The sequence below is a fragment of the Pseudomonas sp. LjRoot277 genome, from assembly GCF_964253845.1.
GTDB lineage: Bacteria > Pseudomonadota > Gammaproteobacteria > Pseudomonadales > Pseudomonadaceae > Aquipseudomonas.
The window spans coordinates 5,265,966-5,322,483 of sequence record NZ_CAXURI020000001.1 but is presented as its reverse complement, the minus strand read 5'-3'; the positions used below and the strand labels follow the sequence as shown (position 1 = coordinate 5,322,483).

At 58.2% G+C, this 56,518-nt stretch carries 50 protein-coding genes, 3 tRNA genes, 1 pseudogene and 1 riboswitch (2 of these 55 only partly in view); of the genes and pseudogenes, 33 read left to right on the top strand and 21 right to left on the bottom strand.

Going from position 1 to position 56,518, the window contains the following annotated elements; genetic code table 11:
* Positions 1-63, top strand: partial view of a multidrug/biocide efflux PACE transporter gene (locus ACSQ87_RS24940; RefSeq protein ID WP_436274595.1) — the 3' end only. 381 nt of this gene lie to the left of the window's left edge; only the last 63 of its 444 coding nucleotides appear in the window; the start codon falls outside the window, past its left edge; its stop codon occupies positions 61-63.
* Between the two features lie 90 nt (positions 64-153).
* Positions 154-246: pseudogene (locus ACSQ87_RS24935) on the top strand (LysR family transcriptional regulator); the annotation flags it as partial.
* 2 nt (positions 247-248) lie between these two features.
* Here ACSQ87_RS24935 and ACSQ87_RS24930 read toward each other — a convergent pair.
* On the bottom strand, positions 249-1,862 hold the full coding sequence (locus ACSQ87_RS24930; protein WP_436274594.1) for an inorganic phosphate transporter: 1,614 nt from the start codon (positions 1,860-1,862) through the stop codon (positions 249-251).
* A 253-nt stretch (positions 1,863-2,115) separates the two neighbouring features.
* A complete protein-coding gene (locus ACSQ87_RS24925) occupies positions 2,116-3,138 on the bottom strand; it encodes a transporter (RefSeq protein ID WP_008145929.1) in 1,023 nt (340 codons plus the stop codon).
* Between the two features lie 466 nt (positions 3,139-3,604).
* Here ACSQ87_RS24925 and ACSQ87_RS24920 point away from each other — a divergent pair, with 466 nt between their 5' ends.
* Positions 3,605-5,227: a methyl-accepting chemotaxis protein gene (locus ACSQ87_RS24920; protein WP_223431849.1), complete on the top strand. Its 1,623-nt coding sequence runs from the start codon at positions 3,605-3,607 to the stop codon at positions 5,225-5,227.
* 112 nt (positions 5,228-5,339) lie between these two features.
* Positions 5,340-5,777, top strand: a complete 438-nt coding sequence (locus ACSQ87_RS24915; RefSeq protein ID WP_150657199.1) for a hypothetical protein — start codon at positions 5,340-5,342, stop codon at positions 5,775-5,777.
* Here the strand turns inward: ACSQ87_RS24915 and ACSQ87_RS24910 are convergent.
* The 3 genes from ACSQ87_RS24910 to ACSQ87_RS24900 all read right to left on the bottom strand — a co-directional run bounded on the left by ACSQ87_RS24910 (position 5,774) and on the right by ACSQ87_RS24900 (position 8,536).
* On the bottom strand, positions 5,774-6,859 hold the full coding sequence (locus ACSQ87_RS24910; protein ID WP_436274593.1) for a sensor histidine kinase: 1,086 nt from the start codon (positions 6,857-6,859) through the stop codon (positions 5,774-5,776). The two genes, ACSQ87_RS24915 and ACSQ87_RS24910, sit on opposite strands and share 4 nt — an antisense overlap.
* A gap of 134 nt (positions 6,860-6,993) precedes the next feature.
* A complete protein-coding gene (locus ACSQ87_RS24905) occupies positions 6,994-7,299 on the bottom strand; it encodes a PepSY domain-containing protein (protein ID WP_436274592.1) in 306 nt (101 codons plus the stop codon).
* A 109-nt stretch (positions 7,300-7,408) separates the two neighbouring features.
* Entirely contained in the window at positions 7,409-8,536 is a 1,128-nt protein-coding gene (locus ACSQ87_RS24900) for a glycerophosphodiester phosphodiesterase (protein WP_436274591.1), read from the bottom strand.
* Between the two features lie 234 nt (positions 8,537-8,770).
* Between ACSQ87_RS24900 and ACSQ87_RS24895 the strand changes: the two genes are divergently transcribed.
* Positions 8,771-9,097: a DUF2025 family protein gene (locus tag ACSQ87_RS24895; protein WP_150657195.1), complete on the top strand. Its 327-nt coding sequence runs from the start codon at positions 8,771-8,773 to the stop codon at positions 9,095-9,097.
* A 125-nt stretch (positions 9,098-9,222) separates the two neighbouring features.
* On the opposite strand, the gene ACSQ87_RS24890 is transcribed toward ACSQ87_RS24895, so the two are convergent.
* Entirely contained in the window at positions 9,223-9,546 is a 324-nt protein-coding gene (locus ACSQ87_RS24890) for an antibiotic biosynthesis monooxygenase family protein (protein WP_436274590.1), read from the bottom strand.
* Positions 9,543-10,250 carry a CTP synthase C-terminal region-related (seleno)protein gene (locus tag ACSQ87_RS24885; RefSeq protein WP_436274589.1) on the bottom strand — a complete coding sequence of 236 codons (708 nt, stop codon included), beginning with the start codon at positions 10,248-10,250 and terminating at the stop codon, positions 9,543-9,545. Before ACSQ87_RS24885 ends, ACSQ87_RS24890 begins: the two co-directional genes overlap by 4 nt.
* A gap of 15 nt (positions 10,251-10,265) precedes the next feature.
* Between ACSQ87_RS24885 and ACSQ87_RS24880 the strand changes: the two genes are divergently transcribed.
* A complete protein-coding gene (locus tag ACSQ87_RS24880) occupies positions 10,266-11,207 on the top strand; it encodes a LysR family transcriptional regulator (RefSeq protein ID WP_436274588.1) in 942 nt (313 codons plus the stop codon).
* 7 nt (positions 11,208-11,214) lie between these two features.
* Here ACSQ87_RS24880 and ACSQ87_RS24875 read toward each other — a convergent pair whose 3' ends face one another.
* Together ACSQ87_RS24875 and ACSQ87_RS24870 are read right to left on the bottom strand one after the other, a co-directional pair.
* On the bottom strand, positions 11,215-11,754 hold the full coding sequence (locus tag ACSQ87_RS24875; RefSeq protein ID WP_223431858.1) for a DUF1003 domain-containing protein: 540 nt from the start codon (positions 11,752-11,754) through the stop codon (positions 11,215-11,217).
* A 139-nt stretch (positions 11,755-11,893) separates the two neighbouring features.
* Positions 11,894-12,502 (bottom strand): TetR/AcrR family transcriptional regulator, encoded by a 609-nt coding sequence (locus ACSQ87_RS24870; protein WP_223431859.1) that lies wholly within the window; start codon positions 12,500-12,502, stop codon positions 11,894-11,896.
* A gap of 213 nt (positions 12,503-12,715) precedes the next feature.
* Here ACSQ87_RS24870 and ACSQ87_RS24865 point away from each other — a divergent pair, with 213 nt between their 5' ends.
* Positions 12,716-13,774, top strand: coding sequence for an MBL fold metallo-hydrolase (locus tag ACSQ87_RS24865; protein ID WP_436274587.1), 1,059 nt, complete (start codon positions 12,716-12,718; stop codon positions 13,772-13,774).
* Between the two features lie 51 nt (positions 13,775-13,825).
* On the opposite strand, the gene ACSQ87_RS24860 is transcribed toward ACSQ87_RS24865, so the two are convergent.
* Positions 13,826-14,086 (bottom strand): XRE family transcriptional regulator, encoded by a 261-nt coding sequence (locus tag ACSQ87_RS24860; protein WP_223431861.1) that lies wholly within the window; start codon positions 14,084-14,086, stop codon positions 13,826-13,828.
* An 11-nt stretch (positions 14,087-14,097) separates the two neighbouring features.
* Positions 14,098-14,415 (bottom strand): helix-turn-helix transcriptional regulator, encoded by a 318-nt coding sequence (locus ACSQ87_RS24855; protein ID WP_046045462.1) that lies wholly within the window; start codon positions 14,413-14,415, stop codon positions 14,098-14,100.
* A 340-nt stretch (positions 14,416-14,755) separates the two neighbouring features.
* Between ACSQ87_RS24855 and bglX the strand changes: the two genes are divergently transcribed.
* Positions 14,756-16,966: a beta-glucosidase BglX gene (gene bglX, locus ACSQ87_RS24850; RefSeq protein ID WP_436275114.1), complete on the top strand. Its 2,211-nt coding sequence runs from the start codon at positions 14,756-14,758 to the stop codon at positions 16,964-16,966.
* A gap of 41 nt (positions 16,967-17,007) precedes the next feature.
* Here bglX and ACSQ87_RS24845 read toward each other — a convergent pair whose 3' ends face one another.
* Entirely contained in the window at positions 17,008-17,775 is a 768-nt protein-coding gene (locus ACSQ87_RS24845; protein ID WP_223431863.1) for an AraC family transcriptional regulator, read from the bottom strand.
* Between the two features lie 109 nt (positions 17,776-17,884).
* On the opposite strand from ACSQ87_RS24845, the gene ACSQ87_RS24840 reads away from it, so the two are divergent.
* Together ACSQ87_RS24840 and ACSQ87_RS24835 are read left to right on the top strand one after the other, a co-directional pair.
* Positions 17,885-18,700 carry a sulfite exporter TauE/SafE family protein gene (locus ACSQ87_RS24840; protein WP_436274586.1) on the top strand — a complete coding sequence of 272 codons (816 nt, stop codon included), beginning with the start codon at positions 17,885-17,887 and terminating at the stop codon, positions 18,698-18,700.
* Positions 18,701-18,774: 74 nt separating this feature from the next.
* Complete coding sequence (locus tag ACSQ87_RS24835; RefSeq protein ID WP_436274585.1) at positions 18,775-19,470, top strand: DUF6933 domain-containing protein; 696 nt, start codon at positions 18,775-18,777, stop codon at positions 19,468-19,470.
* 30 nt (positions 19,471-19,500) lie between these two features.
* Here ACSQ87_RS24835 and ACSQ87_RS24830 read toward each other — a convergent pair whose 3' ends face one another.
* A complete protein-coding gene (locus ACSQ87_RS24830) occupies positions 19,501-20,487 on the bottom strand; it encodes a hypothetical protein (protein ID WP_436274584.1) in 987 nt (328 codons plus the stop codon).
* Between the two features lie 358 nt (positions 20,488-20,845).
* Between ACSQ87_RS24830 and ACSQ87_RS24825 the strand changes: the two genes are divergently transcribed.
* A complete protein-coding gene (locus ACSQ87_RS24825; protein ID WP_436274583.1) occupies positions 20,846-21,943 on the top strand; it encodes an HNH endonuclease in 1,098 nt (365 codons plus the stop codon).
* Between the two features lie 177 nt (positions 21,944-22,120).
* Here the strand turns inward: ACSQ87_RS24825 and ACSQ87_RS24820 are convergent, their stop codons facing one another.
* From ACSQ87_RS24820 to ACSQ87_RS24805, 4 genes are all read right to left on the bottom strand, one after another.
* A complete protein-coding gene (locus ACSQ87_RS24820) occupies positions 22,121-22,654 on the bottom strand; it encodes a BRO-N domain-containing protein (protein WP_436274582.1) in 534 nt (177 codons plus the stop codon).
* Between the two features lie 417 nt (positions 22,655-23,071).
* Positions 23,072-24,322: a ribonucleotide-diphosphate reductase subunit beta gene (locus tag ACSQ87_RS24815; protein ID WP_008034875.1), complete on the bottom strand. Its 1,251-nt coding sequence runs from the start codon at positions 24,320-24,322 to the stop codon at positions 23,072-23,074.
* Between the two features lie 517 nt (positions 24,323-24,839).
* Positions 24,840-25,115: a hypothetical protein gene (locus tag ACSQ87_RS24810; protein ID WP_046045455.1), complete on the bottom strand. Its 276-nt coding sequence runs from the start codon at positions 25,113-25,115 to the stop codon at positions 24,840-24,842.
* 190 nt (positions 25,116-25,305) lie between these two features.
* Positions 25,306-25,569 carry a DUF2790 domain-containing protein gene (locus ACSQ87_RS24805; protein ID WP_150657172.1) on the bottom strand — a complete coding sequence of 88 codons (264 nt, stop codon included), beginning with the start codon at positions 25,567-25,569 and terminating at the stop codon, positions 25,306-25,308.
* 414 nt (positions 25,570-25,983) lie between these two features.
* Between ACSQ87_RS24805 and acs the strand changes: the two genes are divergently transcribed.
* The 7 genes from acs (at position 25,984) to argR (ending at position 33,889) form a co-directional block, all read left to right on the top strand.
* The gene (gene acs / locus ACSQ87_RS24800) at positions 25,984-27,939 is read left to right on the top strand and encodes an acetate--CoA ligase (protein WP_436274581.1); all 1,956 of its coding nucleotides are present in this window, start codon (positions 25,984-25,986) and stop codon (positions 27,937-27,939) included.
* A 700-nt stretch (positions 27,940-28,639) separates the two neighbouring features.
* Positions 28,640-29,413, top strand: coding sequence for an ABC transporter substrate-binding protein (locus tag ACSQ87_RS24795; protein WP_008154331.1), 774 nt, complete (start codon positions 28,640-28,642; stop codon positions 29,411-29,413).
* Between the two features lie 91 nt (positions 29,414-29,504).
* Positions 29,505-30,194 carry an ABC transporter permease gene (locus ACSQ87_RS24790; protein ID WP_007904805.1) on the top strand — a complete coding sequence of 230 codons (690 nt, stop codon included), beginning with the start codon at positions 29,505-29,507 and terminating at the stop codon, positions 30,192-30,194.
* Positions 30,191-30,889, top strand: a complete 699-nt coding sequence (locus tag ACSQ87_RS24785) for an ABC transporter permease (RefSeq protein WP_223431875.1) — start codon at positions 30,191-30,193, stop codon at positions 30,887-30,889. The genes ACSQ87_RS24790 and ACSQ87_RS24785 overlap by 4 nt, the downstream gene beginning before the upstream one ends.
* A gap of 1 nt (position 30,890) precedes the next feature.
* Complete coding sequence (locus ACSQ87_RS24780) at positions 30,891-32,003, top strand: M14 family metallopeptidase (RefSeq protein ID WP_436274580.1); 1,113 nt, start codon at positions 30,891-30,893, stop codon at positions 32,001-32,003.
* A 27-nt stretch (positions 32,004-32,030) separates the two neighbouring features.
* Positions 32,031-32,795, top strand: coding sequence for an ABC transporter ATP-binding protein (locus tag ACSQ87_RS24775; protein ID WP_008154324.1), 765 nt, complete (start codon positions 32,031-32,033; stop codon positions 32,793-32,795).
* Positions 32,796-32,908: 113 nt separating this feature from the next.
* Complete coding sequence (gene argR / locus ACSQ87_RS24770) at positions 32,909-33,889, top strand: transcriptional regulator ArgR (protein WP_150657168.1); 981 nt, start codon at positions 32,909-32,911, stop codon at positions 33,887-33,889.
* Positions 33,890-33,920: 31 nt separating this feature from the next.
* Here the strand turns inward: argR and ACSQ87_RS24765 are convergent, their stop codons facing one another.
* Positions 33,921-38,786 carry a dermonecrotic toxin domain-containing protein gene (locus ACSQ87_RS24765; RefSeq protein ID WP_436274579.1) on the bottom strand — a complete coding sequence of 1,622 codons (4,866 nt, stop codon included), beginning with the start codon at positions 38,784-38,786 and terminating at the stop codon, positions 33,921-33,923.
* 287 nt (positions 38,787-39,073) lie between these two features.
* Between ACSQ87_RS24765 and ACSQ87_RS24760 the strand changes: the two genes are divergently transcribed.
* From ACSQ87_RS24760 to astE, 7 genes are all read left to right on the top strand, one after another.
* Positions 39,074-40,294, top strand: coding sequence for an aspartate aminotransferase family protein (locus tag ACSQ87_RS24760; protein ID WP_223432475.1), 1,221 nt, complete (start codon positions 39,074-39,076; stop codon positions 40,292-40,294).
* A 133-nt stretch (positions 40,295-40,427) separates the two neighbouring features.
* Entirely contained in the window at positions 40,428-41,447 is a 1,020-nt protein-coding gene (gene aruF, locus ACSQ87_RS24755; RefSeq protein WP_008154316.1) for an arginine/ornithine succinyltransferase subunit alpha, read from the top strand.
* A 95-nt stretch (positions 41,448-41,542) separates the two neighbouring features.
* Positions 41,543-42,568, top strand: a complete 1,026-nt coding sequence (astA, locus tag ACSQ87_RS24750) for an arginine N-succinyltransferase (RefSeq protein ID WP_008154313.1) — start codon at positions 41,543-41,545, stop codon at positions 42,566-42,568.
* Positions 42,565-44,034 (top strand): succinylglutamate-semialdehyde dehydrogenase, encoded by a 1,470-nt coding sequence (astD, locus tag ACSQ87_RS24745; protein WP_223432478.1) that lies wholly within the window; start codon positions 42,565-42,567, stop codon positions 44,032-44,034. Before astA ends, astD begins: the two co-directional genes overlap by 4 nt.
* 153 nt (positions 44,035-44,187) lie before the next feature.
* A complete protein-coding gene (gene astB / locus ACSQ87_RS24740; RefSeq protein WP_033056736.1) occupies positions 44,188-45,534 on the top strand; it encodes an N-succinylarginine dihydrolase in 1,347 nt (448 codons plus the stop codon).
* 20 nt (positions 45,535-45,554) lie between these two features.
* Positions 45,555-45,842, top strand: coding sequence for a hypothetical protein (locus ACSQ87_RS24735; RefSeq protein ID WP_033056735.1), 288 nt, complete (start codon positions 45,555-45,557; stop codon positions 45,840-45,842).
* A gap of 12 nt (positions 45,843-45,854) precedes the next feature.
* Positions 45,855-46,865 (top strand): succinylglutamate desuccinylase, encoded by a 1,011-nt coding sequence (astE, locus tag ACSQ87_RS24730; protein ID WP_436274578.1) that lies wholly within the window; start codon positions 45,855-45,857, stop codon positions 46,863-46,865.
* Positions 46,866-46,982: 117 nt separating this feature from the next.
* Here astE and ACSQ87_RS24725 read toward each other — a convergent pair whose 3' ends face one another.
* Positions 46,983-47,492 (bottom strand): 6,7-dimethyl-8-ribityllumazine synthase, encoded by a 510-nt coding sequence (locus ACSQ87_RS24725; RefSeq protein WP_007943897.1) that lies wholly within the window; start codon positions 47,490-47,492, stop codon positions 46,983-46,985.
* 102 nt (positions 47,493-47,594) lie between these two features.
* Positions 47,595-47,765: riboswitch (FMN riboswitch) on the bottom strand.
* A 195-nt stretch (positions 47,766-47,960) separates the two neighbouring features.
* Between ACSQ87_RS24725 and ltaE the strand changes: the two genes are divergently transcribed.
* The 7 genes from ltaE to ACSQ87_RS24690 all read left to right on the top strand — a co-directional run bounded on the left by ltaE (position 47,961) and on the right by ACSQ87_RS24690 (position 53,929).
* Positions 47,961-48,965 carry a low-specificity L-threonine aldolase gene (gene ltaE, locus ACSQ87_RS24720; RefSeq protein ID WP_436274577.1) on the top strand — a complete coding sequence of 335 codons (1,005 nt, stop codon included), beginning with the start codon at positions 47,961-47,963 and terminating at the stop codon, positions 48,963-48,965.
* Positions 48,966-49,111: 146 nt separating this feature from the next.
* Positions 49,112-51,736, top strand: coding sequence for an alanine--tRNA ligase (gene alaS / locus ACSQ87_RS24715; RefSeq protein ID WP_436274576.1), 2,625 nt, complete (start codon positions 49,112-49,114; stop codon positions 51,734-51,736).
* A 91-nt stretch (positions 51,737-51,827) separates the two neighbouring features.
* Positions 51,828-53,069, top strand: a complete 1,242-nt coding sequence (locus ACSQ87_RS24710; RefSeq protein WP_129437628.1) for an aspartate kinase — start codon at positions 51,828-51,830, stop codon at positions 53,067-53,069.
* A gap of 186 nt (positions 53,070-53,255) precedes the next feature.
* Positions 53,256-53,444, top strand: coding sequence for a carbon storage regulator CsrA (csrA, locus tag ACSQ87_RS24705; RefSeq protein ID WP_002554426.1), 189 nt, complete (start codon positions 53,256-53,258; stop codon positions 53,442-53,444).
* A 62-nt stretch (positions 53,445-53,506) separates the two neighbouring features.
* Positions 53,507-53,597, top strand: a tRNA-Ser gene (locus tag ACSQ87_RS24700).
* 107 nt (positions 53,598-53,704) lie between these two features.
* Positions 53,705-53,781 (top strand) — tRNA-Arg (locus ACSQ87_RS24695).
* 71 nt (positions 53,782-53,852) lie between these two features.
* Positions 53,853-53,929 (top strand) — tRNA-Arg (locus ACSQ87_RS24690).
* 19 nt (positions 53,930-53,948) lie between these two features.
* On the opposite strand, the gene ACSQ87_RS24685 is transcribed toward ACSQ87_RS24690, so the two are convergent.
* Positions 53,949-54,467: a cell envelope protein SmpA gene (locus tag ACSQ87_RS24685; protein ID WP_436274575.1), complete on the bottom strand. Its 519-nt coding sequence runs from the start codon at positions 54,465-54,467 to the stop codon at positions 53,949-53,951.
* A 320-nt stretch (positions 54,468-54,787) separates the two neighbouring features.
* On the opposite strand from ACSQ87_RS24685, the gene mgtE reads away from it, so the two are divergent.
* The gene (gene mgtE, locus ACSQ87_RS24680) at positions 54,788-56,230 is read left to right on the top strand and encodes a magnesium transporter (RefSeq protein ID WP_150657158.1); all 1,443 of its coding nucleotides are present in this window, start codon (positions 54,788-54,790) and stop codon (positions 56,228-56,230) included.
* A gap of 100 nt (positions 56,231-56,330) precedes the next feature.
* Here the strand turns inward: mgtE and ACSQ87_RS24675 are convergent, their stop codons facing one another.
* A protein-coding gene (locus ACSQ87_RS24675) for an Arc family DNA-binding protein (protein WP_003178899.1) crosses the window boundary here: on the bottom strand, positions 56,331-56,518 show its 3' portion. It continues 139 nt past the right edge of the window; only the last 188 of its 327 coding nucleotides appear in the window; its start codon lies beyond the right edge, outside the window; the stop codon is at positions 56,331-56,333.

Here is a 56,518-nt window from a genome sequence, read left to right as displayed (position 1 = left end):
TGGACGTATGACGTGGTACGGGAGCGGGTGGTGATGCGCCAGGCTGTTTCGGGATCCCTGTAGGAGCTGTCGAGTGAAACGAGGCTGCGATCTTTTGATCTTGATGGCGTTTACAAAAACATCCCGCCCGACGCTTCCACGCGCTGCCCGTTGATCTCGCTGCTCTACGCCCGGCAACGGCATCTGCCGTTGCGGGTCAGGGCGTTCATGGATTGGTTGGGGCAGGAGATCCGGTCAACCACCTGACCTTAGAACAACTGGGTGAAGAGCCAATACAAACTGCCCGACAACACAATCGCTGCCGGCAAGGTCAGCACCCAGGCCATCAGCAGGTTGCGGATGGTCTTCATCTGTAAGCCGCCGCCGTTGGCCACCATGGTCCCGGCCACGCCCGATGACAGCACGTGTGTGGTCGACACCGGCAGGCCGAACATGTCCGCCGCGCCGATGGTCAGCATCGCGACGGTTTCCGCCGAGGCGCCTTGCGCATACGTCAGGTGGGTCTTGCCGATCTTCTCGCCGACCGTCACCACGATGCGTTTCCAGCCGACCATGGTGCCCAGCCCCAGGGCGATGGCCACCGCGATTTTCACCCACAGCGGAATGAACCGCGTGGCGTTGTCGATCTGCTGCTTGAACAGTTGCAGCTTGCCGGTGGTGTCGGCGTCGAAGTTGCCGACCTTGTTTTTGTCCATCAGGCGAATGGTTTCGCTGGTCAGGTACATGTCGTTACGCACGTTGCCCATGGCCTCGGCCGGGACTTTCGAGAGCGAGCCGTAGCCCTTCACTTCGTTCCCGATATTGCCGGTCAACGCAGCGAGGGCAGGGATCAGTTGCGGCGTGACTTCCTTGCTGCGCACGTAGTCGGACAGCACCGGACGCGGGTCGGCCGGCGCTGGCAGCGGCGCACTTTTGACCAGCGCTTGTTGGGTGACTTCGGCCACGGCGGCAAACTGCAGCGCCTGGTCCGCCGGCATGGTGCGGTTCAGCGCGTAAGCCATTGGCAGCGTGCCGACCAGAATCAGCATGATCAGGCCCATGCCTTTCTGGCCGTCGTTGGAACCGTGGGCGAAGGACACGCCCGTGCAGGTCAGGATCAACATGCCGCGAATCCACCACGGTGGCGGAGTGTCGCCCTTCGGTGCCTTGTACAGTGCACGATTCTTCACGAAAGCACGCAAGGCCAGCAGCAACAGCGCGGCAAACGCGAAGCCGATCAGCGGCGACAGCAACAGCGCGTAACCGACTTTGGTTGCCTGCGCCCAGTCCACGCCGCTGGTGCCGTCGCGGCCGTGCATCAGGGCATTTGCGACGCCGACGCCGATGATCGAGCCGATCAGAGTGTGCGACGAAGACGCCGGCAAGCCCAGCCACCAGGTGCCGAGGTTCCACAGGATCGCGGCGATCAACAGGGCGAAGATCATCGCGAAACCGGCGGAGGAACCGACTTGCAGAATCAGCTCCACCGGCAACAGGGCGATGATGCCGAACGCCACGGCGCCGCTGGACAGCAGCACCCCGAGGAAGTTGAAGAACCCGGACCAGGCCACCGCGAAATTCGGCGGCAAGGAGTTGGTGTAAATCACCGTGGCCACGGCGTTGGCGGTGTCGTGGAAACCGTTGACGAATTCAAAGCCGAGGGCAATCAGCAGCGCCACGCCCAACAGTAGAAACGGGGTCCAGGTGGTCACCACGGTGCCGAGTTCGTTCATGTCGTGCATCAGGCTGTAGGCGGTGAACAACAGCCCGCTGCCCAGCACAGCGAAGAAAATCACGATGGTCAGCAGGCCGGGCTTTTTATCGAGTTGCGGTTTGGCGCTATTGGCGGGCGCCTGGGCGGCGGTGAAGGAAGGAGTAGCCATGACGGACAATCCTGAGGGGAGAAGGAGTGTCGCCCATGATCGTTGCTGAATGTTACAGAGAGACTGCCCTAGGTCAGGGTTTGGGTTTTTTGTGAATCCGTTGATCTGATCCGTCTCGGACTTGGATGGTGACTGTGCTGCCGTCTTCGCGAGCAAGCCCGCTCCCACACTGAACTTCAGTGAGCGCAGATTTTGTGCCCGGCAGTGATCTAGTGTGGGAGCGGGCTTGCTCGCGAAGGGATGTAAGCCGCTCTCAATAATCCTGACGCTTACGAAACGCCCAACGCCCGGCGATCACGGTAAACGTCGCGACCAATGCCACCAGAATCCAAAACCCTTCCGGGTCGCCGGAAAGCGGCACCCCACCGACGTTCATGCCAAAGAACCCGGCGATGATGTTGATCGGCAACGCAAGCACCGTCACCACGGTCAGGGTGAACAGCGTGCGGTTGCTCTGTTCGTTGAGGTTGGCGGCGATTTCTTCCTGCAACAGCTTGATCCGTTCGCCCAGCGCCGTGAGGTCGTTGATGATCAGCGCGAACTCCTCGGTGGACTTGCGCAGCTCCTTGACGTCTTCCTTCTGCAACCACTGCGGCGGGCGATTGAGCAGGCGCAGCAACGAGCCTGGTTCCAGCGCCAACAAGCGTTGCAGGCGCACCAGCACCCGTCGGTTGGCACCCAACTCAGCCCGGTTGGTCGACAGCCGCGAGGACAACAACTCATCTTCGATCTGATCGACACTGAGGCTGGTCTTGCGCACGATCTGGGTCAGCACTTCGCCCTGATCGCGCAGCAGATGCACCAGCAATTCCAGCGGTGAACGAAAGCATTCACCGGCCTTCACCGACGAGCGCAGTTTGTCCACCGAGTGCAGCGGTTGCAGGCGTGCGCTGACGATCAGCCGACTGCGGGCGCAGACCCACAGCGTTGAGACATCCGAGGAGACCATGCTGCTGAGGTTGAACACCACGTCGTTGACCACCGCCAGCAACGCCGAATCCACATGCTCGATGCGCGTCGAGCGCGAACCTTCATGCAGCGCTTCGAAAAATTCGTCGGGCAATTCCAGATGGCTTTTCATCCAGCGCTCGCACGCCGCATGAGCCAGGTTCAGGTGCAGCCAGAGAAATTCGTCGTTGTCGCCGGGTTGTTGCAGGCACTGCAACGCCTTGGCCGAATCGAGCTCCCGGCCGCGCTCGCCGGGGCGAAAACTGAAACCGTACAGCAGACCGAACAGGTCCGTGTCGCGATGACTTTGGTCGATGCTGTGGTTCATGGAGTCTCGCTGAAGGAGGTGCGGTCGGTCGCTTTGTGTAGCAGCTGGCGAAGCCTGCGTTCGGTTCTGTAGCAGCTGTCGAGCTTGCGAGGCTGCGTTCGGCTGCGCAGCAGTCGTAAACCTGAGTGCGAGGTTTTTCTGAAACACCGCATCGTCTGATTTCACGACTGCTACGCAGCCGAACGCAGGCTTCGCCAGCTGCTACAGATCGCGTTATGGCGGGTTTTGCAGGTTCACTTGAGCCACATCATCGCAAGGGTTTTTGACGGCTTTGTGACAGTTGGATAGCGGCAAAATAGTGGCCGTACCGATGGTCGGAATTCATTCAAGAACCGCTCTGGGGCGCCGATTACGCTGACGTTAACTTGCACGGCTTTGGCCACGAATCAAGGTCGCAGACAGGGATGTCCGGACACCTTTCACGCCTTGTTGCGGCGTGCCTCATCCCTGTCATGAGTATCACTCGATGCTGCAAAAATCCCTGAGATCACAAATCCTTGCCTTGTTGAGCGGCAGCCTGTTGGCCATGTTGCTGATCGCCCTGGCCTGCTTTCACTTTCTGTCCAGCGGTGTTCAGAACTACGCGAATCTGATCGAAGGCCCACTGCACACCTCGCAATTGATCGATGAAGCCAACCTGCAATTCAAGGTGCAGGTACAGGAGTGGAAAAACGTTCTGCTACGCGGCAAGCAGCCTGCGGATCTGGACAAATACTGGAAGCAATTCGAAGACCGCCAGCGCGACGTGCAGGGCATCCTCGGTGAACTGGCCGGACAGAAGGGTATCGAGCCGTCACTCAAGACTCGCATCGAACGCCTGCGGGACGAACATCGTCTGTTGGGCGCGGCCTATCAGAAGGGCCGTGACGCCTACGTGGCGGCAGGCGCTGACCCAACGGCTGGCGACACGGCGGTCAAAGGAGTGGACCGCGCGACCAGCGATCAGATGAGTGAGTTGGTCAGCGAACTGCGCAAGCAGGGTGCCGAGCAATCGAAGCTGATCAGCGCCGACGCTGACCGCACCGTGTTGCTGGGGATCATTGTGATGCTCGTCTCGGGTCTGTTGATCGGGTTGCTGAGCCTGTGGCTGGTCAACCGCAACCTGGTCGAGCCGATTCGCAAACTGATCGAGTACGTGGCGCAACTCAGCCAGGGTCGTTTCGCCGAACGCGTGGCCAGCACCCGTCAGGACGAGCTGGGCAAACTGGCGACGGCCGCCAATACCCTGCGCGATTTTCTTGCCGAAACCTTCAACCGTTTGCAGCGCAGCGCCCAGGATCTGGACAGCGCCAGCGGTGAGCTGAATTCCATCGCCAGCCTGATGGCCAGCGGCACCAACGAGCAGTTCAACCGCACCGATCAGGTGGCCACGGCAATGAACGAAATGTCCGCTACCGCGCAAGAAGTCGCGCGTCACGCAGCCGATGCGGCACGTGCCGCCGACGATGCCGACCAGTCCGCCCAGCAGGGCGAAAAGGTCATGCAGGGCACCATTCACACCATCACCCAAATGCGCGGCGAAATCGCCAATACCGCCACGGTCATCCGTCGTCTGGAAACCGACAGCGGGCGCATCGGCAAGGTGCTGGAAGTGATTCGCGGCATCGCCGAGCAGACCAATCTGCTGGCGCTCAACGCCGCCATCGAAGCGGCCCGCGCCGGTGAAGCCGGGCGCGGTTTTGCGGTGGTGGCCGATGAAGTCCGCAGTCTGGCCCAGCGCACGGCGGCGTCGATCATCGAGATCAACCAGATCATTCAAACTGTGCAAACCGGTGCGGTGGACGCCGCTCAGGCGATTGAAAGCGGTCAGTCGCGCAGTGAGGAAAGTGTCGAGCAAGTGACTCAGGCCGGCGCCATGCTGGAGCGCATCACCCTTGCCGTGGAAGCCATTCGCGACATGAACCGCCAGATCGCCACCGCCGCGGAAGAGCAGACGTCGGTGGCCGAAGACATCTCGCGCAACCTCACCGAAATCACCAGCATCGCCAGCACCAATCTGGACAACGTGCAGCGCACCGAAGCGGCCAGCCACAACCTGCACGGGTTGTCGGGGCAGTTGAATGAAGTGACGGCACGTCTAAGCGCGTAACGGGAAGGGCTGTGTACCGGTTTGCTTACCGAGTCGGTACACAGTCGATCTCAAGTCCGCAGTGTCGATGTCGATGATCACGGTAATCCCATAAACCCAATGGAAAACCGCCATGGTCAGCATCACTTCCGTTTCGATCACCCCGACGGCTACGACTGCTTCGAACAAGACTGCCGTCAGCGACAGCACCGAAGACACCTCAGTCACGGCAACCGCTGAGGCGTCCAGCGACACCACCAAGGTATCCGCCGGTGGCGCCCCCGCGGCGAGCGGCAGCAGCTCCAGCAGCAGCGAAGAATCCGATACGGTGAAAGAGCTGCGCAAGCAGATCGCCGAGCTGCAAAAGCAATTGCAGGAACAACAGCAGCAACTGCAAGCGGCCCAGGCCAAACAGGAAAGCGCCGAAGCCAAAGCGGCGGACGTCGCGGCGGCTCAGTCGCAGATTGCGACGACTTCGGGTTCGTTGCAGACGGCAACGGCGGCGTTGTTGCAGGCGTTGCAGGATGAGGGGGGCAGTACTTCCGGTTCCTTGGTCAGTACGACCGCTTAAGTCCGGATTGGAAGGCTGAAGGTAAACGTCGTGCCTTGCTGCTCGGTCGAGACCACGTCCAGTTTTCCGCCATGAGACTGCGCAATCTGACTGGCAATGTACAACCCCAACCCGAGGCCGGTCTGCGGTGTTCCGCTGGCCGGTCGCGAGTAAGGCCGGAACAGATGGGGCAGCGCATCCTCGGCAATCAGCCCCTGATTGTTCACGCTCAGCACGAACTGTCCTTCATTGATCTGCGCGCTGATTTCGATCGGGCCATCGGGATCGCCATGAGCAACCGCGTTCGCCACCAGATTGGAAAGTAACTGGGCGATCCGCTCGCGATCGCAATGACCGCTGTGCAAGTCGCCGATGTATGAATCAATGGTGCGGTCGGGATGGACGCTCTGAACCTCTGAAATCACATGACGCAATGCATCCTTGAGATCCGGGCACGGTTCAATGTTCACGGGAATGCCACGGCCCAAAGAGCCGCGAGCGAAATCCAGAACGTCATCGACCAGTTTGGTCGCACGACGGGCGCTGGTGAGGATATGCCGGGCCCGTTGCTGATTCGCCGGATCGGGTAGTTTGCGCAGGAGCATTTCGGCACCGGCGCTGATGGCGAACAAGGGGTTGCGCAGATCATGCCCGAGCACGGCGATGAACTGTTCGCGCAGTTCGGCGGTTTCCCGTTCCTGCTTCAGCGCTGATTCGGTCTTTTGCAGGTTTTCTTCGGCTTCGATCAGCAGCGCCAGCATCCGGGCGAAGGATTCCATGGTGCTCTGGATCGTGCTGGATTTGAGGGGCGCAGGGTTGGGGTCAAGGGCGCAGAGGGTGCCGAAAAAGCGTCCGTCGGTGCGGAAAATCGGCACGGAGATGTAGCTTTCGAACTGATAGAGGCTGACAAGGTCCAGCTCGCCGCCGACCTGCAAACCGAAGTTCAGTTGGTCGAGCACCGCACACGCCGTCCACGAATCTTCGGTGACCCGGGCCACGGCGGCGAAGCGCAGCCCCGTCAGTTCATGGATCACTTGAAGAATCGCCGGCACCGCGCTGATCCGGCCGATCGTGGCGATATCTGCTGCCGCTGCTTGCCCCATTTCAATCTATCCCTGTATGAATGGTGTGGTGGGATTCTAGCGGGCTGACGCGGCGTTGACGCGACTTGATTGCCTGAATTTGACGTGCAAAAAAGCCGCACGATTCGAAGATCGTGCGGCTTGTTGTTAGGCGATTACACGTCTTGTTTGTTGCTCAGTACTTTGCCAGTGGTGGCATCGAAATCCACGTCCCATTCAACGCCTTTAGCCGTGCGCAGTTCGACCTCGTATTCGTAGCCATTGAAATGGTTATCCAGATCCGTGTCGGTGATGGTCGCACCCGGATGCAACTTCAGAGCAGCCTGGTTCATTTCTTCCAAAGGCTTGATCTTGCCGCTTTTGACCAGCTCAGGGATCTGGTCGACGCGGACATCAGCCTGAGCCAGGCCAGCGGTGAGGGTCAGGGCAGCAGCGGTGAAGAGGGCTGTCAGGGTTTTCATGAGGTTCTTTCCTTGGATGAGCTGTTTAAGTGGGATCAGGTTATCCGGCGCAACTTAATCCACCCTTAATTCTCCAAACGCGACTAAGCGAAGATCGTTCCCTCGTTCATCAGTAACCGTTGTTCTGCAGCAATTGCGCAACACTGGCCGCCGCCGGGCGTTTGTAGAACTTGAGCAGTTCGCTGGCGCGGTTGGTGAAGATACCGTCGACGCCGGCGTCCATGACTTTCTGGTAATCCACGGCATCGTCGATGGTGTAAACGTGCACCAACAAGCCCTGATCGTGGGTGTACTGGTTCATCCAGGGTTGCACCAGGTCCGAGTAACTCTGATCACCACCCTTGGTCAGCGCGGCAGAAGGGCCGGTGCCGATCGCACCCTGGGCTTTGGCGTACTCGATCCATTGCTGGAATTCGGCTTTGTCTTTCGGTTGTTGTTTGGCGTAGTAAGTGGCTTTGTCCTTGTCGCCGGATTCGGCAAACGTCACCTTGGAATTCGGCTCGATGCTGCCTTCACCGACCCACAGCAGGAGGATTTTCGGCACTTTCGGCATTTCCTTCTCGAGCAGTTCGAGGCTGCTCTTCTCAAAGGTTTGCAGCACGACTTTACCTTTGCCCTGGCCGACGGCCAGATCGCTCTTCGCCAGTTTCGAACCGGCCGGACTCAACCAGCCGCGGTCCTGGAGTTTTTCCTTGAGGTCGCGCTCGATCCCGGGAAATTGCTTCGGTTCTTTGGTTTCGATGTACAGGCCAGGCTTGTGCAGCGGATTGCCTTGGGCAATGTCGATGATTTCATCGAGGGTCAGAATTTTCAGACCGACGTACGCAGGACGCGCGCGATCCGGGTAGGCAGTGTTGAACCAGCTCCCGGCATCCAGGGTTTTCAGCTCGGCGATAGTGAACTCGTTGGCCGGGCGGTCCTTGCGCTCAGGGAATTTACTGGCGACGTCGGTGGTGCGTTGCAGGTTGTTGTCGTGCAGGGCGAACAGCACGCCATCCTTGCTGCGTTGCACATCCAGTTCCAGGTAGTCGGCACCCAGATCGCGGGCCAGTTTGTAGGCGGCGGCGGTGGATTCCGGTGCATCGAAGGACGCGCCACGGTGAGCGATCACGGCCGGATGCGGAATGCCCGTGCGGGTTGCCAATGCGGTGGAGCTTGGCTCGCTGGCGGCCTGTGCCTGGCCGAGGCCCAGCATCAGACTCAGCAACAGGGCGCTCTTGGTGAAGGTAACAGGCATGGTCGAGGTCCTTTCGCAGATTTTCAAAGACGTATCTTTTAACAACTGAGCGCCGCTTGCGCTATCGCCAGACCGACATAAACGTGTTTAAAGCAGATTTTTTCAGCGCTTTTGTGCGCTTCTTTGCAGTACTCTTGGCCCCGGCAGTTACCCCGGCAGAGGGAACGCCCATTCGCTTGTCCTGCGTGTAAACCATCGATCACCGGTCCTTAACGACCTTTTGTGAGGTTTATCATGCGCATCACTTCCGAGCTCATCTGCCAGGCCGCCGACCAACTCAAAGGCTTCGTCGGCCTCAATCGCAAGACCGGCCAGTACATTGTTCGTTTCAGCGAAGACTCCTTCGGCATGGACGTGGCGGATGACGGCATTATTCCCACCAGCGAATTCGTCTGGGCCCCAGGTTCCGCGCAGGCCATGACGCTCAAGCGTGAGTTGATTCAGTTGTTGCTGGATCAGAACATCGATGACCGGATCAACATCACCGAGCCGTTGCGGGTGTATATGAATCGGCGGGACGTGCCGGAGATTTCGGCGGTTCGCAGTCTGGTGCAGAGCTGAGTTTTGCGGTGACTGTGCGGGCCTCTTCGCGAGCAAGCCCGCTCCCACATTAGTTATGTGTCGATCACAAGACCAATGTGGGAGCGGGCTTGCTCGCGAAGGCGGCCTGAAGAACGCCGCATCATTTACTGCTTGAACTCATACGCCCGCTCAACCTTGCACACCCGCGTATGGCAAGACGAATACCAGGTCGACCGCCCACGCTCGCGAATTTCACTGTGCTCGGGATGATGTTTCCACGCCAGGATCGCCGCTTCGCTGGCCCAGTAGGACACCGTAATCCCGAGCCCGTCTTCACCCCGAGCCGATTCCACACTCAGGAAACCGGGTTGCTCACGGGCCAGTTCGACCATGCGCGTGGCGGCCTGCTCGTAACCGTGATCACCGTCGGTGCGCAGGGAGGTAAAAATCACCGCGTAGTAAGGTGGTGGCGGAGTCTTGGCGATCATGACTTCTGCCTCTTGCAGGCTGCGATCAACGCACGGACCAGCGGCGGCAGCTTGCCCTTGAGCGCTGCGCGTTCAGGTTGGAACAGCGTCGCGACGAAGAACGGATGAGCTTTGAGTTCCACCGCCCGCAAGTCGCCGGTTGAGTCGTGTCCAACGGCGCACAGCTGTTGGCTCAACAACTCACGTTCGAACGCTGGATTAACGCCGTAGCGGCAGCGATATCCTTCGACAATCTCAGCGCTTTCGTACGCCTGGGCGATCAACGAGCCTTCCACCAGATGAATGCTGTCGACGGCCTCCACCAGCGAACAGGCCAGTGGTGTGAGCAGCGCTCGCGCCGTATCCGGCGATGTCTCGCCATGTTCGGCATCGTCCCAGCCCAGAACATGTCGGGCGTATTCGAGTACGGCGTGTTGAAAACCGCCACAGGTGCCAAGGAAGGGTCGCTGCTGTTCACGGGCAAAACGAATCGCCCGCAACGCACCGTCCCTATCGCGGTAAGGGCTGGCGGGCACGCACCAGAAACCGTCGAAGCCAGCCAATGGCGTATCGGCGCTGATGCGGTCGGTGGCCAACCACTGGAACTGCACGTCTGTGCCCGCCTGTTCGGCGGCCATGCCGAGGGCGATGGGGATGGCTTGGTGAGCGGTGACTTGCGGATCGTAATCGCCGATCAGGGCGATGCGGATTGGGCGGGTTTCCATGAGTGCGCTCCACGCTTGTTGATTCCTGGCACCCACTATAGATTGGCGTTCACGCACTCAATATTGGCGTTATCCCAATTGATCAATGCACCGACGCACTATCGACTGGACTACCCCGACCTGTCCCTGATCCTCGCGCTGGTGCGCGGCGGCTCTCTGGCCCGGGCATCGACGCTATTGAAGGTCGACGTCTCGACCGTATTTCGCGCCGTGCGCCGACTGGAAGCTGCGCTGGGCCAGCAACTGTTCGAAAAAAGCCGCACCGGCTACTTGCCCACCACCTTGGCGCAAACCCTGGCCGAGCAGGCTGAGCGGGCCGAACAGGCGCTGGAGGCAGCGCGCATTGGCGTGGAGCAGGGCGGTGAAGTCATCAGCGGCACGGTGCGCCTGACCTGCACCGATTCGGTCTTGCAGGGTTTGCTGTTGCCGGCGCTGGCACAGTTCATGCCGTCCTACCCGGCGCTGACCATCGAGTTGAGTACGTCCAACGACTTCGCCAACCTCAGTCGCCGGGATGCCGATATCGCCTTGCGCCTGACCCGCACACCGCCCGAGCACTTGGTGGGGCGGCGATTGGCCCAGGTTTCCTATCGAGTCTGTGCCAGCGAGGCGTATCTGAAATCGGTCGATTCCGAAGACTTGGCTTCGCTGACCTGGATTGCCCCGGACGACTTCCTCCCCGATCACCCCACCGTCGCGTGGCGCCGTCAGCAGTTGCCCGGTGTCACACCGGGTTATCGCTGCAACAGCATGTTGTCGGTGACTGAGCTGGTGCGGGCCGGGCTCGGTGTCGCGGCATTGCCGGACTTCCTCATCGGTGAGGGCCTGCAACCGTTGAGCGAGCCGCTACACGGTTATGACACGGCGCTCTGGTTGCTGACCCGCCCGGACTGCCGCGCCTTGCGCTCGGTGGTGACGTTGTTCGATGAGTTGGGGCGGGCGCTTCGATTGCCTTGACCGAGCGCTAAATCTTCGGCTGATCCTTGCGCACGAAGTGCTGATGCATTTCCGAGGTCAGGCTTTCGATGCGTTCGGTGAGAGCCTTGGTCATTTCGGTGAGCCGGGTGTTTTGTTCGAGCAACTCCAGCAGTTGCGCGGTGTTCTGCGCCGCTTGCGCCTGACGTTCACTGTTGGCGACGGCCAGGGATTCGCGGTGCAGGGCGTCGGCGTCGGACTGGGCTTTATCCCGCGCCGCCTGACGGGTCTGGGCCAGCAGAATCAACGGCGCGGCATACGCCGATTGCAGGCTGAACGCCAGGTTGAGCAGGATGAACGGATAGAGATCGAAGTGCGCCACGCCGAACAGATTGAGGCAAACCCATAACACCACGATCAGCGTCTGCGCGCCGAGAAAGGTCGGCGTGCCGAAGAACCGCGCGAAGGCCTCGGCGCGCAGGGCAAACTTGTCGTTGCCAAAGGTAGGCGCCAAGTGTGCATGGGCGCGATGAAAACGCAGATGGTCGACGGGGAGGGCGGGTTGAGTGTCGGAAGTCGTGGTGGTCATGGTGCTCTCTGCATGGCGCTGGGACTGAGGCTCACTATAGACCCAGCGCCAGTTTCATTCTGAAACACATTGCGGCGTTTTATTCCGAGCTACCGCTTACTGCTAAAGCGGCGGACATTGTCATTTATTGCAACTCGATTTAGAGCTGATAGCAGGCCAGAAACATGTCCAGCGCCGACTCCACCACCGTGGTCTGCATCTCGGCTGACAGGCCGGGCAGGCCCATGGAAATCTGTGGCCAGAACGCAAAGGATTTGAGCATTCCCTGAATCTGTTGTGCAGCGAATTCGGGGGCGACCGGTTTCAAACGGCCATCAGCCTGAGCGGCGCGGATCCACACGGTCAGGCCTTCTTCGCGCTCCCCCATTCGGGCGACCATATTCTGGGCGCGCTCGGGGGAATGGATGGTGGCGGCGATGGCCACTCGCGCAAGGTCGAGAAAATTGTCATCGCCCAGCATCTGCAATTTCGCCATCAACATCCGGCGCATCTGATCGCGCAGCGGCAGTTCAGGGTGGTAGGGCGTTTCCTGTTCTGACGTCACCCGCGCCCACAATTGATTGAGGATTTCGGCGAACAACTCTTCCTTGCTGGGGAAGTGGTTGTACACCGTGCGCTTCGACACGCCGGCGGTGGCGGCGATCTTGTCCATGCTGGTGATGTCGAAACCGTTGGCACGGAATTCGGCAATCGCCGCTTGAATGATGGCTTCGCGTTTTCGGTCGGTGAGGCGCTGTGGAGCTGTCATAAGTACGCTTCGGCAGGAAGTAGTGAGAATTACACTTGGCAGTTTACTTGTGATCGGGTTTGATGCAACCTAGAAACTACACTGTGCAGTGTAATGTTTTGTTAATCCTGCGCAGTGAACACTAGATCTCCGGCTGATGCGTGCGTGCCTTGGCCATTTATCGTCCCAAGCGGAAAACTGCGAATCAGGTGGTTTTCCTGGAGTCATTCAGTCATGGCCACTTCAACTTCCCCTGCGGACAACGCCTCCACGCCTGAAGCATCCCGTCAGGCAGAAGGGCTCTTCCGAAACCATGCGCCCGTGCAACGCGAAGGCTTTCGCAAAATGGTGCGCATCATGTGGAACATGATCTTCCACAAACCGCGTAACACCCGGCCGACGGCGCCTGTCCCGGTGCAAACCCTGACTCAGGCAGCGTTGATCGCCGCCCCCAACCACAGCGTTTACCGCCTCGGCCATTCCACCGTACTGCTGAAACTGCGGGACAAATTCTGGATCACCGACCCGGTCTTCGCCGAGCGCGCCTCACCCGTGCAATGGGCCGGCCCCAAGCGTTTTCACCAGCCACCGATCAGCCTTGAAGAGTTGCCGCCGATCGAAGCGGTGATCCTGTCCCACGATCACTACGACCACCTCGATTATCAAGCGGTGCTCAAACTGGCGGACAAGGCCAAGTACTTCCTCACGCCGCTGGGCGTGGGCGACACCTTGATCAAGTGGGGCATCGACGCCAGCAAAGTCCGACAACTGGACTGGTGGCAAGGTACTGAGATCGACGGTATTCAGTTCATCGCCACACCTTCGCAGCATTTTTCCGGTCGAGGTCTGTTTGATGGCAACAGCACGCTGTGGGCCTCGTGGGTGATGATCGACGGTGACACGCGAATCTTCTTCAGCGGCGACAGCGGTTATTTCGACGGCTTCAAACGCATCGGTGAGCAATACGGCCCGTTCGATCTGACACTCATGGAAACCGGTGCCTACAACGTCGAGTGGCCGCATGTGCACATGCAGCCGGAGCAGACCCTGCAAGCGCACATCGACCTTAAAGGCCGGTGGTTGTTGCCGATTCACAACGGCACCTTCGATTTGTCGATGCACGCCTGGTTCGAGCCCTTCGACCGCATTCTGGCGTTGGCTTGGGAGCGGAATGTTTCGATTACCACGCCGCAGATGGGTCAGGCGTTCAATGTGATGTATCCGCAGCGGGGTGGAGCCTGGTGGTCGGAGATGGAAAACGTTGGCGATCAGGTGGAGCCTCAGAACGCTTGATAACGTGCCGCCGGGCCGACCCCAGGGAGCGGCCCGAATGTCACAACTAAACTAGCGGCGTTCATCCTGTAGCAGGTTTAGATATTCCGAGATCTTTGCCACGGTCAAATCGCGAAATTTTCCGCGGAGCATTTCATTCAGCTCCTCCTGAGACAGTCCGAGCTTTTGTGCCGCCTCAGTCTTACTCAGCCGACCGGTTTCGAGAAATATGCCAATCTTCATAACGTATTCAGATTTGGCCCGCATCTCACCCGCATCGGGATACCCTAGCGCCTCATAAACACAGCTGTCGCTTCCATTGACTTCACTCATTCGCTGACACCTCACTCAACCATCGCATAATCCGCCCGCCCCACCGGGTCAGGCGTAGACCCTTTCACATTCATCCCTCGACCCGGCGCAAACCCCGGGAAGAACACCAACCCCTCCGATTCAAACCGATATGCCAACGCCAGCCGCGTAACATCCAGCACGTCGCGTTCATCCTCAAATCGCTGAATAGCGTCCACCGAAACCCCGGATTCCCGAGACAGTTCCTCCACACTCCAGCCCAGCATCGCTCGGGCCTGAACGCTATGCGCGGGGGTGAACTGGAAAAGGGCGATACGTTCCAGGGTGATTTTCATCGCATGAGAGGCCATGGTGTTCTCCGGGCTCAAGAGTGCTGATTCAAAAAATACTGTGTTTTTGTACAGTTGTTTTGAGCCCGAATCAAACTCATTTTTTGATCGGTTCTATTTTCCCTCTCAGGCAGGCGCGTGGGAGCGACTACGCTATTTCTATGCGGGCTCCTGAACGCTCAATGAGCTTTCAACTCCCGTCAGCAGCAATGATTGAACGTCAGCTTTCTGATTTTCAATACAAGGAAAGTGGCGTTTATGACGCAGTGCGTCACAGCGTTACGCGGGGAAGGGAATCATGAAAAGACTACGTCTGCTATGTGCCCTGATCGGTTTTACAAGTCTGCCCGTCGTGGCTGATATGGCATCGTTAAGCAAAGAGGCCTTTGTCAGCAACCTGATAAATCAAATGACCCTGGAGGAAAAAATCGGCCAACTGCGGCTGATCGCCATTGATGAAAAGATGACGCCCGAAAAGATACGAGAAGAAATCGCCGCCGGGCGAATCGGTGGTACGTACGGCTCTGTGAGCCGCTACGTCAACCGACCCATGCAAGACGCGGCTCAACAAAGCCGTTTGAAAATACCGATGTTTTTCGGCTGGGACGTCATACACGGCCATCGAACCATTTTTCCCATTGGCCTGGCGTTGGCCTCCAGCTGGGATATCGGCGCTATCGAGTTGAGCGGTCGAACAGCGGCGAAAGAAGCGAGTGCCGACGGTATCGATTTGACCTTCGCCCCGATGATAGATATTGCCCGGGATCCTCGCTGGGGGCGCACCTCCGAAGGCTTCGGCGAAGACACCTATCTGGTTTCGCGCATTGCCAAAGCGATGGTTCAGGCTTATCAGGGCGCAAGCCCGAATGCACCCGACAGCATCATGGCCAGCGCCAAACACTTTGCCTTGTATGGGGCTGTCGAGGGTGGACGCGACTACAACAGCGTCGACATGGGCCTGGCCAGAATGTACCAGGACTACCTGCCACCTTATCGTTCGGCGATTGAGGGTGGCGCGGGGGCGATGATGGTGGCGCTTAACTCGATAAATGGCGTGCCAGCCGCTTCCAATGCCTGGTTGATGCAAGACCTGCTTCGCAAGGCATGGGGCTTCAAGGGGCTGGTCATCAGCGACCATAACGGGATAAACGATCTGGTTCAGCATGGTGTTGCGAAGAATCCCCGCGAAGCGGCCAGGCTCGCGATCAGGGCTGGCGTTGATATGAGCATGAACGATTTCTCCTATGGGCCGGAGCTATCGGGGCTGCTTGAGTCAGGCTCTATTTCCCAGAGCAATATTGATAATGCAGTACGCGAAGTGCTGGGGGCCAAGTACGACATGGGGCTGTTCGAAGACCCTTACCGGCGCATCGGCATTGCCAGTGAAGACCCCGCTGATAACAACGCCGAATACCGTCTGCACAGAACGCAGGCCCGTGAGGTGGCACGCAAGACATTGGTGCTGCTGAAGAATGAAAACGGACTCTTGCCGCTAAAAAAAGAGGGCGCGATCGCGCTCATAGGCCCGCTGGCAAAAAGTACCGTCGACATCATGGGCAGTTGGTCCGCAAGTGGCGTGGCCTCGCAATCAGTGACGATCTACGACGGGCTGAAAAGCGCGATGGATCAGGGCTCGCTGATCTATGCCCGAGGCGCAAATCTCGAGGAGGATCAGGAGGTTGTTAAATACCTGGAATACCAGGGAGTGTCCGAAATCGCGAACGACCCTCGTCCGGCAGCAGAAATGATTGACGAAGCGGTCAAAGCTGCACAGCAAGCTGATGTGGTGATTGCCGTGGTGGGCGAGCCCCGCAGCATGTCCCATGAAGCGGCCAGTCGAACCAGCCTCGATCTGCCGGGGCGCCAGAGCGAATTGATCACCGCCCTGAAAGCCACCGGCAAGCCGCTGGTACTGGTATTGATGAACGGCCGGCCGCTGTCCATCGGCAAGGAGCAGAAACAGGCCGATGCGATTCTGGAAACCTGGTACAGCGGCTCCGAGGGAGGCAATGCCGTTGCCGATGTGTTGTTCGGTGACTACAACCCGTCCGGCAAGTTACCCATCACCTTTCCACGCTCCGTGGGGCAGATCCCCAATTACTACAGCCACTTGAACACCGGTCGCCCCTACATCGTGGGTGCGCTTCGCAACTACACGTCGCAATATTTCGATCAATCCTATGGTCCGCTTTATCCCTTCGGCTATGGGCTGAGCTATACCGATTTCAGCCTGACCGACATGGCCCTGTCCTCGACCACACTGAACAAAACCGACAACCTCGTCGCCAGCGTCATGGTGAAGAACATCGGCCAGCGCGACGGCGAAACGGTGGTTCAGCTGTATATCCGCGATGTCGTTGGCTCCGTCGCCCGTCCGGTCAAAGAACTGAAGAACTTTCAAAAAATCATGCTAAAGGCCGGAGAGGAGAAAGCAGTCCACTTCAGCATTGATGAGAACGACCTGAAGTTCTTCAACACCCAGTTGGAGTACGCCGCCGAGCCGGGCGAGTTCCAGGTGCAGATCGGTCTGGATTCTCAGGATGTGAAGGCGCAGAGTTTTGAGTTGCTGTAAGGCCGAGGCATTAGCGGCAGTGGCCTCTCTTTTTGGGCTAACTACTTCGCCCCCTCCAGCCAGACAGACGGTGCCTGCCCCAGTGCGCGGCGGAACATGGTCGAGAACGCCGCCGGGCTGTCATAGCCAAAATCCAGGGCAATCCGCGTCACCGGTTCGCCCACCACCAGCCGCGCCAGAGCCAGCACCACGCAAGCCCGCTGTCGCCATTGGCTGAAACTCAGACCCGTCTGTTGGCGGAACAGGCGATTGAAGGTGCGCAGACTGATATGCAACTGATCGGCCCATTGCTGTGGCGACTGGTGAGCGTCGGGCCGCTGCACAAAGCCCTGGCACAACGCGAGCAACCGCGCATCGACGGGCAGGGGAATGTGCAACGGCAGGTGAGTGCTGCGCGCCAGCTCATGCAGCAGCAAGCCGATCAGCGTACCGTCGCGCCCGCGCTCGTCATACGCCAGCGGGATCTCCACCGCCTCCATCAGCAAATGCCGCATCAACGGCGAAACGCTGATCACCTGGCAGCGATCCCCCAGATCCACCGCACCCGGCTCGATATACACACTGCGCGTGCTCACCCCCATCATCAGCACTTCATGCACCACCCCCGGCGGAATCCACACCGCCCGCTGAGGCGGCACCACCCAACTGCCGTCGAGCGTACTGACCTGCATTACCCCGGTGGCGCCGTACAGCAATTGCGCCCGCCGATGTGTATGACGAGGCAACAAATGGCCGTGGGAATAATCCGTACCGATGGCCACCACCGGCCGTGGCGTGTGGTCCAGCAGATCAATCGAAACATTGCGCATCGAGCAGCCCCAGCGATTGGCGTAAACGCGAACATTATTGGCTGACTTGCTGAAGCAGGCCAAGGCGCATCGCTCTATCGTCGACCGTTCTCAACAACGGACGACTCCCATGTTCTATCTCCTGCTGGCACTCTTCGGCTGCATGACCGGCATCACCGCGGTGCTGTTCGGCTTCGGCGGCGGCTTCGTCGTCGTGCCATTGCTCTACCGCATGCTCATGACCAGCCACGGCACAGACGACCCCGTCGGCCAATCGGCGATGCACATTGCTGTGGCAACCTCGACCTGCGTGATGATCGTCAACGCGACGATCGCCACCGGAAAACACCGACGCGCCGGTAATCTCATCCGACATTACCTGTGGCCGTTGGGCGGGTTTATCGGCGTGGGCGCGGTAATCGGCGCCGTAGCGGCGATGTGGGCAAGTGGCGAGGTGATTCGCTATGCCTTCATCGCGTACCTGGGCGTGACCATTGCGGATTGCCTGTTGCGACGCGGCTTTCTTACAGCGTCCGACACCGCCATCCCACGGCGATTGGGAAGGACAGAAGTGTCTGGTGGGGGCGTAGGAATCGGCACCATCGCCACGTTTCTCGGCGTAGGCGGCAGCGTCATGACCGTGCCGTTGTTGCGGCGTTGCGGGCTGAGCATGTCTCAGGCGACGTCCATGGCCAATCCGCTCAGTTTGCCAGTGGCGCTGGCCGGGACGCTGACTTACATGGCCATGGCCGGTTTCACCGAGTTTGATCTTGGGCCGTGGTTTGTCGGTTATGTGGATCTGCTGGCGTTTGCGGTGTTGACGGTGGGGTCGCTGGTGGGGATTCGGTTGGCCACGCCGTGGATCGGGCGGATACCGGACCGAACCCATGCGCGGGTGTATATCGGTTTGCTGGTTTTGGTGCTGCTTGGTATGTGGGTCAAGTAAGCTTGAATGGGTTGAAGAGATCGTGCGACACGACTGAAAATGGCTATCACCAGCCCTTTATAAGAGAACGATGGATGTGGATCTTCAATTGCACCGAAGCGGCAAGTAACTTCTTCAGCCGCGTGCACAAGGGTAAAAAAATCACCCCGGTGGAAAAACCGCCATCGTCTGTCATTGAAGATGATGTGCCTGATGAGTCAGCCGAACAGTGGCTGGTTCACGCCGTCACTGTTCAACGCAAGCATGTGTTGTACGTCATTCACGTAAAAACTCGTTACTGCATGATTTTTGCGGACGCGAAAAAAGCGGATATCGACGGTTTCGTTCAACGTTTTTCCGAGCGATGGATAAACGGCGTGATTCAGCATGCGGGGCAACACGACATACTTCGTTGGTTCAACAACGAACTGATAGCGGAGCGATTCCAAGAGAGTTGTCGCGAGTACGTGTTTTACAAACGCGGACATCGCGGTGCGCAGAAACACATCAATGACATCGCCTGGGTGTTTGAGGGATGTGCTGCCGAACGAGGTTCTTTACCCCCTGACGAGTTCTCGACAGGTCGCTTCGATTCCGACATGAACAACTACCTGAGAGGCGGTAAAGAACACAAGGATTACTTCTACCCGGATGAGGAAATGATCGTTCACTGGTTAAGCCATTACGGCGGCCTTGATGAGCCTGGCATTCAAGCAGCCCGTGAGCGGCACAAGGTAGCGAAACGGGAGATTCGGGCGGTCGTAAGGCAGCTTGATCTCGAAGCGCAATGAGTCGTCGCAATAACGCCGTGACCCGGTCCTTTAACCTTTGAACCCCGGCGCCTCACGAATGATGAAGTGATCCAGGTTTTCAATATTCGCACTGAACACCCCGAACGTCTGCTCGGGGTTTTTCTTGCTCGGCACCTGCTTCAACTCCGGCGTCACACCATAAAAGAAGCAATACAACTCTTTCCCGCTCTCGCTGGCGTGCTTGATCTCTTCCAGAAACGCTTTGCGCTTGCGGTAGTTGTCGATCAACTTTTTGCTCAGGTAAACGTTGACCGAGTAAGGCTTCTTCTTCGCCTCGTCCGCTTGCTTGAACCAGACCTTCTGTTCGAAATCGATGCGAAAACTCTGCGTGTAATCCTTGATCTCCTTGATCTTGCCCCAGTAAATCAGCCCCTTGTTGTCCAGCAGAAACTCAATCTTCTTGAAGAAAGAACTGTAGGGCGCCGTGTGCTCGCCAATCTTCAGCGGCATGCGCTTGAGCAACTCCTTGTCCTCGAAGTTCGACACAAAACACTCCACCGGGTGGGCGAAAACACTGGTCTTGTCCGGTGCCGTTTCGCGGCTCGGGTGTTCGACGTCGCTGGCCGCTGAGGGCGGTTTCGGATCATCCCGCATCACATCCGCCGCCACCGCCGGGTTCGACGGCTTACGCACATACTCACGTCGAGTCAGCAACAACTCCGACGGGAAATGCTCCTCGCGACTGTCATCCGTTTCCGCACCGTCCGCGTCCACACCTGACGCCGACGCCTTGAGACTGACATAAGGACAATCCGCGACATGGCGGGTGCTGGGCGTGTTCTTGAAGTGCGGGGTGCGCACGTAATTCACGTTTTTGGCGTTGAACGTCGTCAACACATTCGCCGCATCGAATGCCGCCCTGCATGCGTCATTGGGACATTGGAAGTGTTCCTTGGCGGAGTCGAAATCCATGATCTCGTCGAAATTCAAATCGCGCACGTCGTAGATCGACAGCTTGTCGTCGAGGCTGAGGCAGTAGGCGAGGTCGAATTTCATGGTGGGCTCGGGTCCTTGAGTGGGGAAGGGTATTAATAGCGGGAGGTGGGGTGAGTTGCACTGACTGTTTTCAAATTCCCACAAAACCCGCAGCCATCCACCGGACCTGTAGGAGCGAGCTTGCTCGCGAAAAACCGGAGAGCACCACTGAATATCTGTTCTACGCACCATCATTCACAACCTTCCACGGCACGCCGCGAAGAGCAGACTCGCCACGCCTATCGAAACTCTCAGGCTTCAGCTAGCGTGGCCAACTCTGGAAATAGTGGCTATTCGCCCTGTTACGTATTGAAACCCTTTGGTACTTTGGTGGTGGTAGGAATTTTCCTACGGCAATTGTCGATAAAGGGCAGCGCTAGTGGTGATCAAAGCGGTTTCGAAGGAACGAATAGACAAAGCGTTGCTGGAGTTTGATCGTAAATTTAGGAGTAAGCGCGAGTGGCAGAGCTGGGAAAATAACCTAGCTCACCGTTACGCCGTTCACGAGGGCGGTGAACTGTATCCGGCGAAGAAAATTGTCTCTTTGGCTACAGGCATTGCCGTAGGAGAATTCTCTGGTGGGCACCCGACCAACAGTTACCTAGAAAAGCGAGGCTTCACTATTGTGGAGTTACCGCGTGGGGCGAGCGAACCTGTATTGCAGTTCACGCCGGGGGCTGTTTACGACCGAAAAACTGAGATCAATGGACTGTTCGGAGGGAGCCTGCAACACGGCATTGCACCGTCCGCTACCTACCCTGCGATATTTTTGTTCACTGGCGATAGTGGTGCGCAATACGGGTATACCGACGATTGGGACAACGGCGCCTATCTGTATACCGGTGAAGGACAAAGCGGACCGATGACTTTGATCCGAGGCAACCGGGCCATTGCTGAGCATGCCGAGGATGGCCGAGCGCTGCACTTGTTTAAGTCCCGCGGCAAAGGTAATGGCTACACATACGTGGGCGAGTTTTCTTGCGCCGACATGTTTCAGCGAACCCAGCCGGATGTGAACGGCCAGGCTCGGACGGCGATTGTTTTCCGGCTAGTCCCTGTGGGTGTTCCTAGTGGAATGATTGAGCTTGAAGAAGAGGATGAGGATAAGGCTGACCTTCCCGGCTCTCTGGCTACTGCGCGGTTGGCTGCGCTGGCTGCATGCAAACCTGGCAGTGATGAGTTAGGGCAATCTGCTCCTCGTAAGATCTATCAGCGCAGCCGTAAGGTTGCTCACTATGTGCTGATGCGCGCCGAGGGTGCATGCGAGAGCTGTGAGAGGCCGGCTCCTTTTATGAAAAAGGATGGCACTCCCTACCTAGAGCCCCATCACGTCAACCGGCTCTCAGATGGTGGGTTAGATCATCCACGCTATGTGGGGGCTGTATGCCCAAGTTGCCATCGGGAAATTCATTCTGGAGTGCACGGGGCTTTGGTGAATGAAAGGCTGAAGCAGCGGTTGGAAGTAATTGAGCGCTGATTGAGCGGTGTGCCAAGGCAATTGGCCCTAATCTCAAGAGCGCTCCCGTCGCTTTCTTTCTTCTTTACGCTCATAACATCTCCGAGGGTTGAAAATCCCTCGGAGGATACTGAGTGGCCTGTCTACGAAAATACCTACAGAGAACTGCGACGCTTCTTTCTGTCGATCCTAAAAGGTCTAACCGACCGAATGCTTCGAAGAGTGAAACGCCTCCAAGACCTTACGCCACCAAGGCTTAACCGCTGGAACGCGCCTTCGCGTTCGATTCAGCAATAGATAAGGCATGTCCCGCAGCCGTATCCAGCCTTCATCCTGCCAATGCAACAGACACAACGACATCTCCGGCCAATCCAACAAACTCAACATTGGCCGATCCGCATTCTTCGACTGCCCCGCGTCGCGCAAGGCTGGCACTACTTGATGAGTCAGCCACTCGCGCAACAGCCGATTCCCCGGCGCGTAGTGATAGACCAGCAACGCATATACGCCTGATTCGCTGAGCATCAGCCGCTTTTCCGGTTGGCCGTGGTAGTCGATCAGTAACGTGTGCCGTTGATCTTCGTCGAGTTTATTGACCACCCGATCACTCAGATGAAAACCCATCAATCGACCAAAATCGCGGGCGCAGAACCAAGCTTGGTTTTCCAGGAGAAGGGCGTGGAGGACAAGGTTGTGACGGGAGAAGGCCATTACCGAAAAGGGATCAGACATAGCTGATCTCCAGAGTTTCGAGAGTGTGGGGTCGATCATGTTTAGGCATATTCATTACCTCTACGTTTAGATTTTGGAGGGCCTGAACCCAACGTAGAGTGGACTTAAGAAATCCCAACGAGCAAAGCCATCACACACCCGAACGATAAATCACCTAAAAGTGATTGCGGATCTGAATGATTGGCCAAGCTTTCTACGTTGGGCGTTTCTTAGGCACCTGCAATGGAGCTTAGAGGTGCTTTGACAGGGCATCAATGCGGACGGAGCTGTAAGTGCTGTAGGAGTTTTAGCGTCGTAGCGTAGGGGTGGAAAAAAGGATTTTCATTCCCCAATAAAAAAGCCCCGATCAGATCGGGGCTTTTGCTTTTCGATTTGTCGATTCAGATTGCAATCGTCAAATCGCGGCGAGCTCAGGAGTCAATCCCAGCTCAACGCCCCACCAGTCTGATACTCAATAACCCGCGTCTCAAAGAAATTCTTCTCTTTCTTCAAGTCCATAATCTCGCTCATCCAAGGGAACGGGTTAGTCGTCCCTGGATACTCTTCTTTCAAACCGATCTGCGACAAACGACGATTAGCGATGAACTTCAGATAATCCTCCATCATCGCCGCGTTCATGCCCAGCACGCCGCGAGGCATGGTGTCGCGAGCGTATTCGATCTCCAGTTGAGTGCCTTGCAGAATCATCTGCGAAGCTTCTTCCTTCATTTCAGCATCCCACAAGTGTGGGTTTTCGATTTTGATCTGGTTGATCACGTCGATGCCGAAGTTCAGGTGCATGGATTCGTCGCGCAGGATGTATTGGAACTGCTCGGCGACGCCGGTCATTTTGTTGCGGCGGCCCATGGAGAGGATCTGGGTGAAGCCGCAGTAGAAGAAGATGCCTTCCAGAACGCAGTAGTAGGCGATCAGGTTGCGCAGCAACTCTTTGTCGGTTTCGACGGTGCCGGTTTCGAACTTCGGATCGGAGATCGAACGGGTGTATTTCAGGCCCCAGGTGGCTTTTTTCGCGACCGATGGGATCTCGTGGTACATGTTGAAGATCTCGCCTTCATCCATGGCCAACGATTCGATGCAGTACTGGTAGGCGTGGGTGTGGATCGCCTCTTCGAACGCCTGGCGCAGGATGTACTGGCGGCATTCCGGGTTGGTGATCAGGCGGTACACGGCCAGCACCAGGTTGTTGGCAACCAGGGAGTCGGCGGTGGAGAAGAAGCCGAGGTTGCGCATCACGATGCGGCGCTCGTCGTCGGTCAGGCCTTCCGGGTCTTTCCAGAGGGCGATGTCGGCGGTCATGTTGACTTCTTGCGGCATCCAGTGGTTTGCGCAACCGTCCAGGTACTTCTGCCAGGCCCAGTCGTACTTGAATGGTACGAGTTGGTTAAGGTCGGCGCGGCAGTTGATCATGCGCTTTTCGTCGACAGCCACACGGGCGGAGGCGCCTTCGAGTTCGGCGAGGCCTTCGGCGATGTCGAGGTTGTCCAGGGCAGCTTTTGCACGGGCGATTGCGGCGGAGTCGGACGCGGTTACAGCGCGGGCTTCTTGAGCCGCGACGCCACCAGCGGTGTCGAGGCGGTCCATGTTGGCTTCAGTTGCGTGCCCAGCGTTGGCGCCTTTTACAACGGTTTCACCGCTGTCTTCTTTGTCGAATTCGTCCCAGCTCAGCATGACGTGTCGTCTCCTGCGTGAGGGCCAGATGCCCGTGTGAAAACTGATAGGTTGGTTTTTCACACGGCCGTACTGGCCGCGTTGGATAGCGTTTTTTGCAGCGGTACACGCAGGCAAATAAACATAATTTTGTACGGGGTTCCGAGAGCCTCTGACGGGCGCAGAAATCGGTGAAGACTTCGGCGTGGGCTTCAGACTGGCTGTTATCCCTGTAAGGGAATATTGCAGGCCCGTTAAGGCGGCATTATAGGGAAATTTTTGCGGCCGTGGTGGGGCGAATCCGCGCATGGAGCGGTCGAGAAGGAGGGTTTTTCGGTCGGAGCGAGGGTTTATAGGGCTTTGGCTGGATGTCGGGAGTGAAGATTTTTTTTCATAAATTTTGGCTAGCCATTTTTTTGTTCAAAAAACAGCCAAAAAACTGCGTTTTTCACTACATGTTGTGTTTTGAGTCGCTTTTCGAAGGCCCCAGACACAACTAAGCCCGGCCGGAGCCGGGCTGTAAAGTCGCCCTTGATGATCAGCTGAGGCGAGCGGCACCCACATGATCGGCGCCATCAGCAGCCACTTTGGCAGCGCCGGTGTGATCAAAACCGTCAGAAGCGAGTTTGGCAGCGCCCGTGTGATCGGAGCCATCGGAGGCGAAAGACGCCGAACCGGTATGGTCGTAACCGTCAGAAGCGACAGCCGCTTCAGTGGTGTAAGCAGCCGAGCCAGTGCGGTCGTAGCCGTCAGCGGCGAAGGTGTTAGCGGCCAGGACAGAGAGGGTCAGGGCGAGGATCAGTTTGGTTTTCATGGTAGTGGCTCCAGGTTCGTTGGCGTTTTGTGCCTTGGGTGTGGAATTCATACTAAGGCCAGCTAATTTGATTAAAAAGCGCAAATAAACGCTTAAAATAATCGAAAAAGTCGATATATAAGGTTCGGCGCTTCATCTGCCTTAAATAGCGGGCGGGTGGGTCAAATCTTGGAAGGGTGAGAGCGGGTGATTAGCCGTTGGAGCAGCCGTTACCCATGACGCTGTAACGAAGAATGTGGCGTTGGCCTTTAGAGTCGTCGTATTCCATTTTCGCCGGAACAACTTCACACACATTCGGGATTTCGCTCATCGATACAACTTTGGCGATGTCCAGGTGAGTGGAGTAAGTGTATTCCTCGATGGCGGGTTGCTGCTGCGCGACATCAGTCGGGACCTCGTCTGCCATGGCGGTTGCGCACAGGCTGCTGAGGGCCAGAACTAATAAAGCTTTCATTTCAGATTTACCTTTTAGAGGTCGAATGGGGTCACGCAACCTTTTTGGGGTTGCGTGTAGAACTTAAGTACTAGGTTTTGGATTAACTGCCTTCGTGGGGGCTGCAACTTGGTTAATCACGTTGCCTGGTTGGCGAGGCTGATTTTAGGCGTGGGGTTTACATTCATATAGGCGTGCTTTTGATAAACACTATTGGCAGATCCTGTAACAATCCCCGGAAAGCGACCTTTGGCTCGCTGATGAAGCCAATGTCATAAATGCCCAAAGCCCCTGAAATCAACGGCCTTGAGCGCCTCGGCGGGGTATAGCCACATTTTGTAGGGGCTTGTTACTACCATCGTCGAATGGTTCTATAGGCCCGGCCCGGCTACAACTGGGTCATACAAAAACAACTATTCCACCGAGGTAACAAAGATGAGTGCGGCTTCTCTGTATCCCGTTCGTCCCGAGGTTGCGGCCAACACCCTGACTGATGAGGCGACCTACAAGGCCATGTACCAGCAGTCCGTCGTCAACCCGGACGGCTTCTGGCGCGAGCAAGCCAAGCGCCTCGACTGGATCAAGCCTTTCACCACGGTGAAACAGACTTCCTTCGACGATCACCATGTCGACATCAAATGGTTCGCCGACGGCACTCTGAACGTTTCCTACAACTGCCTCGACCGTCATCTGGCCGAGCGCGGCGATCAAGTCGCGATCATTTGGGAAGGGGATGACCCTGCCGAAAGCCGCAACATCACCTACCGCGAGCTGCACGAACAAGTCTGCAAGTTCGCCAACGCCCTGCGTGGCCAGGATGTGCACCGCGGCGACGTGGTGACTATCTATATGCCGATGATCCCCGAAGCCGTGGTCGCCATGCTGGCGTGTACCCGGATCGGCGCGATTCACTCGGTGGTGTTCGGTGGTTTCTCGCCGGAAGCCCTGGCGGGTCGGATCATCGACTGCAAATCCAAAGTAGTGATCACGGCCGACGAAGGCATTCGTGCCGGCAAGAAGATCCCGCTCAAGTCCAACGTCGACGACGCGCTGACCAACCCGGAAACCAGCAGCATTCAGAAAGTCATCGTGTGCAAGCGCACCGGTGGCGACATCAAGTGGAACCAGCATCGCGACATCTGGTTCGAAGACCTGATGAAAGTGGCGGGCAGTGTCTGCGCGCCGAAAGAAATGGGCGCTGAAGAAGCGCTGTTCATCCTTTATACCTCCGGTTCGACCGGTAAGCCGAAGGGCGTGCAACACACCACCGGCGGTTATCTGCTGTACGCGGCGATGACCCACGAGCGTGTGTTCGACTACCGCCCGGGCGAAGTCTACTGGTGCACCGCCGACGTCGGTTGGGTCACCGGCCACACCTACATCGTCTACGGCCCTCTGGCCAACGGCGCGACCACCGTGTTGTTCGAAGGCGTGCCGAACTATCCGGACATCACCCGGGTGGCGAAAATCGTCGACAAGCACAAGGTCAATATCCTCTACACCGCGCCCACCGCGATCCGCGCGATGATGGCGTCGGGCAAAGCCGCTGTTGAAGGCGCTGATGGCAGCAGCCTGCGACTGTTGGGTTCGGTCGGTGAGCCGATCAACCCGGAAGCGTGGGACTGGTACTACAAGAACGTCGGCCAATCCCGTTGCCCGATCGTCGACACCTGGTGGCAGACCGAAACGGGCGGCAACATGATGAGCCCGCTGCCGGGTGCTCACGGTCTCAAGCCGGGTTCTGCTGCACGTCCGTTCTTCGGCGTAGTGCCGGCACTGGTGGACAACCTGGGCAACATCCTCGAAGGCGTGGCCGAGGGCAACCTGGTGATTCTCGATTCGTGGCCAGGCCAGGCGCGTACGCTGTATGGCGACCATGACCGTTTCGTCGATACCTACTTCAAGACGTTCCGCGGCATGTACTTCACCGGTGACGGTGCGCGTCGTGACGAAGACGGTTACTACTGGATTACCGGTCGCGTGGATGACGTGCTCAACGTCTCCGGTCACCGTATGGGCACCGCCGAGATCGAAAGCGCGATGGTCGCCCACCCGAAAGTCGCCGAAGCGGCCGTGGTCGGTGTGCCGCACGACATCAAAGGGCAGGGCATCTATGTCTATGTCACGTTGATCGGTGGCGAAGAACCGAGCGAGCAGCTGCGTCTGGAGCTGAAAAACTGGGTTCGTAAAGAAATCGGTCCGATTGCCTCGCCGGATGTGATTCAGTGGGCGCCGGGCCTGCCGAAAACCCGTTCGGGCAAAATCATGCGCCGTATCCTGCGCAAGATTGCTACGGCCGAATATGAGGGGTTGGGGGATATCTCCACCCTGGCCGATCCGGGTGTGGTGCAGCATTTGATTGATGAACACAAGATCATGAACGTCGCATAACCCGCCGTTCTTGAGTCACCAAAGCCCCGCCCGGCATTGCGCCGAGCGGGGTTTTTTACTGCCTGATGTTTTTGTGTCGGCAGTCCGGGCCTCTTCGCGAGCAAGCCCGCTCCCACATTGAATCTGAGTCGGTCACAAATTCAGTGTTCACTGAAGATCAATGTGGGAGCGGGCTTGCTCGCGAAGGCGTCCTGTCAGACACCACATCCACAACGGCCAATAATTATCGGCTTCAGTTGTAGGCGCTTTCCCACTGTTACCCGCCTTCGTTCAAGTAACTGAATGTGTAACCGCGCGCACGGATACGGGGCATTGGGAAACGCAAAGCCCCGTCATCGGGTCTCCTCAGGCCCTGCAACAAATAAGACACAACGCTGCGCTTGCCGGATTAGAAGGGTTTGCCAATAATAGGCCCGCAATTTGCAGCATAGATCGGTTCACTGTCTTTTGCTCTTGCATGAATTTGCAAGGCTGTCAACGCGCCCAAGCGGCTTTCTCGGTGCTTCTGTAATTAGTTGTCGCATTGAAGAAATATCGGCTTCGGGCCTGTCGTTAGAATGCCGATCACTCGCTCGTTGTTGCTCGCGTTGAAAAAAGCGCGCGATTCCTACAACGCAGCACCGCTTTGCGGTTCCACTCATTCGCATATTGGGCTGTCGCTCACTCTGCCGTTTTAGCCCTTTACCGATGGAGTCCCAAGATGAAGAAACTCGTGCTGCTTGGCGCCCTGGCACTGTCCGTGCTGTCCCTGCCGACTTTCGCCGATGAAAAGCCTCTGAAAATTGGTATCGAAGCGGCTTACCCTCCGTTCGCTTCCAAAGCGCCGGACGGCAGCATCGTTGGTTTCGACTACGACATCGGCAACGCTCTGTGCGAAGAGATGAAGGTCAAGTGCGTCTGGGTCGAGCAAGAGTTCGACGGTCTGATCCCGGCACTCAAAGTGCGCAAGATCGACGCGATCCTGTCGTCCATGTCGATCACTGAAGATCGCAAGAAGTCCGTGGACTTCACCAACAAGTACTACAACACCCCGGCTCGCCTGGTCATGAAGGCCGGCACTCCAGTCAGTGACAGCCTGGCTGAGCTCAAGGGCAAGAACATCGGCGTGCAACGTGGTTCGATCCACGAGCGTTTCGCCCGTGAAGTCCTGGCCCCGCTGGGTGCCGAGATCAAGCCTTACGGTTCGCAGAACGAAATTTACCTCGACGTGGCTGCTGGCCGCCTCGACGGCACCGTGGCAGACGCTACGCTGCTGGATGACGGTTTCCTGAAAACCGACGCCGGCAAAGGTTTCGCCTTCGTTGGCCCGGCCTTCACCGACGTCAAATACTTCGGCGACGGCGTAGGTATCGCAGTTCGCAAGGGGGACGCGTTGAAAGACAAGATCAACACCGCGATCACCGCCATTCGCGAGAACGGCAAGTACAAGCAAATCCAGGACAAGTACTTCGCCTTCGATATCTACGGCAAGTAACACGTCCCGGCGACAAGTCCGAAATGGCGCAAGCAACAGGATCTCTGAGGTTTGCGCCATTTTTTCATCCCCCTTTTCGAGGACCTGAATCATGTTGAAAGGCTACGGGGCTGTCATCCTCGATGGCGCATGGCTGACGCTTCAGCTCGCCTTGTCGTCCATGGTCTTGGCCATTGTTCTGGGTCTGATCGGCGTTGCGCTGCGTCTGTCCCCGATTCGCTGGCTGGCCTGGCTGGGCGACCTGTATTCCACGGTGATCCGCGGGATTCCCGACCTGGTGCTGATCCTGCTGATTTTCTACGGCGGCCAGGATCTGCTCAACCGCGTCGCACCAATGCTCGGCTATGACGATTACATCGATCTGAACCCGTTGGCCGCCGGTATCGGCACCCTGGGCTTCATCTTCGGTGCGTACCTGTCGGAAACCTTCCGTGGTGCCTTCATGGCGATCCCGAAAGGTCAGGCAGAAGCTGGCATGGCGTACGGCATGAGCAGTTTTCAGGTGTTCTTCCGGGTGTTGGTGCCGCAGATGATTCGCCTGGCGATTCCGGGTTTCACCAACAACTGGCTGGTCCTGACCAAGGCCACCGCGCTGATTTCGGTGGTGGGTCTGCAAGACATGATGTTCAAGGCCAAGCAGGCGGCAGATGCCACCCGCGAGCCTTTCACCTTCTTCCTCGCAGTGGCGGCGATGTACCTGGTGATCACCAGCGTCTCGTTGTTGGCATTGCGTCACCTTGAGAAGCGCTACTCGGTAGGCGTAAGGGCGGCTGATCTATGATCTTCGACTACAACGTCATTTGGGAGGCCCTGCCGCTGTATTTCGGCGGCCTGGTGACCACCCTTAAGTTGCTCGCGCTGTCGCTGCTTTTCGGTCTGTTGGCGGCACTGCCGCTGGGGCTGATGCGCGTCTCCAAGCAGCCGGTCGTCAACATGAGTGCCTGGCTGTTCACCTACGTGATCCGCGGCACGCCGATGCTGGTGCAGCTGTTTTTGATCTACTACGGTCTGGCGCAATTCGAAGCGGTGCGTGAAAGCTTCCTCTGGCCATGGCTGTCCAGCGCCACGTTCTGTGCGTGCCTGGCCTTCGCGATCAACACCAGCGCCTACACCGCTGAAATCATCGCCGGCAGCCTGCGGGCTACGCCGAATGGTGAGATCGAAGCGGCCAAGGCGATGGGTATGTCGCGCTACAAAATGTACAAGCGCATCCTGTTGCCGTCGGCCCTGCGCCGGGCGCTGCCGCAGTACAGCAACGAAGTGATCATGATGCTGCAGACCACCAGTCTGGCGTCCATCGTGACCCTGATCGACATCACCGGTGCCGCACGCACGGTCAACGCGCAGTTCTACCTGCCGTTCGAAGCCTACATCACCGCCGGCGTGTTCTACCTGTGCCTGACGTTCATTCTGGTGCGCCTGTTCAAACAGGCCGAGCGCCGCTGGCTGGGCTATCTGGCCCCGCGGAAGCACTGATATGGAACGCATCGATCATTCATTGCCGTGGAGCCACCTGGGCAGCGAACGCCAGATTTCGGTGTTCCGCTTCGGAAGCGGCGAGCGCAAGGCCTTCATCCAGGCCAGCTTGCACGCCGATGAATTGCCCGGCATGCGCACGGCCTGGGAGCTGAAAAAGCGCCTGACCGAACTTGAAGCCCAAGGCTTGCTCAACGGTGTGATCGAACTGGTGCCGGTGGCCAATCCACTGGGCCTCGGCCAACTGCTTCAGGGCAATCATCAAGGGCGTTTCGAGGCCGGTAGCGGCAAGAACTTCAACCGGGATTTCGTCGAGCTGAGCGAGCCCGTGGCCGCTGAGCTGCAAGGGCATCTGGGTGACGATCCTCACGCCAATATCCGTTTGATCCGTGAAACCATGAGCGATGTGCTGGCTGCCTTGCCGCCTGCCGAGAGTCAGTTGCAAGGCATGCAGCGCATTTTGCTCAGCCATGCCTGCACCGCCGATGTGGTGCTGGATCTGCACTGCGATTGCGAAGCGGCGCTGCACATGTATGCCTTGCCGCAACATTGGCCGCATTGGCGTTCGCTCGCTGCACACTTGAACGTCAAGGTCGGTCTGCTGGCGGAAGATTCCGGCGGCAGTTCTTTCGACGAAGCGTGCTCGCTGCCATGGCTGCGTCTGTCGCGTCTGTTTCCAGATGCCCAGATTCCCCTGGCCTGCCTGGCGACTACCATTGAATTAGGTGGTCAGGCCGATACCGGTCGCGCTGAAGCCTGCGCTTACGCCGAAGGCATTCTGGCGTTCCTCGCCGAGCAAGGCTTGATCAGCGGCGAATGGCCAAAACCTGCGCAAGATGCTTGCGAAGGCATGCCATTCGAAGGCACCGAATTGCTGTTTGCGCCACACCCTGGCGTGATCAGTTTCTTGCGTAAACCCGGTGAATGGATTGAAGCCGGCGACGAGATTTTTGAAGTGATCGATCCGTTATCGGATCGGGTCAGCACGGTGTGTGCTGGTACGTCCGGGGTGCTGTTTGCCATTGAACGGCTGCGTTATGCCCAACCCGGTTTCTGGCTGGCCAAGGTGGCGGGGCGCGAAGCGCTGCGTCACGGGCGCTTGCTCAACGACTGACTGACTGTTTTTGTGAGAACCGACCGCATGTACAAACTTGAAGTCCAAGACCTGCATAAACGCTATGGCAGTCACGAAGTGCTCAAGGGCGTGTCCCTGAAAGCGGCGGCTGGCGATGTGATCAGCATCATCGGCTCCAGTGGCTCCGGCAAAAGTACTTTCCTGCGCTGCATCAACCTGCTGGAGCAGCCGCACGCGGGCAAGATTCTGCTCAACAACGAAGAGCTGAAACTGGTTGCCAACAAGGACGGCGCGCTGAAGGCTGCCGACCCGAAACAGCTGCAACGCATGCGTTCGCGCCTGTCGATGGTGTTCCAGCATTTCAACCTGTGGTCGCACATGACCGCGCTGGAAAACATCATGGAAGCGCCGGTCCACGTGCTCGGCATGTCCAAGGCCGAAGCCCGCGAGAAGGCCGAGCACTACCTGAATAAGGTCGGTGTGGCCCATCGTAAAGATGCTTACCCGGGCCACATGTCCGGCGGCGAGCAGCAGCGTGTGGCGATCGCCCGTGCGCTGGCGATGGAACCTGAGGTGATGCTGTTCGACGAACCGACATCAGCGCTCGACCCGGAACTGGTCGGCGACGTGCTGAAAGTCATGCAGGCCCTGGCGCTGGAAGGCCGGACCATGGTGGTGGTGACGCACGAAATGGGCTTCGCCCGTGAAGTGTCGAACCAGCTGGTGTTCCTGCACAAAGGTGTCGTCGAAGAAAGCGGCAACCCGCGTGAGGTGCTGGTCAATCCACAGTCCGAACGCCTGCAACAATTCCTCTCGGGCAGCCTGAAGTAATCGCTCCCGTTACGCACCAAATTAGGTCATGCTGCGCACCGCGCGCCAGATGGTCTAATTTGGTTGCAGCCGCTTTCGGCTTCTAACAGTGTTTTCGTTTCGGATTGCCCGCCATGACTGCCCATCGAATTGGTTTCCTGATTTGGCCTAGCACTAAAGCACTGACGCTTGCGCTGGCTGAGGAGGCCTTGCGTGTTGCCCAGCGTGTGCATCCGGACGTTGTCTACGAACTGTCGTTTTTGCAGGCCGAACCGCCGACTGAAGGCGCTTGGCAATTGCCGGGTGAACCATGGGCCGGCAAGCTCGAAAACTTCCAGAAACTGTTCCTGCTCGCCGATGAGCCGCCGACCACACTCGCGCCGGCGCTCAGCAGTGCGCTGAAACAACAGGTGCGTGCTGGCTGCGTGATCGGTGGTTTGTCGGCCGGTGTTTACCCGTTGGCCCAACTGGGTTTGCTCGACGGTTATCGCGCTGCCGTGCATTGGCGCTGGCAGGACGACTTCACCGAACGTTTCCCGAAAGTCATCGCCACCAGTCATCTGTTCGACTGGGATCGCGATCGTCTGACCGCGTGCGGCGGCCTGTCGGTACTCGACTTGTTGCTGGCCGTACTGGCTCGTGATCACGGTGCAGAACTGGCCGGTGCGGTGTCGGAAGAGTTGGTGGTCGAGCGCATCCGCGAGGGTGGCGAGCGTCAGCGCATCCCGCTGCAGAACCGTCTCGGTTCCAGCCATCCGAAGCTCACGCAAGCCGTGTTGCTGATGGAAGCCAACATCGAAGAGCCGCTGACCACCGACGAAATCGCCCAGCATGTGTGCGTGTCCCGTCGGCAGCTGGAGCGGATCTTCAAGCAATACCTCAACCGTGTGCCGAGCCAGTATTACCTGGAACTGCGCCTGAACAAGGCCCGGCAGATGTTGATGCAAACCAGCAAGTCGATCATCCAGATCGGCCTGTCGTGTGGCTTCTCCTCGGGGCCGCATTTCTCCAGCGCTTACCGCAACTTCTTCGGTGCCACGCCGCGGGAAGATCGCAACCAGCGGCGCAGCAGCAGCCCGTTCGAATTGTCGTCGGTGCCCTCGGAGCGTGGGTGACAGAGCAATCACGTCACCTGCTGAGGCTGATTTACTCCTCTATTTCAGAGCCTTCAGAAGTCGAGATCTCCATCTCTCCTCGATTGATCACCTCTTCCACGCCAAAGTCCATGCCCGTCCGTTCGAAGTAACCGATCAGCCGTAGCAGGCTCTCTTCGGAAAACCGATTACCTCGAAAACTGATGTTTTCAGCGATTTCTACCGGAAGTTCCAGCACGTCGCTGGGGACTTCGCTAATGGCGTTGCCACTGAGGTCGGCCCAGTCCAGCTCTGTCATTTGCAGCAGGCCGTGCGGTATTTCGGTGATGCCCGTGTCATTCAACAGTACGGTCGCGAGCTCCCTCATCTGACTCAGGTCAGGCGTTTGCCCCAGGGGGTTGTGGGCCAGATCGAGATAATCGAGCTGTTCCATTCCCGCCAGCGCACTTGCCGATTCCGCTGACAGTCTGACGCGACACTCACGGAGCGACAGCGACCGCAGTTGACCCATCTTGAACACCGCATCGGGAATGTTGCCCAGATTACAGTCGCGAAGCCTGAGGCTTTTGAGGTTGGGGAAAGACTCCAGAAAATGCCCGGTGCGGGTCACTCCGTCGGCGCTGCGTAACTCCAGCGATGTCACATGACTGAAGTCGGCGTTCAGGGTAGGCAGGTCGCCGTTGATGTAGGATTCGAAAACGAGTTCATAGGTGGGCTCCAGTGCTCCATTGAAATCATCCAGTTCGCTTTCATGCCGCCAGCACTGCTCCAGTGTCAGTTTGAATTGGTCGCGGTTCATGTGCTCGACAAGCTGTTGTTGGGCGGTGAACGGTTCGCCCGTCAACGGGTGTTGGGCCGGAAGGTCGGCGGTCCATGCCGCCAAGTCATTGCTCAGTTGTGCCAACTCCGCTTCAAGGCTTGTCAACTCGATCCGGCCGTCTGCCAGTGTGCCTGCCAGTTCATAGACAAACTCGCTCGCCTGTCCAACCTCCAGGTTCGGGTACAGCGCCCTGACTCGGTTGATGTCCGCCTCTGGGGCATAGATACCTAAATCGTATGAGCTGTCGAAGTAGTGATGCTTGATCAGTTGTCGGGCGTTATCCGAAAGCGGATTGTGCGTCAGGTGTATTGCGCGTTTGGTGTACACCGGGCTTTCGAATAATTGCGAAGGCAGCTCACTGATCCTGTTGTGTAGCAGCTTCGCGGTATCAAGTTTAGGGTGGCGAACTACGCTGTCGGGAATGTCGGTCAGGCCGGTACGGCTCAGGTCCAGGTGAACAAGCTCAGGCATGGATTCGACACTGGGCACCATAGTGAACGGGTTCTGGTACAGATCCAGCATGACCAGCTTGTTCAATGAAGACAGTTTCGCCCAGTTGGCAGCATCGAACCTGACTCCGCAATCGCTTAACACCAGCGCATCAAGGTCCGTCATTCGAGGAATGGCCTCGGGGAGGGCGGTCAGGGAAAAGCGTTTTAAATCGAGGCGGCGCAAGCTGGTGAAGCGCTGAAGAAACTCGGGAACACCCTGCACAGCATGACTGCCTTCAAGGGACAGCAATGACACATGGGGGAAATCGGCCGTCAGCGTCGGTAGATCGCCAAGAATCGGCTCGGCAAATCTGAGTGCATAGCGCGGTGTGTCATCCGGGCCATCGAAGTCCCGCTCTGATTGTCGGCGCCAGCTGCGCTGGATTTCCTGGGCCAGCAGCCTGCGATTGTGTTGAGCGGCCTGTCGTTCCAGTTCGCTCAGGGGAACTCGGGTTTGCGGGTGGACAGTGGGCGAATCGTTTAGCCAGGTGTTCAGATCCTGATGCAGTCGCGAGAGCTCGCTGGACAGGCGTGAGAGCTCCATGCGAGCGCCATCGGGATGCGTTTGTAACTGGAGAACAACAGACTGGAGTTCCTCCTCGGAAAGGCTGGGGTAAACCTCGCGAACACGGTCGTTGAGGGACGGCGTCGGAAAGTAACTGCGTCGGTATCCATCCGAGCCGCCAGGCAAGCGCATGGTCGTCGGATCGTAGAACGGTTTTCGATTGGGATTTTTTGCGAACAGCTTGCGTAGTGCCGGTTGGTTCAATGCATGTTCGGCGATGTGTAGTTTGAGTGACTGAGCATTTGCGATAGATGGGCTCAACGCATTGCGCTGTGCTTGCGGCAGCGCCTGAAAAAGACCCTGATAAAAATCACCGGGCACCGATTCGCTGTCTTGATAAACCTGGTAAGTGCCGACTTCGGCGCGCACCAGTGTTTTCACGATCGGCGCATCGGCCTGGCCAATGCTGTCGCGCACAAGTCCGTCATGGGTGTAATCCCTCACTTCAATACGCAGTTCGGCGGGAAAGCCGGGCAGCGAATTCAGGCTTTGCAAGGCCAGTCGGTGGGTGTCGGTGTTGTCCAGAGCGTCGGAATAAAGGCCTTCACAGGCTCGGGCTGCGCGTACGGCCTCCATGGCTTTTAGTGCTGCTTCCTTGAGCCGTTGGGGCGCGCGACCGTTGTGCAGATGGCGTAACTCGGTCCCGGTTGCATTGCTCACCAGCTCTTGCGCGACATCGGTCGGCAATCCATGCACGTCGTCGAGCAGTCGCTGGACCTGCACGTTGTCGGTTTTCTCCTGCGCGCGATAGCGTGTATCGAACAGCGATTTGTGATGCTTCAGGGCAAGTTCGGCCGTTTGTTTTCTGAAGGCTTTCGTTTGGGTTTCCGGTGGCGGCATTGGCGTGTCGACAGGCCAATCGTCGTAGCCGGTCAGTAATTGATGTTGCAGGATCAGATCGGCCTTGCGATAGCGCTCGGGCTGGTCGCTGCCGATCTGTTCGATAAAAGTTTCAATGTCCCGGTTGATCCTGAAACGCTTGATCGTGTCTGTCAGCAGCGAAGGCGGACGATAATGTTCGACATGCATTTCGCGCACTACGTCGTCGTGGTAACCGCTGACCCGCAAGATCTGTTCGCGCTCAACGCTGTTGAATGACTCGACGCTATGGCCGAGGCGAGACATGACTTTTTCCCGGTCCCAGTTCAGCGGTTGCTCCAGTTCTGTGTGCCAGGCGCCGTGGTTGTTATGCAGCAGAGGGGGTTGATAAGCATCAGTTCGGTTCGGATGCTTAATCTGAAACGTGCCTGGCACGCGGTCGGGCTTCACGGCATACAGTTTTTCCTCCAGCGGCAGCAGCGTCTTGCCCTCGTATTGATAGAGGCCGAGATGATCGGGTTTTACTCCTTCGGGCAAAATGAGTGCTTGTTCGTAAGGCTTGAGATCCGGCTTCCAGTAGCGGGTTTTTCCTTTGGGCGTTGTGACGGGTTTGAGTGGGTCGACAAGCGCAATAGCTTCACGAGAGAGCAGGCGGCTGAGGGTCCGGGCAGCGATGGCGCCGCCCACCGCAAATGTCCCCACCTGAACCACCGTTTCGACGAACGTCATCAGATGCCCGAACGCTTCTGTTTTCAGCCCTTCCGCCAGGTCCACTATGCCTTCGAAGGTTTCGTCGAGTAATTGGTAGGCCATGTAGCCGAGCATCAATTCGCCGAGAAACGGGACGAAAGGCAACGCAACGAACGTCGCGATTTCAAGGATTGTCGAGGCCACTTTGCTGAAGGCATTCCACAATGCCCATCGCGCGTTGATGTCAGCAGTGGCGGTGGAGACGGCGAGCGTGCTTGCATCGTTGAGGATCTTGTTCAGCTGTCGCTGATAGAGATGGTTCCAAAGGTCCGCTCTGAACGGGGTCGCCGAAAACCGCAAATCAGGCTTGTCGATGGGCGTTTCGCGCCAGCTCGGCAGTGGGTCGCCCTGTCGGTGTTGATGCCAGGTCACGCGCTGGAGGCGACGGTTGAGGTCCGCGAAAAAATGTCCTCTTTCCTTGTGGTCGACGAAGCGACTGAAGAACGTTTGATAAGCGGGCGAGCGCAGTTTACGGGTCAGCTCGGCCATGAACGCCAATGTGTTCGGGTATTCCTTGAGAGGATGCTCTGGATCATCGGGAATGTAGGCAATGATCCGTGTTGCCGTGCGTGCGCGCTCCAGGCTCGCCGCGAAAATGACAATGCCGGTCAGCGAGGAGGACATCATTGTCAGGTCGTGACCCTGCAGCGGCTGCCCATCCAGTCGAGCACCCGAACGCCCTTCCAGAATGCGCTGGATCGAGAGATGGGCATCCGCTGGAATATCCTTTCGGATTTGCGCCATCTGCAGCGCAGATTTGAGTGCTGTTTTGTGCGAGCCGATCACCTTCGATTTCAACACCGCACCGGCCACCGGGTTGGAGAACCCCAGATTGTCTTTGAGGTAAACGTTGTACCGGGCGCCGATATCCAGTTCCCGGCATAACCGGGCAAAGGCCGGGATAGTGAGCTTTTGCTTGACCGCCGGCAGCGTATCGAACTGCCCTGTGGGCGAAGGTTTGGTGATGAACGTCGAGGCTGACTCGTAAGCCCCTGCCGCTGTTTCCGATTCGTGAAAGTTATGCAGGACGGCGTCGAGCATCGACACGGTCCAGGTGCGCGCGGCGCCAGTCTTGATTCCGAAAAGCGGCACGGTTTGAGGGATGTACAGGCGCAGGAAGGTAGTTTTGACGTCCAGATCCAGGTTGAACCGGGTTTTCAGGGCGTCGCTCAGCAGCGGTTCGGCAAAGGCTTGTGCGCTTCGCAGCTTCGACAGCATTGAGTCCAGACGATTTCGATGGGTCCAGTGTTCCTGACTGATCTTTTTCAGCGACTGGCGCTGCAGCGGTGTTGCGGTGCCATGCCAGTCCGACGTCATAAACGTGGCGTTCTTGAGAGCTCGGTGTGTACTGGACGATGCTTCTAATACCCAGACTGGCAGATTGTTGAACAGGTGATGGTAGTGATCGTCCGGCTGCGTAGCGGATTCACTGCCCCCGGTAGTGGAAAGGCGATCGTTCTCGTATCGGCTCATGCGCTATTCCCTTAGCGTTTTGGATGAGCCGCCAGCAAAACAGACGATGATCGGTTCCGTGCGGTACATATTTACCGCACCGTTCGACAAGCCTGCCTATAACCTGTGCCGACGGTTTAAACTGCGCCTTTGCGACCCTATATGTCGCATTGCCGTAAACCCGGGAAAAACCGGGGTTTGCGCTATAAGAAGTTGTCGCTTGGCGGCAAGGCCGGGCTGAAAACTGTCCTTACAATCCCCCCATCGCTCGCCAGTTTCAGGCGAGTGTTCCTCATCAGGAGACTCCGATGTCCGTTGAGCACGCTGCGGTACAACGCGCCGATTTCGACCAGGTAATGGTTCCCAACTACGCGCCTGCCGCTTTCATCCCTGTGCGTGGCGCCGGTTCCCGCGTCTGGGACCAGTCTGGCCGCGAGCTGATCGACTTCGCCGGCGGGATTGCCGTTAACGTATTGGGCCATGCGCACCCGGCGCTGGTGAGTGCCTTGACCGAGCAGGCGAACAAGCTGTGGCACGTGTCCAACGTGTTCACCAATGAGCCGGCCTTGCGCCTGGCCCATAAGCTGATCGACGCTACTTTTGCCGAGCGCGCGTTCTTCTGCAACTCCGGCGCCGAAGCCAACGAGGCCGCCTTCAAGCTGGCCCGTCGCGTCGGTTTCGATCGTTTCGGCAGCGAGAAGTACGAAATCATCGCCGCGCTCAACAGCTTCCACGGCCGTACCCTGTTCACCGTGAACGTCGGTGGTCAGTCGAAGTATTCCGATGGCTTCGGTCCGAAGATCACCGGTATCACCCACGTGCCGTTCAACGATCTGGCCGCGCTCAAAGCCGCCATTTCCGACAAGACGTGCGCTGTGGTTCTGGAGCCGATCCAGGGCGAGAGCGGCGTGATCCCGGCTGAACTCGAGTACCTGCAAGGCGCCCGTGAACTGTGCACCGCGCACAATGCGCTGCTGATTTTCGACGAAGTGCAAACCGGCATGGGCCGCAGCGGCAAGCTGTTCGCCTACCAGCATTACGGCGTGACGCCGGACATCCTGACCAGCGCCAAGAGCCTGGGCGGTGGTTTCCCGATCGCCGCAATGCTGACCACCGAAGACCTGGCCAAACATCTGGTCGTCGGCACTCACGGCACCACCTACGGCGGTAACCCGCTGGCGTGCGCTGTCGCTGAAGCCGTGATCGACGTGGTTAATACCCCTGAAGTGCTGGCTGGCGTCAACGCCAAGCACGACAAGTTCAAGGCCCGCCTGGAACAGATCGGCGAGAAGTACGGCCTGTTCACCCAGGTCCGTGGTATGGGCCTGTTGATCGGTTGCGTGCTGAACGATGCCTGGAAAGGCAAGGCCAAGGACATCTTCAACGCCGCTGAAAAAGAAGGCCTGATGATTCTGCAAGCCGGCCCGGACGTGGTTCGTTTCGCGCCAAGCCTGGTGGTTGAAGACGCCGATATCGATGCCGGTCTGGATCGTTTCGAGCGCGCCGCGGCGAAACTGACTCAAGCCTGATTCATGCAGTGCTCCTCAGCGCCTATCGTTATAGATAGGCGCTGAGACAATTTTCCTGTGCCGGGCCTGCCCGGCATTTTTTTCCCCGAGTTGGCGCAATTCGCCAACCTGAAGTTAAGTAAGGAGTGACACCATGCTGGTGATGCGCCCCGCGCAAATGGCTGATCTGGGCGAGGTACAGCGTCTGGCTGCGGACAGCCCGATTGGTGTCACTTCCTTGCCGGATGACGTTGAACGCCTGAGCGACAAGATCGCGGCAAGCGAAGCCTCGTTCGCCGCCGAAGTCAGCTTCAATGGTGAAGAGAGCTATTTCTTCGTCCTCGAAGACACCGCCACCGGCAAACTGGTGGGCTGCTCGGCCATCGTTGCGTCGGCCGGTTATTCCGAGCCGTTCTACAGCTTCCGTAATGAAACCTTTGTGCACGCCTCTCGCGAGCTGAAGATTCATAACAAGATTCACGTCCTCTCCCAGTGCCACGACCTGACCGGCAACAGTTTGCTGACCAGTTTCTACGTGCTGCCGGAGCTGGTGGGTTCGGCCTGGTCGGAACTCAACTCCCGTGGTCGCTTGCTGTTCGTGGCCAGCCATCCAGAGCGTTTTGCCGATTCTGTGGTGACCGAGATCGTCGGTTATAGCGATGAAAATGGTGATTCGCCATTCTGGGATGCCATCGGTCGTAATTTCTTCGACCTCAACTACGCCGCTGCCGAGCGTCTGTGCGGTCTGAAGAGCCGGACGTTCCTGGCCGAGCTGATGCCGCATTACCCGATCTATGTGCCGCTGCTGCCGGATTCCGCTCAAGAGGCGATGGGTCAAGTGCACCCACGGGCGCAGATCACCTTCGACATCCTGATGCGCGAAGGCTTCGAGACCGATCACTACATCGATATTTTCGACGGCGGGCCGACCCTGCACGCTCGTGTCTCGGGGATCCGTTCGATCGCCCAGAGCCGAGTAGTCCCGGTGAAAATCGGCGAGCCGGTCAAAGGCGCCGGTCGTCAGTACCTGGTGGCCAACGCCCAGTTGCAGGATTACCGCGCCGTTTTGCTTGAGCTCGATTACGCGCCGGGCAAACCCGTGACCCTGGATCTTGAAGCGGCCGAAGCCCTGGGCGTCGGTGAAGGTGCCAGCGTGCGCCTGGTGGCGGTTTAACGCCTGCTGCTACGCCTGGAAAGATTGCTTGGAAAGAATGCCTAAAAAGCAGCGAGTTTCACGGGTGGCGCAAGCGGCCCGTTTGAGGAGATAGCATGATCGTTCGTCCCGTACGCAGCAGCGATTTACCCGCTCTGATCGACCTGGCCCGCAGCACCGGCACGGGCCTGACCACCTTGCCGGCCAACGAAGAACGTCTGGCCCATCGGGTCGGCTGGGCCGAGAAGACCTTCCGCGGCGAAGCCGGGCGGGGCGATGCGGACTACCTGTTCGTACTCGAAGATGATGACGGCCGCGTGGTGGGTATTTCCGCCATCGCCGGTGCCGTCGGTCTGCGTGAGCCTTGGTACAACTTCCGGGTTGGCTTGACCGTCAGCGCTTCGCAAGAGTTGAACATCTACCGCGAAATCCCGACGCTGTTCCTGGCCAACGACCTGACCGGTAACTCCGAGCTGTGCTCGCTGTTCCTGCACGCCGACTACCGCACTGGCCTCAACGGTCGCATGCTGGCCAAGGCGCGGATGCTGTTCATCGCCGAGTTCCCGCAACTGTTCGGCAACAAGATCATCGCCGAGATGCGCGGTATGTCCGACGAAGCGGGGCGTTCGCCGTTCTGGGAAAGCCTGGGGCGTCATTTCTTCAAGATGGAATTCAGCCAGGCCGACTACCTGACCGGCGTGGGCAACAAGGCGTTCATCGCCGAACTGATGCCGAAATTCCCGTTGTACACCTGCTTCCTGTCGGAAGATGCACGCAACGTGATCGGCCAGGTTCATCCGGACACCGAGCCTGCGTTGGCCATGCTCAAAAGTGAAGGCTTCAGCTATCAAGGCTACGTCGACATCTTCGACGCCGGTCCTGCTGTTGAGTGTGAAACCGGCAAGATCCGCGCAGTGCGCGACAGCCAGGCGCTGGTGTTGGCCATCGGCACGCCGGGTGACGACGCCACTCCGTTCCTGATTCATAACCGCAAGCGCGAAGACTGCCGGATCACTGCTGCTCCTGCACGTTTCGCCGCCGGTACGCTGGTGGTCGATCCGCTGACCGCCAAACGTCTTCAACTTAACGCCGGCGATCAAGTGCGCGCCGTTCCGTTGTCCGCTGCCAGGGAGTCGAAATAATGAATTCGCTATACATTGCAGGTGAATGGCTGGCCGGCCAGGGTGAAGCCTTTCAGTCGCTGAACCCGGTAACCCAACAAGTGCTGTGGGCCGGCGAAGGCGCTACCACTGCTCAGGTTGAATCGGCCGTGCAAGCCGCGCGCCAGGCATTCCCGAGCTGGGCCCGACGTACCCTGGAAGAGCGCATCACAGTGCTGGAAGCCTTTGCCGCCGCGCTGAAGAACAATGCTGAAGAACTGGCTCGCACCATCGGTGAGGAAACCGGCAAACCTTTGTGGGAAGCGGCGACCGAAGTCACCAGCATGGTCAACAAGATTGCGATCTCGGTGCAGAGCTACCGCGAACGTACCGGTGAGAAGAGCGGCCCGTTGGGCGACGCCACCGCCGTGTTGCGCCACAAGCCACACGGTGTGGTCGCTGTGTTCGGGCCTTACAACTTCCCTGGTCACTTGCCGAACGGTCACATCGTGCCGGCGCTGCTGGCCGGTAATAGCGTGCTGTTCAAACCCAGCGAGCTGACGCCGAAAGTCGCCGAGCTGACGGTCAAGTGCTGGATCGAAGCCGGTCTGCCAGCAGGCGTGTTGAACCTGCTGCAAGGCGCTCGCGAGACCGGTATCGCCTTGGCGGCGAACCCGGGCATCGACGGTTTGTTCTTCACCGGCTCCAGCCGCACCGGCAATCACCTGCATCAACAGTTTGCCGGTCGTCCGGACAAGATCCTCGCGCTGGAAATGGGCGGTAACAACCCGCTGGTCGTTGATCAGGTCGCAGACCTCGATGCTGCCGTTTACACCATCATCCAGTCGGCGTTCATTTCTGCCGGTCAGCGTTGCACCTGTGCCCGCCGCTTGCTGGTGCCGCAGGGCGCCTGGGGCGACACACTGCTGGCGCGTCTGGTGGCGGTCAGCCGTACGATTGAAGTCGGCGCGTTTGATCAGCAACCGGCACCGTTCATGGGCTCGGTGATTTCTCTCGGCGCTGCGAAAGCACTGATGGATGCGCAAGAGCATCTGCTGGGCAACGGCGCAGTAGCATTGCTGGAAATGACTCAGCCACAAGCTCAAGCTGCCTTGCTGACCCCGGGCATTCTGGACGTCACGGCAGTGGCTGATCGCCCTGACGAAGAGCTGTTCGGCCCGCTGCTGCAAGTGATCCGCTACGCTGACTTTGAGGCGGCGATCGCTGAAGCCAACGACACCGACTATGGCCTGGCGGCCGGTCTGCTGTCGGATTCCGAAGCACGTTATCAGCAGTTCTGGCTGGAAAGCCGTGCGGGCATCGTCAACTGGAACAAACAGCTGACCGGTGCAGCGAGCAGCGCGCCATTCGGCGGTGTCGGCGCTTCGGGCAACCACCGCGCCAGCGCCTACTACGCGGCAGATTACTGCGCGTACCCGGTTGCTTCGCTGGAAACACCGAGCCTGACCTTGCCAGCGACCCTGACGCCCGGCTTGAAGATGGCGTGACGCCCATTAGCGAGCAAGCCCGCTCCCACAGGGAAATGCATTCCAATGTGGGAGCGGCGGTGCGACGATTCGACTTGCTCGCGAAGGCCGCGCCTCGGTCTCAAAGAATAGTTACTGATGCCTATAACAACAGATTCTCGTGGAGCCTCGCTGATGAAATCCTATGAAGTCAATTTTGACGGTCTAGTGGGGCCGACCCATAACTACGGCGGTTTGTCCTACGGCAACGTCGCGTCCCAGAGCAACAGCCAGCAGTCTTCGAACCCGAAGGAAGCCGCACTGCAAGGCCTGGCGAAAATGAAATCGCTGATGGAAATGGGCTTTCAACAGGGTGTGCTCGCACCACAGGAACGCCCGGACGTGGCAGCCCTGCGTCGTTTGGGTTTCAGCGGCACCGACGCTCAGGTGATCGAGCAGGCGGCCAAAGATGCGATGCCGCTGCTGGTCGCCAGTTGCTCGGCGTCGAGCATGTGGGTGGCCAACGCCGCCACTGTCAGCCCGAGTGCCGACACCGCGGATGGCCGTGTGCATTTCACCGCGGCTAACCTGAACTGCAAATATCACCGCAGCATCGAACACCCGACTACCAGCCGTGTGCTGGGGGCGATGTTCGCTGACCAGAAGCACTTCGCTCACCACGCCGCATTGCCGGCCGTCGCGCAGTTCGGTGACGAAGGCGCAGCCAACCACACCCGTTTCTGCCGTGAATACGGCGAAGCGGGCGTCGAGTTCTTCGTGTTCGGTCGCAGCGCGTTCGACACCCGTTACCCGGCACCGCAGAAATACCCGGCCCGCCAGACCCTCGAAGCCTCCCAGGCGGTTGCCCGTCTGCACGGCTTGAGCGATGACGGCGTGGTCTACGCTCAGCAGAACCCTTCGGTGATCGATCAGGGCGTGTTCCACAACGATGTGATCGCGGTGGGTAATGGCGAAGTTTTGTTCTATCACGAGGACGCGTTCCTCGACACCGAGCAGATGCTGGCCGAATTGCAGAGCAAACTCGCCAAAGTCGGTGGGAAATTTCAGTCGATCTGCGTACCGCGTTCCGCGGTAACCGTGGAAGACGCCGTTCGTTCCTACCTGTTCAATAGCCAACTGCTGTCGCGTCCTGACGGCTCGATGCTGTTGATCGTGCCGGAAGAATGCCGTGGCAACGAGCGTGTCTGGCAGTATCTGCAAGGTTTGACCAGCTCCGGCGGCCTGATCCGCGAAGTGAAAGTGTTCGATTTGAAGCAGAGCATGCAGAACGGCGGTGGCCCAGCTTGCCTGCGACTGCGCGTCGCGCTCAACGAAACCGAACTGGCGGCTGTCAACCCAGGGGTTATCATGACGGCACCGTTGTACGGCACGCTGACCGAATGGGTCGACAAGCACTACCGCGACCGCATGACCGAAAACGATCTCGCGGACCCGCAATTGCTGCTTGAGTGCCGGACGGCACTGGATGAACTGACGCAAATCCTTAAACTGGGCGCGGTTTATCCATTCCAGATCAATTGAACGTCGAGAGCGTAAAAAACATGAGCGATACCCTGCAGCTGATCCTTGAAGACACCGACGGCACGCAACTGGAAACGTCCTGCACCCGCGTCGCGGTCATGTGGCAAGGCAAAGAGCTGTGGATTCAGCAGGACGGCCGCGGCCAATTGCTGATCGGCGTGGACGTCGAAGAAGGTGACGCTGAATACGCAAACCTGCTGCTGCGCCCATTGGCGACTAATCTGGTAAGTCTGCAACTGGAAATGGAACCGGCTGAAGTCGGTGACGAAGACCACGTGCACGGCCCGGATTGCGCACACGACCACTAAGGAAACCGCTCTATGCTCGCCCTCGGCAAACTGCTTGAACTGACCCTCGCCGGCCGCGAACCGGCGGAGAAGACTCAACTGACTGTCGAAGGCGTGCGCATGCGCTGGTTGAGCGAAGGTGCGCTGGAAGTCCGGCCACCTGAAGCCCGCGACAACGGCCTGGACCTGCTGCTATCGGCTGGCATTCACGGCAACGAAACAGCGCCGATCGAGTTGCTTGATCGCCTGTTGCATGACATCGCCCGCGGCGACTTGAAGCCGCGTACACGTATTCTGTTTCTGTTCGGTAACCCGGAAGCGATTCGCAAAGGCGAGCGTTTCATCGAGCAGGACGTCAATCGGCTGTTTAACGGCCGTCACGAACAAAGCAGCGGCTCCGAAGCCCTGCGCGCGTGTGAACTGGAGCGGCTGGCGGCGAGTTTCTTCAGCCTGCCGGATCGCAACCGTCTGCACTATGACCTGCACACCGCGATTCGCGGTTCGAAAATCGAGCAGTTCGCGCTGTATCCCTGGAAAGAAGGCCGTCAGCATTCACGCCTGGAACTGGCGCGCCTGCGCGCTGCCGGCATGGAAGCGGTGCTGCTTCAAAACAAGCCGTCCATCGTTTTCAGCTCCTATACCTACGACAAGCTCGGTGCCGAGTCCTTTACCCTCGAGTTGGGTAAGGCGCGGCCATTCGGGCAGAACGATGGGGTCAACGTCGATCTGCTGGAAACTCGCCTCAAACAGATTATCGAAGGCAACGAGCCGGCCCAGACCGAAGAGGCGCTGGACGGTTTGCAGCTGTTTAGCGTGGCGCGAGAAATTATCAAGCACAGCGATAGCTTCCGCTTGAACCTGCCAGCGGACATCGAGAACTTTTCGGAGTTGGAGGTGGGTTACCTGCTGGCCGAAGACATCGCCCAGACCCGGTGGATCATTGAGGAGGAAGGTGCCCGGATCATCTTCCCGAACCCCAAGGTCAAGAACGGCCTGCGTGCCGGCATCCTGATTGTGCCGACTACCGACGATAACCTCGCCTGAATCCAACACATAACCAATGTGGGAGCGGGCTTGCTCGCGAAAGCGGTGTATCAGTCACCATAAGTATCGACTGACACACCGCCTTCGCGAGCAAGCCCGCTCCCACACGTTCGGTGTTTAGACGGCTACCGCACGAGGCTCGCTACGACGCAGCGCACGCATCTTGTGCAGCGTATCCGCGCACGTCTTCGCCGCTTCCTGGCCTTTATGCACGAAATGCTCGAAGAAGAACTTCTGATGTTCTTCACCTGCATGGAAGTGGTGCGGGGTCAAAACCACTGAGAACACCGGCACTTCGGTTTCCAGCTGAACCTGCATCAGCCCGCTGATCACCGACTGGGCGACGAATTCGTGGCGGTAGATCCCGCCGTCGACCACCAGTCCCGCCGCGACAATGCCGGCATAACGACCGGACTTGGCCAGCAGCTTGGCGTGCAGCGGAATTTCAAAGGCGCCGCCGACTTCAAAGAAATCGATTTCCGATTCCTGATAACCCTGAGCAATCATTTCGGCCACAAAGCCTTTACGGCTCTGATCGACGATTTCCTTGTGCCAGCAGGCCTGGATGAACGCAACGCGCTCGCCCTGATGGTTTTTGCTTTTGCTATCGATTGCGGTGGGTTGCATGTTCTGACTCCTGTTTATGTAAAAAACAGGGCATATGAATCGAATGGGATTTAAGGGTACGCACGCTCGCACGAATGCCTGCGGACGGCCCTTTGGCGCCAATCCCGTTCTCTCTTCATCCGGACTATGACCGTCGGCCCCGGGATCACACCGGGTCTGCTGACCTTGCCGCCATCACAGCCATTGCCGTGCCTGTCACCAAGCGCTCGCGGGCTATGCGCATTGCGCGCAATTACCGCCGGTGGGGAGTTGCACCCCGCCCTGAGAACGTTTTGCCGCCAGATTGTTTGGCGGCGAAGCGTTTTTAACACATATTTCTCACCTGTGCATTGCTGCTATTTGATGATTGCTATCGACTTTTTCGTCGGTTCAGGAAGCCTTTTCCTACCCAAGGGTTGATTATTCGTCTGCATGACCGCAGTAATTCCTGACTGAAAGGGATTTTCCCTGCTTACCGAGGCCAGATTCATGAGCGTTATTGATCTTCGCAGCGACACCGTCACCCAACCGACCGCAGGGATGCTCGACGCGATGGCCAGCGCGGCCACAGGTGACGACGTCTACGGCGAAGATCCAACGGTCAATCGTCTGGAAGCCGAACTTGCAAAACGGTTGGGTTTTGCTGCGGCGCTGTTTGTTCCGACGGGCACCATGAGCAATCTGCTGGGCTTGATGGCCCACTGCGAGCGCGGTGACGAATACATCGTCGGCCAGCAGGCTCACACCTATAAGTACGAAGGTGGCGGCGCGGCCGTGCTCGGTTCTATCCAGCCTCAACCGCTGGAAGTGCAGGCCGACGGCTCGCTGGACCTGGCGCACGTCGCGGCGGCGATCAAACCGGATGACTTCCACTTCGCCCGCACTCGTTTGCTGGCGCTGGAAAACACCATGCAGGGCAAGGTTTTGCCGCTGGAGTATCTGGCGCGGGCTCGAAGCTTTACCCGAGAACATGGGTTGCAGCTGCACCTGGACGGTGCGCGGCTGTACAACGCGGCGGTCAAATTGGGTGTCGATGCCCGGGAAATTACTCAGCACTTTGATTCCGTTTCAGTTTGCCTGTCCAAAGGCCTGGGCGCGCCGATCGGTTCGGTGTTGTGCGGCTCGGTCGAATTGATCGCCAAGGCGCGACGCCTGCGCAAGATGGTCGGCGGCGGCATGCGCCAGGCCGGGATTCTGGCGGCAGCAGGTTTGTACGCGCTGGATAACAATGTTCAGCGTCTGGCTGATGACCATGCCAATGCGCAGTTGCTGGCCGAAGGCTTGCGAGCGGCGGGTTACGAGGTCGAGCCGGTGCAGACCAACATGGTTTACGTGCAGATGGGCGACAAGGCCGAGGCCATCAAGGCGTTTGCCGCCGAACGCGGGATCAAGCTGAGCGCTGCCGGACGTCTGCGCATGGTCACGCACATGGGCGTCAGTCGCGCTCAAATCGAGCAGGTCGTCGCGACATTCGTCGAGTTTTCGCGCAACTGATAGCGTTAGCGGTCCAATTGACCGTTTCTATCGTATAAACACGCTGTACCCCGCGCGCAGGGCCGATATAATGCGGCCCTTTGCCGTCGCTTCGTCTGTTGACGTTTCGCACAGGCCTTTGGCCGCAGCCTCCGTGGAAGAACCTAATGAAAAGCGCAGAAATCCGTGAAGCCTTCCTTCGCTTCTTCGAAGAGCAAGGCCACACCCGTGTAGCCTCCAGCTCTTTGATTCCGGGCAACGACCCAACCCTGCTGTTCACTAACGCGGGGATGAACCAGTTCAAGGACTGTTTCCTGGGCCAGGAAAAGCGCGCGTACACCCGCGCGGTCAGCAGCCAGAAATGCGTGCGCGCCGGCGGCAAGCACAACGACCTGGAAAACGTCGGTTATACCGCCCGTCACCACACCTTCTTCGAAATGCTGGGTAACTTCAGCTTCGGTGATTATTTCAAGCGTGACGCCATCACCTACGCCTGGAACTTCCTGACGTCCGACAAGTGGCTGAACCTGCCGAAAGAAAAGCTCTGGGTCACCGTCTACGCCAGCGATGACGAGGCCTACGACATCTGGACCAAGGAAATCGGCGTTCCGGCCGAACGCATGGTTCGTATCGGTGACAACAAAGGCGCGCCGTACGCTTCTGACAACTTCTGGACCATGGGCGATACCGGCCCGTGCGGTCCTTGCACCGAGATTTTCTACGATCACGGCGCCGATATCTGGGGCGGCCCGCCGGGCTCGCCGGAAGAAGATGGCGACCGTTACATTGAAATCTGGAACAACGTGTTCATGCAGTTCAACCGCACCGCCGATGGCGTGTTGCACCCGCTGCCAGCGCCGTCGGTCGATACCGGTATGGGCCTGGAGCGGATCAGTGCGGTGCTGCAGCACGTTCACTCGAACTATGAAATCGACCTGTTCCAGAGCCTGCTGATTGCATCGGCCAAGGCCATCGGCTGCACCAACGACGCTCAGGCTTCCTTGAAAGTCGTCGCCGACCACATTCGTTCGTGCGGTTTCCTGATTGCCGACGGTGTGCTGCCATCCAACGAAGGTCGCGGCTACGTGCTGCGCCGGATCATTCGTCGCGCCTGCCGTCACGGTAACAAACTGGGCGCCAAGGGCAGTTTCTTCTACCAGATCGTTGCGGCCCTGGTCGCCGAGATGGGCGAAGCCTTCCCTGAGCTGAAATCCCAGCAAGCGCACATCGAGCGCGTACTGAAAGCTGAAGAAGAGCAGTTCGCCAAGACCCTGGAGCAGGGCCTGAAAATCCTCGAGCAGGATCTGGCCGAACTCAAAGGCGACGTGGTGCCGGGCGACGTAGTGTTCAAGCTCTACGACACCTACGGTTTCCCGATGGACCTGACCGGCGACATCGCTCGCGAACGTAGCCTGACTATCGACGAAGAAGGCTTCGAGCGCGAAATGGAAGCCCAGCGCGTCCGTGCCCGTTCCGCCAGCTCCTTCGGCATGGACTACAACAGCCTGGTCAAGGTTGATGTGGCCACCGAATTCACCGGCTATGAAGCGACTAAAGGTTCGGCGAAAGTCGTTGGTCTCTATAAAGATGGCCAGTCGGTCGACGTACTCAGCGAAGGCGAAGAGGGTGTGGTCGTACTGAACCAGACGCCGTTCTACGCTGAATCCGGCGGTCAGATCGGCGACTGCGGCTATCTGCAAGTCGGCAGCAGCCGTTTCGATGTGCGCGACACCACCAAAACCGGTGGCGCCTTCTTGCATCACGGCGTGCTGGCGTCGGGCAGCCTGACCATCGGCGCGCCGGTAGAAACTCATGTTGATGCTGAAGTGCGTCACGCGACTTCGTTGAACCACTCGGCGACTCACTTGCTGCACGCCGCATTGCGCCAGGTGCTGGGCGACCATGTTCAGCAGAAAGGTTCGTTGGTCGACAGTCAGCGTCTGCGCTTTGACTTCAGCCACTTCGAAGCCATCAAACCTGAGCAATTGAAGGCGCTGGAAGACATCGTCAACGCCGAGATTCGCAAGAACTCCGAAGTTGAAACCGAAGAAACCGATATCGAAACCGCCAAGCAGAAGGGCGCCATGGCGCTGTTCGGCGAAAAATACGGCGACAGCGTGCGCGTACTGAGCATGGGCGGTGATTTCTCCGTCGAACTGTGCGGCGGTATCCACGTTAACCGTACCGGCGACATCGGCCTGTTGAAGATTATCAGCGAAGGCGGTGTGGCTTCCGGCGTGCGTCGTATCGAAGCGGTCACTGGCGCCGCGGCGCTGGCATACTTGAACGCTGCTGAAGAACAACTCAAGGAAGCGGCCAACCTGGTCAAGGGTAGCCGCGACAACCTGATCGACAAGCTGTCGGCTGTGCTGGAGCGCAACCGTCTGCTGGAGAAGCAACTCGAGCAGTTGCAGGCCAAGGCTGCCAGCGCGGCGGGCGACGATTTGTCGGCTTCTGCCCTGGATGTCAAAGGCGTGAAAGTGCTGGCCGTGCGTCTGGACGGTCAGGATGGCAAGGCGCTGCTGGCGCTGGTCGATCAACTGAAAAACAAACTCGGCCGCGCAGTGATCCTGCTCGGCAGTGTCCATGAGGAAAAGGTCGTTCTGGTTGCAGGCGTAACCAAAGACCTGACTGGCCAACTCAAAGCCGGTGATTTGATGAAGCAAGCCGCTGCGGCAGTGGGCGGGAAGGGCGGTGGTCGTCCAGACATGGCGCAAGGCGGTGGTACTGACGCTGGCGCACTGGATGCGGCACTGGCCCTGACTGTTCCATTTGTAGAGCAGGGTTTATAAGGCAGTGTGTCCGGCCCGCGGTCTAGTGGCGGGCCCGAACGCTGTTTGAGTGATTATTTGGGCGCCCTTCATGGGCAGAGGCGGCTTTGAAATGGCTTTGATCGTACAGAAATTTGGAGGCACCTCGGTCGGCACTGTCGAGAGAATCGAACAGGTCGCCGACAAGGTTAAGAAATTCCGCGAAGCCGGCGATGACCTGGTGGTTGTGCTGTCTGCAATGAGCGGCGAAACCAACCGTCTGATCGATCTGGCCAAGCAAATCAGTGGCGACGGCCAACCGGTTCCACGTGAGCTGGATGTGATCGTCTCCACCGGCGAGCAGGTAACGATTGCGCTGTTGGCCATGGCGCTGATCAAGCGCGGCGTGCCAGCGGTGTCTTACACAGGCAGTCAGGTACGGATTCTGACGGACAGCGCTCACAATAAAGCGCGTATCTTGCAGATTGATGAACAGAAGATTCGGGGTGACCTGAAGGCCGGTCGTGTGGTCGTTGTCGCTGGTTTCCAGGGCGTCGACGAGCACGGCAACATCACCACCCTCGGTCGTGGCGGTTCCGACACCACCGGCGTGGCGCTGGCGGCAGCCTTGAAGGCTGACGAATGCCAGATCTACACCGACGTCGACGGCGTCTACACCACCGACCCGCGTGTGGTGTCCGTGGCTCAGCGCCTGGACAAGATTACCTTCGAAGAGATGCTGGAAATGGCCAGCCTCGGTTCCAAGGTGTTGCAGATCCGTGCGGTGGAATTCGCCGGCAAGTACAACGTTCCGCTGCGCGTACTGCACAGCTTCAAGGAGGGTCCGGGCACCCTCATTACTATTGATGAAGAGGAAACCATGGAACAGCCGATCATTTCCGGCATCGCTTTCAACCGCGATGAAGCCAAGCTGACCATCCGTGGCGTGCCAGACACCCCGGGCGTTGCATTCAAGATTCTCGGCCCGATCAGCGCCGCGAACATCGAAGTCGACATGATCGTGCAGAACGTTGCGCACGATAACACCACCGACTTCACCTTCACCGTGCATCGCAATGACTTCCAGGCCGCGCAAACCGTGCTGGAAAACACCGCTCGCGAGATCGGTGCCCGTGAAGTCGTTGGCGACATCAAGATTGCCAAGGTGTCGATCGTCGGTGTCGGCATGCGCTCCCACGCAGGCGTGGCCAGCCGCATGTTCGAATCCCTGGCCAAGGAAAGCATCAACATCCAGATGATCTCGACCTCGGAAATCAAAGTCTCCGTAGTGATCGAAGAGAAGTACCTGGAACTGGCTGTGCGCGCTCTGCACACGGCTTTCGAACTGGACGCACCGGCCCGACAGGGCGAGTGATGCGTTAACCGAAGGGCGCGGTCTGACCGCGCCCTTTTGTTTTTTGAATGGTGCGACCCGAAGCTGTTCTTTTGCTCGCGCTAGTCAATACTCAGGCATGTAGGGCTGCGATCGTTCAGGTTGTAGGTCGAGTGCCTTTTTTTTGCAGACTGTTGTCCCTGAAATGAAATGCGTGAGGAGAAAGGTATGCTGATTCTGACTCGTCGGTGCGCAGAAAGCCTGATTATTGGTGATGGCGAAATCACCGTGACCGTGCTCGGCGTCAAAGGAAATCAAGTGCGTATCGGTGTCAACGCCCCGAAAGAGGTTGCGGTCCACCGTGAGGAAATTTACCTGCGTATAAAGAAAGAGAAGGACGAAGAACCAAGCCATTAATTTTTATCGTTTTTTATGTTTGCAAACGGGGAAGAAGCTGGTTAATATACGCCCCGTGTTGCGGAGAGCTGGCCGAGTGGCCGAAGGCGCTCCCCTGCTAAGGGAGTACACCTCAAAAGGGTGTCGGGGGTTCGAATCCCCCGTTCTCCGCCATTATTTGCGTAGTACGTTGTAATCTAGCTTCTTCGGTAAGTGTTTGAAATTACTAGAAAAAGTGTTTGACATAGAGATTAGACGGCCTATAATGCGCGGCAACAAATGCACTCGTAGCTCAGCTGGATAGAGTACTCGGCTACGAACCGAGCGGTCACAGGTTCGAATCCTGTCGAGTGCACCATTTAAGAGTCATCTGCAGTAATGTGAATGACTTGGCTTCAACCAGTTGTGATCTGGTATAAAAACACAAATGCACTCGTAGCTCAGCTGGATAGAGTACTCGGCTACGAACCGAGCGGTCACAGGTTCGAATCCTGTCGAGTGCACCAAACAACAAAAAGCCCGCGTTTAACGCGGGCTTTTTGCCGTCTGGGATTTGGCTTTTCCTTTGGTGCATCCTCTCTCATCGAACTCGACGTGTGCGCTGCGACCTCGCTGGGTGTCGTAGCGGTAGCTCGTGGCCGAATTGCGAATACTGATCTTGTCTGGCTTGCCGAGGGCGCTCTCGACATCCTGCTGGCTCATGCCGGCAACTATCCGCTGATTGATGATCGCTTCTCGGCGTTCTTTGGCGCTGATGAGGTTTCCACATTTGTCCTCGGTCTTGCCAACGACGGTCGGATCTCTCCTTTTGATTTTCATACCTGATGTTTCGCGATTCTCGGCTTCCGGCATGAGAGCGGTCACGCTGCCCGGTGTGAAGGCGCGGACATCCTGCAGCGAAAGGCTGTCTCCGGCCGTACAGCTCAGCGTAGTGAAGGTAATGCGCCCGTTGGCCGCCTCGCAACGGTGAACGGTCGTGGCAAGCGCCCAGGGCGACGGGCAGAGCAGGGTGATTAACAAAAAACAATGTGCATTCGATGGCATCAAACGTCCTCCATGACGGTCTATCTCAAGGGTAGTCGTTACATTTTTCGGCAGTGGTGTGTTTTCTTTTCAGGATGAGTCGTCGCAGGTTTATGGATCAGGGCGGTGCTCAGGTTTGTCTTGCAAGCGCTTGTTTCAACCGCGATTTTTTAACGTTTAAAACCGTCGGGCGGTGTATCATTGCGCCCGTCAGCCCCGCCGGGGCTTGTGGAATACCTCCATGGACTTACCCAGTAGTTACTCAGTACCCCGTTTTTCCAATCATGAATTGACTGATTGATCCTTCCGGCGTGCCCCGCTGCTGGGAGTGGAGTTCGCCTATGTCTGAAGTTGAAGTAAAGAAAACGCAGGAAAGCTTGCAAGACCGCCTCGCTCAAGTTGTTGAGCTGCTGCAGCGTCAGCGGGTGGTCGAAGACCTGACTCACCGCCAGGAAGGTCCGCATCACGACCGGGTCGAGAATCTGGTTCACCGGCAAAATCTCGTCGAGTTGCAACGCAAGCTCGATGATCTGCACTCCGCCGACGTCGCCTACATCCTTGAAGCCTTGCCGCTGGGCGATCGTCTGACGCTCTGGCAGTTGGTCAAGGCCGATCGCGATGGCGACATTCTGCTCGAAGTATCCGATTCAGTTCGTGAAACGCTGATCGCCGACATGGACGATCACGAGCTCCTGGCTGCGGCCAAGGACATGGATGCCGATGAACTTGCTGACCTGGCCTCCGAGCTGCCGCGAGACGTCGTCCACGAGCTGATGGAAACCCTCGATGGTCAGCAGCGTGAGCGCGTCCGCTCTGCGTTGTCTTACGACGAGGAGCAGGTCGGTGCGTTGATGGACTTCGAGATGGTGACGATCCGTGAGGATGTCAGTCTCGAAGTGGTTTTGCGTTACCTGCGCCGCCTCAAGGAGCTGCCTGGTCACACGGACAAACTGTTCGTGGTCGATTACGACGGCGTGCTCAAGGGCGTGCTGCCAATCAAGCGTTTGCTGGTCAACGACCCGGAAAAACAGGTTTCTGAGGTCATGGCCAGCGACCCGGTGAGTTTTCACCCGGATGAAGACGCCTATGACGCTGCTCAGGCGTTCGAACGTTACGACTTGATCTCGGCGCCTGTGGTCGACAAGAACGGCAAGCTGATCGGCCGTCTGACCATCGATGAAATGGTCGACCTGATTCGTGAAGAGAGCGAAAACGAAGTTCTCAACATGGCGGGTCTGCGTGAAGAGGAAGATATTTTTGCGTCAGTCTGGAAATCCCTGCGTAACCGTTGGGCCTGGCTGGCAATTAACCTGATCACCGCGTTCATCGCATCCCGAGTGATCGGTCTTTTCGAAGGCTCCATCGAGAAATTGGTGGCGTTGGCGGCACTGATGCCGATCGTGGCGGGTATCGGTGGCAACTCGGGTAACCAGACGATCACCATGATCGTTCGGGCCATGGCGCTGGATCAGGTCAGCACCGGCAATACTTCGCGCCTGATGCGCAAGGAGTTGGCGGTAGGTCTGATCAATGGTCTGGTGTGGGGCGGTGTGATCGGCGTCGTCGCCTATCTGCTGTATGGCAGTTGGTCTCTGGGGGTGGTGATGACCGCTGCCATGACGCTCAACCTGTTGCTGGCGGCATTGGCGGGGGTGTTGATTCCCATGACCCTGGCGCGGCTTGGGCGCGATCCTGCGATGGGCGCCAGCGTGATGATCACCGCTATGACGGACAGCGGCGGGTTCTTCATCTTTCTCGGCTTGGCGACGATCTTCCTGCTCTGACGTACCGACATAAAAAACCCGCCAATCGGCGGGTTTTTTATGCCCGAATTTCAGGCAAAAAAAAGCCAGCGATTAAGCTGGCTTGAACTTTCGGATGAAATCAGGAAGCGTCTGCGGCCATTTCGGCATCATGTGCAATCAGCGAAACAAGAGCGTTCTGCTGACGGTGGGAGAGTTGGCGGAAGCGTTGCAGCAGTTCACGTTCGTGTAATGACAGCTCCGGGCTGTCCAGGCGCATGCTCAATTCTTCGCCAAGCGCGCCTTCCTGAATAAGGCTCTGTTCAAGGC

Excerpts from the sequence above, each read along its gene's own strand:
- ACSQ87_RS24900 (WP_436274591.1), bottom strand. The coding sequence starts at position 8,536 with ATGCCTGTTACCTTCACCAAGAGCGCCCTGTTGCTGAGTCTGATGCTG.
- ACSQ87_RS24775 (WP_008154324.1), top strand. The coding sequence starts at position 32,031 with ATGTACAAACTTGAAGTCCAAGACCTGCATAAACGCTATGGCAGTCAC.
- argR (WP_150657168.1), top strand. The coding sequence starts at position 32,909 with ATGACTGCCCATCGAATTGGTTTCCTGATTTGGCCTAGCACTAAAGCA.
- astA (WP_008154313.1), top strand. The coding sequence starts at position 41,543 with ATGATCGTTCGTCCCGTACGCAGCAGCGATTTACCCGCTCTGATCGAC.
- ACSQ87_RS24815 (WP_008034875.1), bottom strand. The coding sequence starts at position 24,322 with ATGCTGAGCTGGGACGAATTCGACAAAGAAGACAGCGGTGAAACCGTT.
- ACSQ87_RS24835 (WP_436274585.1), top strand. The coding sequence starts at position 18,775 with ATGTGGATCTTCAATTGCACCGAAGCGGCAAGTAACTTCTTCAGCCGC.
- ACSQ87_RS24845 (WP_223431863.1), bottom strand. The coding sequence starts at position 17,775 with ATGCGCAATGTTTCGATTGATCTGCTGGACCACACGCCACGGCCGGTG.
- astE (WP_436274578.1), top strand. The coding sequence starts at position 45,855 with ATGCTCGCCCTCGGCAAACTGCTTGAACTGACCCTCGCCGGCCGCGAA.
- ACSQ87_RS24830 (WP_436274584.1), bottom strand. The coding sequence starts at position 20,487 with ATGAAATTCGACCTCGCCTACTGCCTCAGCCTCGACGACAAGCTGTCG.
- ACSQ87_RS24685 (WP_436274575.1), bottom strand. The coding sequence starts at position 54,467 with ATGCCATCGAATGCACATTGTTTTTTGTTAATCACCCTGCTCTGCCCG.
- ACSQ87_RS24810 (WP_046045455.1), bottom strand. The coding sequence starts at position 25,115 with ATGAAAACCAAACTGATCCTCGCCCTGACCCTCTCTGTCCTGGCCGCT.
- ACSQ87_RS24710 (WP_129437628.1), top strand. The coding sequence starts at position 51,828 with ATGGCTTTGATCGTACAGAAATTTGGAGGCACCTCGGTCGGCACTGTC.
- ACSQ87_RS24870 (WP_223431859.1), bottom strand. The coding sequence starts at position 12,502 with ATGACAGCTCCACAGCGCCTCACCGACCGAAAACGCGAAGCCATCATT.
- ACSQ87_RS24840 (WP_436274586.1), top strand. The coding sequence starts at position 17,885 with ATGTTCTATCTCCTGCTGGCACTCTTCGGCTGCATGACCGGCATCACC.
- mgtE (WP_150657158.1), top strand. The coding sequence starts at position 54,788 with ATGTCTGAAGTTGAAGTAAAGAAAACGCAGGAAAGCTTGCAAGACCGC.
- ACSQ87_RS24805 (WP_150657172.1), bottom strand. The coding sequence starts at position 25,569 with ATGAAAGCTTTATTAGTTCTGGCCCTCAGCAGCCTGTGCGCAACCGCC.
- ACSQ87_RS24910 (WP_436274593.1), bottom strand. The coding sequence starts at position 6,859 with ATGGGGCAAGCAGCGGCAGCAGATATCGCCACGATCGGCCGGATCAGC.
- ACSQ87_RS24765 (WP_436274579.1), bottom strand. The coding sequence starts at position 38,786 with ATGAGCCGATACGAGAACGATCGCCTTTCCACTACCGGGGGCAGTGAA.
- ACSQ87_RS24790 (WP_007904805.1), top strand. The coding sequence starts at position 29,505 with ATGTTGAAAGGCTACGGGGCTGTCATCCTCGATGGCGCATGGCTGACG.
- ACSQ87_RS24795 (WP_008154331.1), top strand. The coding sequence starts at position 28,640 with ATGAAGAAACTCGTGCTGCTTGGCGCCCTGGCACTGTCCGTGCTGTCC.
- ACSQ87_RS24875 (WP_223431858.1), bottom strand. The coding sequence starts at position 11,754 with ATGACCACCACGACTTCCGACACTCAACCCGCCCTCCCCGTCGACCAT.
- ACSQ87_RS24820 (WP_436274582.1), bottom strand. The coding sequence starts at position 22,654 with ATGTCTGATCCCTTTTCGGTAATGGCCTTCTCCCGTCACAACCTTGTC.
- ACSQ87_RS24920 (WP_223431849.1), top strand. The coding sequence starts at position 3,605 with ATGCTGCAAAAATCCCTGAGATCACAAATCCTTGCCTTGTTGAGCGGC.
- ACSQ87_RS24885 (WP_436274589.1), bottom strand. The coding sequence starts at position 10,250 with ATGGAAACCCGCCCAATCCGCATCGCCCTGATCGGCGATTACGATCCG.
- ACSQ87_RS24895 (WP_150657195.1), top strand. The coding sequence starts at position 8,771 with ATGCGCATCACTTCCGAGCTCATCTGCCAGGCCGCCGACCAACTCAAA.
- bglX (WP_436275114.1), top strand. The coding sequence starts at position 14,756 with ATGGCATCGTTAAGCAAAGAGGCCTTTGTCAGCAACCTGATAAATCAA.
- ACSQ87_RS24890 (WP_436274590.1), bottom strand. The coding sequence starts at position 9,546 with ATGATCGCCAAGACTCCGCCACCACCTTACTACGCGGTGATTTTTACC.
- ACSQ87_RS24780 (WP_436274580.1), top strand. The coding sequence starts at position 30,891 with ATGGAACGCATCGATCATTCATTGCCGTGGAGCCACCTGGGCAGCGAA.
- ACSQ87_RS24785 (WP_223431875.1), top strand. The coding sequence starts at position 30,191 with ATGATCTTCGACTACAACGTCATTTGGGAGGCCCTGCCGCTGTATTTC.
- ACSQ87_RS24855 (WP_046045462.1), bottom strand. The coding sequence starts at position 14,415 with ATGGCCTCTCATGCGATGAAAATCACCCTGGAACGTATCGCCCTTTTC.
- acs (WP_436274581.1), top strand. The coding sequence starts at position 25,984 with ATGAGTGCGGCTTCTCTGTATCCCGTTCGTCCCGAGGTTGCGGCCAAC.
- csrA (WP_002554426.1), top strand. The coding sequence starts at position 53,256 with ATGCTGATTCTGACTCGTCGGTGCGCAGAAAGCCTGATTATTGGTGAT.
- aruF (WP_008154316.1), top strand. The coding sequence starts at position 40,428 with ATGCTGGTGATGCGCCCCGCGCAAATGGCTGATCTGGGCGAGGTACAG.
- ACSQ87_RS24925 (WP_008145929.1), bottom strand. The coding sequence starts at position 3,138 with ATGAACCACAGCATCGACCAAAGTCATCGCGACACGGACCTGTTCGGT.
- ACSQ87_RS24760 (WP_223432475.1), top strand. The coding sequence starts at position 39,074 with ATGTCCGTTGAGCACGCTGCGGTACAACGCGCCGATTTCGACCAGGTA.
- ACSQ87_RS24915 (WP_150657199.1), top strand. The coding sequence starts at position 5,340 with ATGGTCAGCATCACTTCCGTTTCGATCACCCCGACGGCTACGACTGCT.
- ACSQ87_RS24735 (WP_033056735.1), top strand. The coding sequence starts at position 45,555 with ATGAGCGATACCCTGCAGCTGATCCTTGAAGACACCGACGGCACGCAA.
- ACSQ87_RS24905 (WP_436274592.1), bottom strand. The coding sequence starts at position 7,299 with ATGAAAACCCTGACAGCCCTCTTCACCGCTGCTGCCCTGACCCTCACC.
- ACSQ87_RS24865 (WP_436274587.1), top strand. The coding sequence starts at position 12,716 with ATGGCCACTTCAACTTCCCCTGCGGACAACGCCTCCACGCCTGAAGCA.
- ACSQ87_RS24860 (WP_223431861.1), bottom strand. The coding sequence starts at position 14,086 with ATGAGTGAAGTCAATGGAAGCGACAGCTGTGTTTATGAGGCGCTAGGG.
- ACSQ87_RS24725 (WP_007943897.1), bottom strand. The coding sequence starts at position 47,492 with ATGCAACCCACCGCAATCGATAGCAAAAGCAAAAACCATCAGGGCGAG.
- ACSQ87_RS24930 (WP_436274594.1), bottom strand. The coding sequence starts at position 1,862 with ATGGCTACTCCTTCCTTCACCGCCGCCCAGGCGCCCGCCAATAGCGCC.
- alaS (WP_436274576.1), top strand. The coding sequence starts at position 49,112 with ATGAAAAGCGCAGAAATCCGTGAAGCCTTCCTTCGCTTCTTCGAAGAG.
- astB (WP_033056736.1), top strand. The coding sequence starts at position 44,188 with ATGAAATCCTATGAAGTCAATTTTGACGGTCTAGTGGGGCCGACCCAT.
- ltaE (WP_436274577.1), top strand. The coding sequence starts at position 47,961 with ATGAGCGTTATTGATCTTCGCAGCGACACCGTCACCCAACCGACCGCA.